Here is a 57,072-nt window from a genome sequence, read left to right as displayed (position 1 = left end):
TCGTGTCGCGCAAGCACAACCAACTGGCAGGCTGACCCGTCAGACATATCTGATTGAAAGGCCGCCCTCACATGGGCGGCTTTTTTGTTGGATTGTCACAAGTGAAGCGGTCAGGAACCAAGGCGTCGGCGACCTGACACAGGATGTCGGTGCAAGGCTTGCCCAAAACCGTCATTCGTCCTTTTCTGAACACAGCGCAGCAGAAAGCACAGCCATGCCGAACGACACCCTGCCCGACGATACAAGCCTGACCAATCAGGGATACTCCACCGATACCTCTGGAAGCATCCTGTTGATCGCCTGCGGAGCCTTGGCGCGCGAGATCCTGGATCTGAAAAAACGCAATGGCTGGGATCACATGGCGCTCACCTGTCTGCCGGCGATTCTGCACATTCATCCTGAACGGATCACGCAGGCGGTCGAGGACGCCGTGGCCAAACACCGCGATCATTACGACCAGATCTTTGTGGTCTACGCCGATTGCGGCACCGGTGGGCTGCTGCAACAAGCCTGTGAACGTCTGGGGGTTGAGATGGTCAAAGGCCCCCATTGCTATTCGTTTTTTGAAGGCAATCAGACCTTCGCCGACCACGGCGATGATGAAACGACGGCTTTCTATCTGACGGATTTTCTGGCCCGGCAGTTCGATGCCTTTGTATGGAAACCGCTAGGGTTGGACCGTCACCCGGAACTGCGGGACATGTATTTCGGCAATTACACAAAGCTCGTCTATCAGGCCCAGACCGATGACCCTGCCCTGACCGAACGCGCCCGCGCCTGTGCCGACAAGATGGGTCTGGAATTTGAACGCCGCCTCACCGGATACGGCGATCTTGAGGTCACCCTGAAAGGCTGGGCCAAGCGACCGGGTTAGGGTCAGGCGTTCTCTTGCGCGACGTCGCGGATACGTTCGATCATGGAACGCAAGCCGTTTGAACGCTGCGCTGACAGGTGGTCGTTCAGCCCAAGCCGCGCCAATTCACCGCCTGCGTCCACCTTGGGAACTTCGGCCACGGGCAAACCGTTATACAGCGACCGAAGAACCGCAATCAGCCCGCGCACGATCAATGCGTCGCTATCCCCGTCAAACCGGAACACGCCGTTTTCGATCATTGGGTGCAGCCACACCTGACTGGCGCAGCCGTTCACCTTGGTCGCCGGAACCTTGAGCGCATCGTCAAGCGGGTCCATCGCCTTGCCCTGCTCGATCACATGGCGGTACCGGTCTTCCCAGTCCTCCAGAAACTCAAAATCCTCGACGATGTCTTCAAAGGCGGGCGTTGCCATTGTGCGGCGGTCCTTCCGTTGCATTCACAATTGTGACCTAAGGCGGCGATGCACGGCTGTCCAGCCCCTGCCGTGGCTTTTCAAGGGGCGGAAATTGCGCTAACCCATTGACTGAAATACAGCCAAAGAACCGTGGGTCCATGCAAAAATCATTGTCCATCCTTGTCGTCGTCGCACTGACCCTGACCGCCTGTAACAGTTGGCGCGAGTCGCGCGTGAACCCGTCGAACTGGTTTGGCTCCAGCACCCCGGCCCCGGTCGAGACAGCTCCGGCAAATGACGCCGATGCGTTGATTCCCGAACAACGCGGCGGTCGCGGCCTGTTTGCGCGCCCTGAAGAGGTCGATACCAGCGTTCCTATCGCCAAGATCGATGAATTGCGGATCGATGCCATACCGTCAGGCGCAATCGTATACGCCTCGGGTACTGCAATCCGTCAGGGCGCATATGAGGCGCGGCTTGTACCTGTGGAATCAGAAGAAAACCGGAAGAACGGCGTTTTGGAATTTGTGTTTCGCGTGAACTACCCGACCTATCAGACCGCTCAAGGGTCTGAGAGGACGCGCATGGTGTCCGACGCGATCAATGTCACCAAGCAAGACCTAGAGGGCATCCGCGTGGTCCGGGTGGTCGGACAGCAAAACGCTCTGGAATCGCGGCGGCGTTAAGGGCGTTTACAGTGAAACGACCTTGACGGCCTGACCTTTGGCGGCCAGTGCAATCTTGCCCTCGCACAGCTTCAAAGCATCCTCGCCGAACACTTCGAACCGCCAGCCTGACATGGCAGGCAATTCGCGCTCGCCCGCTGCGATCTGATCCAGTTCGGAACTGGTCGCGATCAGCTTGGCGGCCACGCCCGAACTTTCGGTTTTCGATTTCAGCAGCACGCGCAGCAAATCCGCCAGCGCCGGGTTGACCTTCAGCTTGTCGCGCGAGGTATCGACCTTGGGCATCTGGTCCGGCGGGCAGTTCACGCCACGCTTCACGGCAGTCAGAATACCATCGGCAATCGCACCCTTACGCGCCTCGCGCAGCAACAGGCGCGATCCGCCCAGTTCCGACGGGTTTTTGGGTTTGGTCGAGGCAAGCTCGATCAGCGCATCATCCTTGAACACCCGGTTGCGTGGTACGTTGTTTTCCTGCGCGTACGCTTCACGGAATTGTGCCAGTTCCCGCACGACGGCGAGGAACTTGGCCGAGTTGGTGCGGGTTTTCACCCGTTTCCACGCATCCTCGGGTCGGATGTCATAGGTTCCCGGCTGCGTCAGCGTGCGCAATTCCTCGGATACCCAATGGCTGCGCTTGGTCTTTTGAAGCTCGGCCGCAAGATGTTCGTAAATCCGGCGCAGATGGGTTACATCGGCCAGGGCGTAGGTCTTTTGCGCATCCGTCAACGGACGCTTGGACCAGTCGGTGAACCGGGATGTCTTGTCCACGCCCTGCTTGCAAATCTTGCGCACCAGTGTCTCATAGCCGACCTGCTCACCAAAACCGCAGACCATCGCGGCGACCTGGGTGTCGAACAGAGGGGTCGGGAATACATTGGCCTCGACCCAGAAGATCTCAAGATCCTGCCGGGCCGCGTGGAACACCTTGACCACATCTTCGTTTTTGAACAACTCGAGCAGAGGCTCCAGCGACAGGCCATCCGCCAGCGGGTCGACCAGAACGGCGCTGTCCTCATCCTCGGACGGGACGGCCAGCTGCACCAGGCACAGTTTCGAATAATAGGTCCGCTCGCGCAGAAACTCGGTGTCTACCGTGACATAGGGGTATCCGGCAGCAGCCGAGCAGAATTCGGCCAGCTCTTGCGTCGTCGTCAGGGTTTTCATGCGCCGTACTATTCTTGCTCTTGTTCTTTGTGTGACTGCCCGTTTTTCCGCGTCCCGAGCGATACAGGCGACCATAAGACGATTTTTACGCGCGTGTAAATCACCCAAGGGCGATCAGGGCAGCATAAGAACGGACCTGTTGCCTTCTGCGTAACGGCGCAGCACCGCCGGGTAGAGTTGATGCTCCCACACCAGAACCTTTGCGGCCAGATCCTCGGGCGTATCCTCGGGCGAAATCTTTACCCGCGCCTGACCCAAAATCGGACCATCATCCAGCGCCGCCGTCACCTCGTGCACGGTGCAGCCATGTTCTGAGTCACCCGCCTCAATGGCCCGTGCATGGGTATGAAGGCCCTTGTACTTGGGCAACAGAGACGGGTGGATGTTCAGCATCCGGCCCTGAAAGCGCGAGACGAAATCGCCGGTCAGAACCCGCATGAACCCGGCCAGACAGACGATATCCGGCTGTGCCTCTTCCAGCGGTTTCAGCAGCTCAGCCTCAAACGCGGCGCGGTCGCCTTTGAACGGGCGATGATCGACGGCTGCGGTCGCGATCCCGCGATCCCGGGCCTTGACCAGACCGCCTGCCTGCGCGTCATTCGACAGAACCAGACAGGGCCGCGCGGGGTGATCGCCGGCCATGCTGTCGACCAGCGACACCATGTTCGACCCGCCCCCGGAAATCAGGATGGCGACGCGCTTGTGGCTCACAGCAGCTTGCCTGAATAGGCCACACCCGCAGTGTCTGTGACCGTGCCGATGCGCGAGACAGTCTCGCCTGCGTCGGTCAGCAGCGCCGACAGCGCATCTGCCTGATCGGCGTCACAGACAACGATCATGCCGATACCACAGTTGAAGGTCTTCAGCATCTCGGCCTCGGCAATCCCGCCAGTTTCAGCCATCCAGCCAAAGACCGGCGGCAACTCCCACGCATCCAAATCGATCTGCGCACCCAGTCCTTCGGGCAGAACACGCGGCAGGTTCTCGGTCAGGCCACCACCGGTGATATGCGCCAGCGCATGCACGCCCCCTGCCCGGATCGCCGCCAGCGCGGGCTTTACATACAGCCGCGTCGGCGTCAGCAGCGCCTCACCCAACGAGCCGCCGCCAAAGGGCGAGTCAGCGTCCCAGCCCAACCCCGAAATCTCAACCAGCTTGCGCACCAGAGAATAACCGTTGGAATGCACCCCGTTCGAGGCCAGCCCCAGCAGCACATCGCCCTCCTGCACCCCATCCGGCAGGTCCGCCCCGCGCTCCATCGCGCCGACCGAGAAGCCGGCCAGATCAAAATCGCCATCGGGGTACATACCCGGCATCTCCGCCGTCTCACCACCGATCAGGGCACAGCCCGATTGGGCGCATCCTTCGGCAATGCCCTCGATGATCCGCGCAGCGGTATCGGTGTCCAGCTTGCCGGTGGCGAAATAATCGAGGAAGAACAAGGGCTCAGCGCCCTGACAGATCAGATCGTTGACACACATGGCCACCAGATCAATGCCCACGCCATCCACGACGCCGGTATCGATCGCGATCCGCAGCTTGGTGCCGACACCATCGGTCGCCCCGACCAGTATGGGGTCTTCATACCCGGCCGCCTTGAGGTCAAACAGGGCTCCGAACCCGCCCAGCCCGCTCATCACGCCGGGGCGGTTGGTCCGCTTGGCGGCGGGCTTGATCCGGTCGACCAGAGCGTTGCCTGCATCAATGTCAACGCCTGCATCGGCATAGGTGATTCCGTTCTTGCCCGCTGTCATGGTAGGTCCCTTACGAATGCTTTGCGGGCGGGTTAGTCGATTGTGCGCATCTATGCAACGGTCAGGCTTGACGCGGGCGTTCACCGTGGTACTCAAAGCTTCAGGCGGGCCTGTAGCTCAATTGGTTAGAGCAGAGCGCTCATAACGCTTTGGTTGCGGGTTCAAGTCCTGCCGGGCCTACCAGAAAACCGGGTTTTCTTACGGAATCAGGTCTTAGATTCCTCGTTCCGCATTCGAATTGATCCGACACGGCGTTGCCCAAATGTCTGCCGCATCTACCGCCCAATGATAATATCGGCGCACAATCCGCCCAGTCGCTCGCTTTTGCCCAACCTTAGCACTCCGCCATGCGCGCGGGCGACGTCGGCGACGATGGCAAGGCCAAGGCCGACGCCGCTGCCTTGGTTCTGGTTGCGCGCAGGATCAAGGCGGGTGAAAGGCTTGACCGCTTCGGTCCGCATCTCCGAAGGGATGCCCGGGCCGTCATCTTCGACCCGGATGCGCAGGGTTTTTGGCGTGACCGACAGGCTTATGTCAGCGCGATTGCCATAGCGGACGGCGTTCCCGATCAGGTTTTCGACCGCGCGTCGAATGGCCATGGGGCGCAGCATGACGGTGCCCTGCCCGTCAACGTCAACCAGTTCAGCCTGATAACCGGCCCGTTTGGCATCCTCGACGATCTGGCGCACAAGCGCCTTGGGCTCGACCTCTTCCGGAGAACCTTCGGCAGCGCCGCGGGAAAAATCCAGAAAAGCATCCAGCAAAGACTGCATCTCGGTGACGTCTTGCTGCAGCGGCGCGGCCTCATCCTCGGGCAGCATCGACAAGCCAAGCTTCAGGCGGGTCAAGGGGGTCCGCAGGTCGTGGCTGACGCCGGACAGCATAAGCGTCCGCTGCTCCATCTGGCGTTCAATGCGGGCGCGCATGTCCAGAAAAGCGTTTCCGGCTGCACGTACTTCAATCGCCCCGCCCGGGTTGTAAGGTACAACGCGCCCGCGTCCGAACGCCTGTGCTGCATCAGCCAGCCGCGTAATCGGCCGCAACTGGTTGCGCATGTAAAGAAATGAGATCGACGTCATGACAATCGCAAAGAACAGCATGGTCACGATCAACTGGTGCGGTGCCGTCGGGGCCAGCCGCCTGCGGTCGAACACAAGTTCGAGCGTCCCCAGATGCGTATCCAGATATAGCCGGGCGTCCGGGCCGTTGGGCAGCGCCACGGCATCCAGATCCGGCAAAAGGGCGTGCAGATTGGCCTCGACCTGCGGCGCAATGAAATCATACCAACGCCGCGTTCCGATATTCGGCTCTTCATTGATGCCAAGGAATCGCGCGCTGATTTCAAGCGCAACCAGATCTGGACGCACGGCAGCGATGGCCTGTTGCTGTGTCTCGACATCACTCATCGCGCTTGTGATCAGATCAACTTCGCGCGCGGCGGCACGGACCATTTGCGCGGTCACGTCCTCAAGATGCCGTTGCAGGAACGCATTCCCGACCACCAGCAACAGGACGATCACCGGCACAACCAGAATCAACGCCGCCCGGGCGTAAAGACTGTGTGGCAGATAGGGTTTGAGCCATTGCGAAGACATGCGCTAAACCTAGCGGGCTGCCCGGGTAAGAGGAAGAGGACAGAATGCAGGCCCCAGACGATTTCAACCCGCCCGCCGGGATTGCCACGCAGTTGCAACCGGGGGTGCGGCGCATTCTGGCCCCCAACCCTTCGCCCATGACCTATCGGGGCACCAATACCTATCTGCTGGGGCAGCGGGATATCGCAATCATTGATCCCGGCCCTTTGTCGGACGCGCATCTAAATGCGATTCTGGAGGCTTTGGAACCGGGCCAGAAGATCAGTCATATCTTTGTGACACACAGCCATCTGGATCACTCACCGCTGGCGGCACCACTGGCTGCACGCACCGGAGCGCAGATCTACGCCTTTGGGGGGCCCGAGGCCGGGCGCAGCGCGGTCATGTCCCAACTGGCCCAAAACGGTCTGGCCGGAGGCGGTGAAGGCATCGATACGCAGTTTCGCCCGGACATCGAAGTCGCCGATGGAGAGGTGATTGAGGGAGAGGATTGGCAGCTTGAGGTGATCCACACGCCGGGACATCTGGGCAACCACATCGCATTGGCCTGGGGCCAGACCTGTTTCTCCGCAGATCACGTGATGGGCTGGGCCAGTTCGCTGGTGTCACCACCTGACGGAGACCTGACCGATTTCATGACCGCCTGTTACCGGCTTCAGGAACGCGAATGGGCGGTCTTCCACGCCGGGCACGGAGCGCCCATCACCGACCCGTCCGGGCGGTTGGAGTGGCTGATTCAGCACCGCCTTGGACGCGAGGCGCAAATCCTGTCGGCGCTGGAAGACCGCCCCGGCACGGCCCGAGACTTGGCCGAGCGTATTTACACAGAAACTCCCAAATCCCTTCTGCCCGCAGCGGAACGCAATGTGTTTGCCCATCTGGTTGATCTGGTTGGAAAATCCAAGGCAACCCATAGCGGCGCCTTGTCCGCAGACGCCGTTTTTGCCCGGCAGGATTGAGCCCGAAAAAATTTTACGAAACGCACGCTTCCCCACTGGACGAGGAAAATCCGGGTTGTTATACGCGCCCTCAGTTCCGGCGTAGCTCAGCGGTAGAGCAGTTGACTGTTAATCAATTGGTCGTAGGTTCGATCCCTACCGCCGGAGCCAAAATCTTCCCCCTCAAAATCATGCTTCTATTGGGCGCAATCACCAATGAATTGCGGCCAGAGTTGCCCTGTCAAAAAAACTTGCCTGTACCCTCTGGACGACGCGAAATCTGGTTGTTATACGGCGCGGACCGTTCCGGCGTAGCTCAGCGGTAGAGCAGTTGACTGTTAATCAATTGGTCGTAGGTTCGATCCCTACCGCCGGAGCCATTCACCCTCACACGCGCAAGATCATCCCGCCAGGGCGTCCTTGTAATCCGCGCGCAGGTTGCGTTTCAGCACTTTGCCGGTTGCGTTCAGTGGCAAAGCATCAACGAAAACAACCTTGTCCGGGATTTGCCATTTGGCGATTTTTCCATCGAAGAAGGCCAGCAGTTCCTGTTCGCTTGGGTCCTGCCCTTCGGCTTTCACAGCCACCAACAAGGGGCGTTCGTCCCATTTCGGATGCGGTACACCTACAACGGCAGCGGTGGCGAGCTTTGGATGGGCAACGGCGATGTTTTCCAGTTCCACCGAACTGATCCATTCGCCACCGGATTTGATGATGTCCTTGGACCGGTCCCGAATCGTCATGTAGCCGTCCGGGTCCAGGGTCGCCACATCGCCGGTGGCGAACCAGCCATCCTGCAACAACTCCTGATCCTGCATCTGGAAATAGCTGTCCAGAACCCAGTGGCCGCGCACCATCAGATCGCCTTGGGTTTCGCCGTCATGGGGCAGATCATTGCCATCGTCATCAACGATTTTCAGTTCCACCCCGAACGGCGGACGGCCCTGATTCTCGCGTATTTTGCGCTGTTCTTCGATGGGCAGGTCCAGATGCTTGGCAAGCGGCGTATTGGTTGTGCCCAGCGGGCTCATCTCGCTCATCCCCCAGGCGTGAATCGTGTCAACGCCATAGGTGTCGCGGAACGTGTCGATCATCGATGGCGGGCACGCCGCGCCGCCAATCACGGTGCGTTGCAGACTGGTCAGCTGGCTGCCCGATTGCGCCGCATGGGCCAGCAATCCCTGCCAGATCGTGGGAACGCCCATAGCCAGCGTCACGCCGTAGGTGTCGATGAGGTTAACCAGCGCCTCGCCATGCAAATCCGGGCCGGGCAACGCCATTCTGGACCCCGACATCGCACAGGCATAGGGCGAGCCCCAGGCATTCACATGGAACATCGGCACAACCGGCATCACCACATCGCGGGCCGAAAACCCGATGCAATCGCGGGTGTTTGACCCAAAACTGTGCAGCAAAGTCGAACGATGGGAATACAAGACACCCTTGGGGTTCCCCGTCGTGCCCGAGGTGTAACACAGGCTCGACGCCATGTTTTCATCGAAACTGGGCCAGACAAAATCCGCATCGCCGGTCTCGATCAGTTCATCATAGAACTCCACCCCATCGATCTGGGACAGCGCCTCGTCATTACGTGGTCCCATCAGGACAAAGTGCCGGACCTCGGTCAGCGCGGATTTCAGAGCCGCGACCAGAGGGATAAAGGTGGCATCAAAAAACAGAACCCGGTCCTGCGCGTGGTTTATGATATAGGACAGTTGCTCGGGGAACAGACGCGGATTGACCGTGTGGCACACATATCCCGCGCCCGAAGTGCCATAGTAGATCTCAAGATGTCGCCGGTTGTTCCAGGCCAACGTGCCGATCCTGTCCTGAGGCTCTAATCCCAGCTTGGTCAGCGCGGATGCCAGTTTGCGCGCATTGCCGGCGACCTCGGCCCAGTTCGTGTGCGTCACGGTGCCATCGGTTTCGACCGAGTAGATTTCGGTCTGCCCGTGATAACGTTCGGCGTGATCAATCAGCGACGAGATCAGCAAAGGCTGCGTCATCATCTGTCCCAGCATGGACATCCTCCCCATTCTCGGCGCGACCATGTGCGGCCATCGCCTTGTCCTCGACACCTGGGGGTGTGGCCCCGCGCGTCAATTCAGACTTATCCTCAGGGGAAACCCTGCCAAGCATTTAATTGTCTGACAATTAAAAAATGCAACCCGCCCGCAGGGCAAGCTGCGTTAAATGGCGTTAATCGCGGTGCCGTAGAGCATATACAACCAATGCCGCGGTCGATCCATCCTTACCCGCCGCGCTTTCATCGCCGTCCACAATCGGCCCCAGCGAGGTGGCGAGTTCCTTGCCCAGTTCCACGCCCCACTGATCGAACGAATTGATGCCCAGCAGCACGCCTTCGACAAACACGCGATGTTCATAAAGGGCAATGATCTGGCCCAGCACAAACGGAGTCAGCTTGGGATAGATCAGCGTGGTCGAGGGGCGGTTTCCGGGGAACACGCGGTGGCGGGCCTGGCGGTCCTGTTCGGCCCCTTCAAAGCCTTTTTCTGCCATCCGGGCGCGGGCCTCGTCCAGTGACCGGCCACGCATCAGCGCCTCGGACTGGGCCAGACAATTGGCCAGCAACAGGCGGTGATGATGGGCCAGTTCCGGCTCGTGCCCTTCGGCGGCAACCATGAACTCGCAGGGGATGACGTCGGTGCCTTGATGGATCAGCTGGTAAAACGCGTGCTGGCCGTTTGTGCCGGGTTCGCCCCAGACAACCGGGCCAGAGGGAACGGTCAGGTCCGATCCATCCATCGCTACCGATTTGCCATTCGATTCCATCTCAAGCTGTTGGAAATAGGCGGGAAGGCGCAGCAAACGCTGGTCATAGGGCAGAACCGCGCGGCTGGCATAGCCCAACACCTGACGGTGCCAGATGCCGACAAGTGCCAGCAGAACCGGCATATTCTCACCCCATTCGGCCGAGCGGAAATGCAGGTCCATCGCCTGCCCGCCCCGCAGAAACGCATCAAACGCGTTCGACCCCACGGCGATCATCACCGGCAGACCTACCGGTCCCCAGACCGAGTAGCGCCCACCGACCCAATCGGCAAAGCCAAAGACTCGTTCTGCCGGGATGCCAAATTCCTGTGTCTTGTCCAACGCGCTGGAGACCGCTGCGAATTGCTTGGTCGGGTCACCGCCGCCGTCGCTCATCCACGCCCGTGCGGTGCGGGCGTTGGTCATGGTCTCGATCGTCGTGAAGGTCTTTGAGGCGACGATGATCAGCGTTCGCATCGGGTCCAGCTGTCGCAGCGTATCCGCAATATGCGCCCCGTCTACGTTCGAGACATAGTGAACGCGCGGGCCGTCGTGATACGGCGACAGCGCATGGGTCGCCATCACCGGGCCAAGGTCCGAGCCGCCGATGCCGATATTCACCACATCCGTAAAACTGCCCCCCACGCCCGAGATCGCACCACCGCGCACCTCTTCGGCAAAGACCCGCACCCGGTGCAGAGTATCCAGCACGTCAGGCATGACGTCCTGCCCATCGACCTGCACCGCCCCCCCATCCAGATTGCGCAGCGCCGTATGCAGCACCGCGCGCCCTTCGGTTTCATTGATCTTTTGACCCGAGAACATCGCCTCGCGCCGCGCGGCCAGGTCGGCTTCGTCACACAGGCGGATCAGCCCTGCGCGCACCTCCGCGTCGATCAGGGTTTTTGAATAGTCAAACACCATGTCACCGGTTGAGGCGGAAAAGCCCTGCGCCCGGTTCGGGTCAGCGTCGAACAAATCCAGAATACGCCCAGCCTTGCCTGCCAGCGATTTCAGGTGATCCAGTTTCATAACAGTCACTCCGCCCAATGTACGGTCATGCCACTCAGAACAGCGGCGATCGGCGCATCCTCGGGGGGCAAAGACATGGCGCGTTCCAGCGCATCGCGTTTGGCCGCGCCAAAGATAATTAGGTGTTTGGACAGTGCCCCGTCCAGAACCGGCGCGGTTAGCGTGATGCGCGGTTCCGGCTGAACCTCGGTCCGGGCCACGGCAAGCGTTGGCGCGTGGCTGTCCAGCGCAGCGGCCAGCCCCTCCATTCCCGGAAACAGCGAGGCCGTGTGCATGTCTTCGCCCATACCCAGAACCAAAACCGAAAGCGGCAGAACCGGCGCGATCAGGGACTCGATTTCCGGCAGAGCAGCCTCTGGCTCGGCCCCCGGAACATAAAGCGGGATGTACTGCGCGACCGAGGCGCGGTTGGTCAGCAGCCGCTCGCGGATCAGACGCTCGTTCGAACGGTCGCTATCAGCGGGCACGCAACGCTCATCGGTGGCCATGACGCGCACGCGATCCCATGCCAGATCGGCGGCACAAAGCACGTCGAACACCGGACCCGGCGTGGTGCCACCGGGCACTGCCAGTGCAACCGTTTCATTGTGCAGCAGCGCCGCCTCAAGCTCTCCGGCCAAGGCGTTCGCGACGTCTATAGCCAGCATATCGCGGTCGGCATAGTCCTGAATTTTCATGGCTTTATTCCTTGCCAGAGGCGACCGTCTCGTTTCATCAGCAGCTCGGCGTCGCCGGGGCCTGTGCTGCCGCTGTCATAAGGTTTGGGCACATCGCCGCGCGCCTGCCAACCGGCGATGATCGGGTCGGTCCAGGCCCATGCGGCCTCGACCTCGTCGCCGCGCATGAACAGGGTCTGATTGCCCCGGATCACGTCCATCACCAATCGCTCGTATGCATCGGGCGGATCCTGATTTTCGGGCCCCAGCGCTTCGGCGAAACTCATGTCCAAGGGCACGTCGATCAGACGCATTCCACCCGGTCCCGGTTCCTTGATCGTCACCTTCAGCGTGATGCCTTCGTTCGGCTGCAGCCGGATGGACAGCGCATTCGCGTGCCGCCCCGCAGCCTCACCAAAGATCGAATGCGGCGCGTCCTTGAACTGCACATTGATGACCGAGGACCGCGCGACCAGCCGCTTGCCGGTACGCAGATAAAACGGCGTTCCCGCCCACCGCCAGTTGCTGACATGAGCTTTCAGGGCCACATAGCTTTCAGTGGTCGAGCGTGGGTGGCCCACGACCTCACGATAGCCCGGCCCGTCCGGACCGGCCGCGAACTGACCCCGGACGATGTGATGCGGTTCGACCGGATCAAGCGCGCGGATCACTTTCAGCTTTTCATCCCGCACGGCGTCGGGATCAAACTTGGCTGGCGGCTCCATCGCGATCAGGCAGAGCAGCTGCATCAGGTGGTTCTGCACCATATCCCGCATGGCACCGGCGCGCTCATAATACTCCTCGCGCCCATCCACGCCGACAGTTTCCGCGACGGTGATCTGGATGTGATCGACATACTGGCTGTTCCACAACGGCTCGAACAGCATGTTGCCAAAGCGCACGGCCATCAGGTTCTGGACCGTCTCTTTACCCAGATAGTGATCGATCCGGTAAATCTGCCCCTCGTCAAAATGCGCCGCCAACGTGGCGTTGAGCGTTCGCGCGCTTTCCAGATCATGACCAAAGGGTTTTTCGACCACAATCCGGGTCTGCGCCGTGACCAAGCCATGCGATCTGATCTGTTCCGCTAACGGACCAAACAGGCGCGGCCCGACCGAGAAATAAAAGGCCCGAACACGATCATCCGTCAGTCTGGTCGACAGATCGCCCCACCCGTCCGCCGACATCGCATCCAGCGCAACATAATCGACGCGCTGCAAAAATCCGCGCAATGCATCCGAATCTGCCGCCCGTCTGGGCGCGTTCAGCCTTAGCGAACCGGCCACCATTTCGCGAAACCCATCCGGGGTCAGGTCGCTGCGGGCTGCGCCGATGATTCTGGCATCACCGGGCCATTGCCCGGCGCAAAACCTGCGAAACAAAGCAGGCAGAATCTTGCGCTGCGCCAGATCGCCGGTGCCGCCGAAAATGACCAGATCAAATGGGTCAACAGGTATGACGCGAGAAACCATGGCCCGTCCTTACCCTGCCCCTGTCGGCATGTCCAATGTTAGCGCAATCACATCGAGGTTTTTTGAGATTTCTACTCATTCATCAAAACTCTGTCAGAACAGCCCCAAGCCCTTACCAACAGGACAATAAACAGCTAAGTCAGTCAAACCACTTCAAAGAACCGGATGCGGGAATGAAAGACAATGCCCCCCAGCTTGCCAATATCGGCAAGTTTCAAGACAGATTGGTGACGGCAGACGGGCAGACCCGCGCCTCGGTTGCGCTGACAAATCCGCAAACCTTGTGGTTCAATACCGGCACCTTGTGCAATATCGAATGTGTAAACTGCTACATCGAAAGCAGCCCCACAAATGATGCGCTGGTCTATATCGCTGCGGCTGAAGTGACCGACTATCTGGACCAGATCGAACAGCGCAACTGGCCCATCCGCGAAATCGGCTTCACGGGCGGCGAGCCGTTCATGAACCCCGAGATGATCGAGATGACTCGCGCCGCACTGGAACGCGGGTACGAGGTTTTGATCCTGACCAACGCCATGCTGCCGATGATGCGCCGCAAAATGCGCGAAGGGTTGCTGAACTTGCAGCGCGATTACAACGACAAGCTGACCCTGCGCATCTCCGTCGATCACTACCGCCCCGAACTGCATGATGAGGAACGCGGCAAGGGAAGTTTCGCCAAGACCGTGACGGGGATGGAGTGGCTACGCGACAACGGCTTCAACATGGCTGTTGCTGGGCGCACCGTCTGGGGCGACAGCGACGCGGATAGCCGCGCCGGATACGCTGCGTTTTTCGAAAAACACGGCTTTGACATCGACGCCACGAACCCCGGCCAGACCGTGCTGTTCCCGGAAATGGACGAAACCGTCGAAGTCCCAGAAATCACGACCGCCTGCTGGGGTATCCTGAACAAATCCCCCGACGCCGTGATGTGCGCCAGCGCGCGCATGGTCGTCAAACGCAAAGGCGCCGAACGCCCTGCTGTGCTGGCCTGCACCCTTCTGCCTTACGCCCCCGAGTTCGAAATGGGCACAACCCTGGCCGAGGCTGAGGCGGATGTGTATCTGAACCACCCCCATTGCGCCAAATTCTGCGTTCTGGGCGGGGCCAGTTGCTCGGGCTGATCCGACAAAAACAAAAAGTAATGTAAGTCACTGAGCCTTTGCGCCCTTTTTCTGTATAGAAGGAAAAGGGTCATTTGCTGTTGGGCTGTTGTGATGTTCAGATTTCTTGTTTTTGCTTTTGCACTTTGCGCCGCGCCGCTTTGCGCGCAAGAAAGGTTGGCCTTGGTTATCGGCAATGACCAATACCAATCTGTCACCGACCTTCAGAAAGCTGTGGCCGATGCCCGCGCTGTCTCGGACAAGTTGCAGGGTGCAGGTTTTGAGACCATCGAGGGGCTGAACCTCGACCGGCGCGGCATGAACCAGAGGATCTCCGAATTCACCTCTCGCTTGGATCCGGGCGATACGGCGTTTGTGTTCTTTGCCGGGCATGGGGTGGAAATTGACGGCGAAAACTACCTGCTGCCCACAGATATCGTCGCGCCCCTGTCGGGTGAGACCGATTTCGTGAAATCCGAATCCATCGCCCTTTCGGATCTGCTGGACCGCGTACGCTCAACCGGTGCGCGCACCTCGATCGCCATCATCGACGCCTGCCGCGACAACCCGTTTGAAACCGTCGCCGGGCGCAGTGTCGGACGGACGCGTGGGCTGGGCCGCATCAACGCACCCGAAGGCATGTTCGTGATCTTTTCAGCCGGGGCCGGACAGATGGCGCTGGACCGGCTGAGCGATAATGAACCAGCCGAGAATTCAGTCTTCACCCGTGCCTTGTTGCCACGCCTATCGCAGCCGGGTCTGGAATTGCGCAGCATGGTGGCCGACCTGCGGCGCGAAGTGCGGGACTTGTCCAGCAGCGTTCAGCACACCCAAATTCCGGCCTATTACGATGAATTGCTTGGGGAATTCTATTTCACCCCCGCCGTAAGCACCGCACAGCCACAAAGCCCATCGGCGCGCCCAAGCGACGACATGCGCGCCGATCTTGAGCTTGCGCGCTCGCTTGGAACGGTGACTGCGCTGGACAGTTTCCTTGAGAAATATGCTGATCAGTCCGAGACTTATGCCTACGAGGTCGCCCTGCAACTGCGCGACGGGTTGGTCTCGGCCGATACATCAGCGGATGTTGAGCGCACCTCTGCCCCGCCCGCGCCTACGGTTTCAGACTCGCAAGAGGTCATGCGCGCAACACAGGCCGCATTGAATGCGCTGGGATGCAGTGCTGGTGGCGCGGATGGAGTTGCAGGCCCTCGGACCCGTCAGGCCTTTGCCCGGTATCGGTCGGCCAGTGGCTCAAATCTGGGTGCTGATGATCTGGGAACCAGCCATGCGTTGGAAGAGTTGCAAGGCAAATCCGGCACCATCTGCAAAGCCACGGCACCCGCCCCAAAACCTGCCGATACCGGCTTGTCCATGGCCGGGACGTGGCAATTCAAGGCAACCTGCGCTTTGGTTGTCAAAGTGACAGGCACGACGCGCTACACACATGCGGGCGGCAATAAATATACCGGGCGCCTGACCGACTCACTGGGTCAAACCGCCAATACGGTGATATTCGTGAACGAGGGTCAGATCAGCGGGACGGACTATTTCCCCGGTATCACCGTCAAATGGCGCGGGCGTCTGGCCGAAGATGGCAACAGCTTTACCGCCTCAGGCTCGACCGGCTGTTCCGTATACGCCTGGCGTGCGGGATAAGCCGTTAATTCACGCGAAACTCACCCACCATGTTGCGCCATTCGCCAGGCGCGATCATCTTGCGATGGGTGAACTTGACCGAGTGCAGCGGACCTTCGATCTCACGCTGCCAAAAATCGATGAATTCAAACAGTTTCGGGTGATCCGGGGCCAGATCGTATTCCTGCCAGATAAACGTGTTCAGGACGTGGATATAATCGGGCATGTGATAGAAAAACTCTGCCGTCGTCAGCCCGTATCCCTTTAGCATCAATTCCGTTTCGCTCTGCTCCATTCAGACCTCCAATTCCGTGCAAGGTCTCTTCAGAGTAACACCGAAACTGCCTAATACTTAGATAACAAGATGTTACTTGAGTGTTACTTCGGAATTTCAGGGCAAGATTCGTTGCTTGCTTGCACCTTATGTGCCGGGTCTGATAGGATGTAACTACAAAATATAGAGTCTGCACTAAGGACGAGCAGTTTACGTGAGCGATACGCCAGAAATCCCTGAAAACATGGACGAAACCCCGCCCGAGCGCCCAGTGTATGACGGCCCGACGGTCTCTATCGAATCCGAGATGCGCACGTCCTATTTGGATTATGCCATGTCGGTCATCGTTTCCCGCGCGATCCCCGATCTGCGCGACGGGCTGAAACCGGTGCATCGGCGGATTTTATACGCCATGCACGAAACCGGGAACACCCATGACAAGGCGTATCGCAAGTCGGCCCGCCCGGTGGGCGATGTGATGGGTAAATACCACCCTCATGGCGACAGCGCGATCTATGACGCGCTGGTGCGGATGGCGCAGGATTTCTCGATGTCTTTGCCGCTGCTGGATGGTCAGGGCAACTTTGGTTCGATGGACGGCGATAACCCGGCGGCGATGCGTTATACCGAGGTACGGATGGACAAGCCCGCCGCCTCGCTGCTGGCCGATATCGAAAAAGAGACGGTCGATTTTCAGGACAACTATGACGGCAAGGACCGCGAACCAACCGTCCTGCCCGCCCGTTTCCCGAACATGCTGGTCAATGGTGCCGGTGGTATCGCCGTGGGCATGGCCACGAATATCCCGCCGCACAATCTGGGCGAAGTCGTCGATGCCACGCTGGCGCTGATCGACGATCCGGACCTGACGTCCGAGCAACTGATCGAATACGTCCCCGGCCCCGATTTTCCGACTGGCGGCGTGATGCTGGGCCGGTCCGGTGCCCGCAAGGCGTATCTTGAGGGGCGCGGCAGCGTCATCATCCGCGCCAAGACCCGCACCGAGGAAATCCGCAAGGACCGTTACGCCATCATCGTGGATGAGATCCCCTATCAGGTGAACAAGGCCGCGATGATCGAAAAGATCGCCGAGGCCGTGCGCGAGAAGCGCATCGAAGGCGTGGCCCACGTACAGGACGAATCCGACCGTAACGGCGTGCGGGTCGTGGTCGAACTGAAGCGCGACGCCACGCCCGAAGTGGTGCTGAACCAGCTCTATCGGTTCTCACCGATGCAGACGTCCTTTGGCTGCAACATGCTGGCCCTGAATGGTGGCCGCCCCGAGCAACTGACCCTGCGCCGGTTCCTGACCTCGTTCATCGACTTCCGCGAGGATGTTGTCGCCCGCCGAACCGCCTACGACCTGCGCAAGGCGCGCGAGCGCAGCCACATCCTGTGTGGTCTGGCCGTGGCCGTTTCGAACGTGGACGAAGTGGTTGCCACTATCCGCTCGTCAGCAGACGCCGCCGAGGCGCGTGAGAAACTGATGACGCGCCGCTGGCCCGCGTCCGAGATCGAAGGCTACCTGCGCCTGATCGATGACCCTCTGTCCAAGATGAACGACGATGGCACCTATAACCTGACCGAAATTCAGGCCCGCGCCATCCTCGACCTCCGTCTGCAGCGCCTGACCCAACTGGGCGTCAAAGAGGTCACGGACGAGCTGGAAGAACTGGCCGCCAAGATCAAGGAATACCTCGACATTCTGTCCTCGCGCGAGCGGATCATGTCGATCATCGGTGACGAACTGCGCAGTGTGCGTGAGCAATTCGCCGTGCCCCGCCGCACCGAAATCGTAGACTGGTCCGGCGACATGGAAGACGAGGACCTGATCGAGCGTGAGGACATGGTCGTGACCGTCACTTCGGGCGGTTACATCAAGCGCACGCCGCTGGCCGATTTCCGCGCCCAGAAACGTGGCGGCAAGGGCCTGTCGGGGATGCAGACCAAGGAAGAGGATGTGATCACCACCCTCTTTGTGGCGAACACCCATACCCAGCTGCTGTTCTTCACCACCGACGGGATGGTCTACAAGCTCAAGACCTGGCGCCTGCCGCAGTCGGGGCGCACCGGCAAGGGCAAGGCGATCGTCAACATTCTGCCGATCCCGACCGGTGTGTCCATTGCGGCGATCATGCCCGTGGATGTGCCGGATGAAGAATGGGAAAACCTGCAAATCGTCTTCGCCACCAGCGCGGGCGATGTGCGTCGCAACGCGCTGAGCGATTTCACCAACGTCAAGCGCAACGGCAAGATCGCCATGGACCTGCCCGAGGGTGTGGAACTGGTCAACGCGCGTATCTGTTCCGAAGACGACGACGTGATGCTGGTGACCAATTCGGGCCGTGCGATCCGTTTCCAGACCACCGATGTGCGTGTCTTCAAGGGCCGCAAATCCACCGGTGTACGCGGCATCAAGCTGACCAATGGCGACCGCGTGGTTTCGATGTCGGTCATCCGCCACTTCAACGCCTCTTCCGACGAGCGTGCTGCCTATCTCAAGATGCGCCGTCTGATGGCCGGTGTGACTGACGAAACCGAGACCGATGAAGATGAAGGCAATGCCGACAGCGTCCTGCCGCAGGAGCGTTACGCCGAGATGTCGGCCGCCGAGAACCTGATCCTGACGATCACGGCTGGCGGTGCGGGCAAGCTAAGCTCCAGCCACGACTACCCCGTCCGCGGGCGTGGTGGCATGGGCGTTGCGGCGATGGACAAGGCCATGCGCGGTGGTGAATTGGTCGCCTCGTTCCCGGTCGAAATCGACGATCAGATCATGCTGGCGACCTCCAAGGGCCAGTCGATCCGGGTTCCGGTTGATGGCATTTCCTTCCGCTCGCGCAGCGCGGGGGGCGTCCGGGTCTTCAACACCGGCAAGGGGGAAGAGGTTGTCTCGGTCGCCTGGATTGCAGACCAAGGGGATGAGGAAACCGAGGAGTAACCCTCAAATTTTCCAACACTTATGAAACAAAGCGCCCGTTCTAGCGGGCGTTTTGCCGTTCTGGATCACGTTATCGGCAAGCGCCCGTTTGGCGCGCTTGCCCGAGGTCAATCCGAGGCCTAGCTTTCTTAACATGTGGTCCTTTGCCCATATCCGCCCCGCCTACAGCCGCGCCGAGCGCGTAAGCGATGGTGTGATCCATGTGCTTGGCGTGTCGTCCGCCCTGATCGCCGTACCGATGCTGATCATCCTGACGATCTACTACCGATCGGACCCCGTGGCCGTTCTGGGCGCGTCGATCTACGGCGTGACGCTGGTTTTGATGCTGACCTTCTCGGCGCTCTACAACATGATCGAGCACGACGATTGGAGCGCGTTCCTGCGCCGCCTCGACCATTCGGGTATTTACGTCAAAATCGCGGGCACCTACACGCCGTTCCTGCTGTTGTCGGGTACGCAACCAACGGGGCTGCTGATCGGGCTTTGGTTTTCGGCAACCCTGGGATCGGCGCTGAAGATGTTTGACCCGAACCGATTCCGCTGGTTCGGATTGGCGCTTTATTTGCTCATGGGCTGGGCCGCCGTCTGGGCCGGTCAATCGATGCTGGCTGAGCTATCGCCCACAGTCATCACACTGATGATCGCCGGAGGGCTGGTCTACACCGCGGGCGTCGCATTCTATCTGCTGGATTGGTTGCCGTTCCACAACACGATCTGGCATATGTTTGTGCTGGTCGGCAGCGTCCTGTTCTTTGCCGCCGTTGCCGCGCGGATCGAATTGGTTCAGGTGGTCTAGCGTCCACCCGTGCCCGACCCTTGAGCCCGCAGCAAATCCTCCACAGCCCATAACCGATCCTGCCCCCAAATCGCCTGACCGGCTACGTAGAAACTGGGAACGCCCCACAGACCAATCTCTTGCAGTCTGCTTTGGTTTTTCTCAACCCGGTCGTGCCATGTTTGAGTGGCCAGAGCCTGACGCGCGGCCCCCCAATCCAGACCACTGGCGCCCGCAATTCGCGCCATACCCTTGTCGGAGGCTGCGTCCACTCCCTCGGACCAGACCAGACGCATGAAGGTCGAGCAGTAGGTCGCCAACCGATCAAGATCCTCGGCATGGTCGAACAAAGCGTACCCGCGTTCGACGCCAGGCCCCAAAGGATCACAAATTCGACCAAACGGGATCTTCATTCTGCGCGCTTCACGCGCACAATCGCCAAGGATGTAGCCGGACTTGAGCTTGGGTACCGGCAGCCCCCGCATCAGCATCGGCAGAACGGGGCGCAGGATCAGGCGAGCGTTGTAGCGGTTGGCAAGATCAACAACGCGGTCAAAAGCCAGGTAGGAATATGGGCTGCGGAATGAGAAAAAGAACTCCAGCTCCATACTGCCCTGAACGTTCGGCGGCTGCGCATTTTCTTTCAAGGGCTCTACCGAAGCATCTCCCTGACGTAGCTTTAGCTGCGCAAGCCGGTCCTCCAGATAGTGCAGCCGATCAACGCCCCAATACCATTCGCCGCCATAGTAAAACGTTCCACCCAAGTAATGTCCCATCGCGGCGAGTTTTTGGTCGCCGACCTCCATCGCCTGCCCGGGATCCACGCCACCGTCGTCGGGCATAGTCTCCCTGCCCCAAACGCCTGCGGTGATAGCACGCAGGCGTTCTGCGGCGTCAGGTTTTCCTAAAGCATCTGCAAGAAGCCGCTTTGCGGTTTCCACCTTCTTTGCCGCCGGTTCCTGCGGCGCATCCAGCCCGATCCGGCGGGCCAGACGCCCTGCATCCATCAGGGCGTTTTGCCTATGTTCCATGGGCGCGGGGATCGCATCCGAATGTGGGCCAGAGATCAAATGAATGCACAGTTTAACGCGATAGCGCTCCTGAAATTCGGGCAGGATCTGCGCGGTCAGATAGCAATAGGGATCGGCGACATCATGAAAATAATGCGCCTCATGATCTGCACCACGCAGCTTGCGCCGAAGCTCTGCCATGCCTCTGCGTGCCGATTGCAGATTGCCGCTGGTTATGGCGGCAGCCAAGTGGGATTTAATCTGTGTTTTCATGCAGAACCGGCGATCAAAGTGGCTTGGACATGTCCAGTTTACGCACCACAGCGCCAAACGCCACGCTGTCACACAACAACGTGACGGCAGATCGTCAAAGCCCGTACAGCGCCACGAATTTCTGTTCCAGATAAGCCAACAAGGGCTCCGGCCCCGGTTCGACCCCACTGGCGCGCTGTATGATCTCGCGCGGGGCGAAAAGCCCCCCGAATTGTTGTACGTTTTCGCGCAGCCAAGTGGTCGCGCCCGAGGTGTCCCCTTCGGCCAGTTGACCATCCAGCCCCGGCACCGCGTTGCGCAGGGCCTGATACAGGCACCCGGCATAAACGTTGCCCAGCGAGTAGGTCGGGAAATAACCGAACAGGCCAACCGACCAATGGACGTCCTGCAGGCAGCCGTTCGAAGGTTTGTCGACGGCATAACCGAAATCGGCCTTGAAGCGGTCATTCCAGGCAGCTTCCAGATCGTTGACCTGAAGGTCTCCGGCCATCAGCGCGCGCTCCAGGTCGAAGCGCAGCATGATGTGCAGGTTGTACTGCACCTCATCCGCTTCGGTGCGGATATAGCCGTTATGGACGCGGTTCACCGTGGCGTAGAAGGTATCGGCATCCGCAATCCCGAAATCCCCGAACGCATCGCGCATTTGGGTGTAGAGCCATCCGGTAAACGCACGCGACCGGCCAAGCTGGTTTTCATAGATCCGGCTTTGGCTTTCATGCACGCCCATCGACACGCCGCTTCCCAATGGGGTCAGCGCATAGGCCGGGTCGATCCCTTGCTCGTAGGCGGCGTGGCCGACCTCATGAATGGTCGAGTAGAAGCAGTTGAACGGGTCCGTTTTGCTGGTGCGTGTGGTGATCCGCACATCCGATCCGCTGCCCGAGCTGAACGGGTGTACGGCCTTGTCCACCCTGCCCCGGTTCAGGTCGTATCCAAACGCCAGCGCAAGGGTCTGCGATAGGCGCATCTGGGCCGCCTCGTCAAACGTACCGGCCAGCGCCTGCGGCGCGGGCTTGTCCAGAACTGCCGCGCGCAGCGCCACCAGACGCGGGCGCATCTGATCGAAAATCGCCGCGATCTGCGCGCCGGTTGTGTAAGGCTCGTAATCCTCGACCATCGCGTCGTAGATGTCGCCGCCCTGCGCGAGCGCCGCACCTTCTTCGCGTTTCAGGGCCACGACCTCTTCCAGAACCGGAAGGAAGGCCGACACGTCCTCATCCGCGCGCGCCTGTGCCCATTTTCCCTGCGCTGCCGAAGTGACGCGGGCGATGGCTTTCGCCAGATCGGCGGGCACTTTGACGGTACGCTCATAGGACCGGCGGATTTCGCGCAGCTGTGCCTGACCTGCCGTGTCCAAAGCTTCGGCTTGCTCCAGCCATTCGGCCACACGCGGGTCGGACCGTCGGGCATGCAGAATCGCCTCGATCGCGGCCATTTCCTCGGCCCGTTGGGGCGCGGCCCCGCGCGGCATGACGGTTTCCTGATCCCAGCCCAGGCGGCCAGCGATCTGTCCAAGGGCCGAGGTTTCGCGTTGAAAGGCCATCAGGTCGTCAAAGGCAGTCATCGGGCTCAGGCTCCACGAATTGAGGTTGCAATGGGATAGCCGCTCAGGAAGCGGGCGCGCAGGATCAGGGTCCAGACCACGACGGCCATGAACTGATGGAAGATCGCGATCTGCCATGGCGCGGCATACAGCACGGTGATGACACCAACCACGACCTGTAGCGACAGCGCCGCAAAGGCCGCGTTGAAGGCGAACCGGGTCTGCGGATGGGCACTGGTCTGGCCGCGCCGCCAGACGATGATGGCGAAAATAAACAGCAGATACCCGGCGCAGCGATGGATGAACTGCACCAACCCGGGGCTTTCAAAGAAATTGCGCCACAGGGGGTCTATTGCGGTTGCATCTGGTGGCAGAAGCTGCCCGCCAATCAGCGGCCAATCGGTGAAAGACCGCCCGGCATCGATCCCGGCGACCAGCGCGCCAATGAGTATTTGCAAAAAGGTGAAATGCAGCAGGCCGGTCGACAGCGAGAACAGTTTCGCCTCTTTCGCGCGGCGGGCCTGCATCAGGTCGCGTTCCTCGCGCCCGAGTTCAAAAATGTACCAGGCCAGGAAGCCCAGGATCACAAAGGCCAGTCCCAGATGCACCGCGAGGCGATAGCTGGCGACGGCGGTCATCCCCTCGCCCTGCGTGACGCCCGAGGCGACCATCCACCAGCCCACCGCGCCCTGAACACCACCCAAAGCGCCGGGGATCAGCAACTTGCCGGTCCAGCCGGTCGGGATTTTGCGGGCGACAAGGAAGCCGAAGAAGCCAAGCGCCCAGACCAGACCAATCAGGCGACCCAACTGTCGATGGCCCCATTCCCACCAATAAATGAACTGAAAATCGCTCAGCTCCATCCACTGGTTCTGGATGCGCCATTGGTCGATCTGTTTGTATTTGTCGAATTCCGCTTGCCAGTCGGCCTCGGTCATCGGCGGGATCGCCCCGGTGATCGGACGCCACTCGGTGATCGACAAGCCGCTGTCGGTCAAACGGGTCAGGCCGCCTACGGCGATCATCACAACGACCAAGGCGAACAGGATCATCAGCCAGACGCGGATCGCCTTGCGCGCGCCGCCGCGTCCCTTGTCGATCATACCGGGCTGCACGGCTTGTTGTTTTTCACTGTCTGAGACGTCTTCGAAGATGCTGCGCTTGGCGCTCATGCTGTCCTCATGTGTCCTGGATTTCGTCGCAAGCTAGGGCCACTGACGGGCGAGGTCCAGCCTCAGCCCTTATCTTTCCAGCGGACCATCTGCCGCATGATCCCGTGCAACATCTGCACATCGGCCCGCGTCATGCGCATCCGCGACCACAGGTTGCGCAGGTTGGTCTTCATGCCGTCGGCCTTTTCGGGCGGATAGAAGAACCCGGCCTCTTCCAGCCGATCTTCGTAATGCTCGACCAGTTTCTCGACCTCGATGCCGGTGGCCCAGTCGCCCTTGCCCAAATCGGTGGCTTCATGCACCACATCGCCGGTCTGGCGCATCCACTCATAAGCGGTCAGCAAGACACATTGCCCAAGGTTCAGCGAGGCGTATTCAGGGTTCACCGGCACCGAGATGATGGCGTTTGCCTTGGCGATATCTTCATTCTCAAGCCCTGCCCGTTCGGGTCCGAACAAAACGGCGACCTTTTCACCGGCCGCCACCTTCTGGGCCGCGATCTGCATGGCGCGTTCCGGGCTGTAGACCGGTTTGGTCAACCCGCGCTGCCGCGCCGTGGTGGCGAATACGAATGTACTGTCGGCCAGCGCGCCTGCCAGGTCATCGAACAGCTGCGCCTCGTCCAGCAGCCGCCCCGCCCCGCTGGACATCGCCACCGCCTTGGGGTTCGGCCACCCATCCCGAGGGGCCACGATCCGCATCCGGTCCAGCCCGAAATTCCACATCGCCCGCGCGGCGGCGCCGATGTTTTCACCCATCTGCGGGCGCACAAGCACGAAGGAAGGCTGGGATCTGTCGCTGGGCATGGCTGTCTCCGAAAAACTCCGCCCGCTCTAATCCGCCAGCTTTGACAGAGCAACCCGATCCTCTTCTTCTGTTCCCAAATACCCGCTCGGCAGGCATAAAAGTTTGCTTCCCCGCCGCAATCCGCTAAACCGCGCCAAAGACTGAAAGCGAAGGACGCGCCAATGGACACCCCCGAGCAGCCGCAGATTTATCTGATCACACCGCCGACGATCACGCTCAGCACCTATCCGGACCAGTTGGCGCGGGTGCTGGACGGGGTCGAGATCGCATGCATTCGTCTGGCGCTGGCCGGCAATGACGAGGACACCATCGCCCGCGCTGCCGATGCCTGCCGCGAGATCGCCCATGCGCGCGACGTGGCCATCGTGATCTCGAACCACGTGCTGCTGGCGCAACGGCTGGGGCTGGATGGGGTGCATCTGGATGATGCCGCCCGGTCCGTGCGCGCGGCCCGCAAGGAACTGGGCGCGGACGCGATTGTCGGCAGTTTCTGTGGGGCGTCCAGCCATGATGGAATGACCGCTGGTGAGGCTGGTGTCGATTACGTCGCCTTTGGCCCGGTCGGCACGTCGTCGCTGGGCGATGGTACGCTGGCCGAAAAGGACCTGTTCCAGTGGTGGTCCGAGATGATCGAAGTTCCCGTTGTGGCCGAGGGCGGCCTGACCCCTGACCTGATCCGCGACCTGTCGCCCTGCACCGATTTCTTCGGCATCGGCGATGAAATCTGGTCAGCCGAGGATCCTTTGGCCGCGCTGAACGCGCTATTGGCCCACATGCCTAGCTAAGCATCCACGGCGCGACCATCCAATAGACCCCGACACCCGCAATCAGGATCGAGGCCAGAACCGATACCCGGCCTCGCATCCGATGCGACCCGCCAGAGATCAGGGCAGCACCGGCATAGCCTGCCGCCGCAACCGCGCTGAGCGCAGCCACCGCACCCCCTGCAAATCCCAGGATGGCGGGTGGCAGGTGGTCGGGCGGTACGCCAATCGCGATCACGGAGGCGCTGAGAACGTTGCCCAGAAGCAAACCGGCAGCAAAAACCGCCAGTAATCGAAAGACATGAAGACGCCTCAGGATCAGGTTCCAGAGCGCCAGAATGACGATGGCGGATGTGAGGGCGATAGAGGCTACAAATGGCGATACCCCCAACGCCCCGTAAACCGAAAGCGCCAGTCCGAAGACCAATCCGATCGACAGGAACACCATCTGGGCGATTGCTGCGCGCAGTGTCAGGGACAGAAAAACCAAGGCCAGAACCAGCGCGATCTCTTGCAGACCGTTGGGCAGAATGCGCGAAAACCCTTTGGGGAAGAACACCTGCACCGCCTGTTCGGGGCTGAGGGCCGCGCCGCCTTGCAATGGGATCGAAGGACTGGATTCTCCGGCAATGAGATAACCGGTGTAAGGGGCGGCCACCTGTTGCTGTTTCAAAACAACCGGCCCATGACCTTCAGGCCATGTCAGGCGCAGATTGGACGCCCCATTCGGCAAGGGCGCTGTCAGCAACAGCCGTGAAATCCGGGGGGCTGCAGTATCGCCGACAACGGGGATGCGCACCCCTTCATAGGCCAGAACGACCGGGCCACCGGCCTCAACCTGCAAGCGCGCCTTCCAGTCGGTGACAAACGCGCGGACCTCGGGCTCCAACTCGGACGAGACCCTTTGGCGTAGCGCCCGGTAGCCAGCATTGTCGGTCAGGTCAGGATGGGTTTCAGGATCAATCCCCGCCAGAAACATCTCGGCGTTTAGGGTGATTTCAAGAAACAGGCTGTCTGCCTTGGTCCAGAACTCGACAATCGTCGGCGGCGGGGTCTGGGCTTGGACGGGCATCGCCAACAGCATCAGACCCATCATCAGGCGGAAAAAGCCGCTCATGCGCAACGCTCTGCAATGGAAATCAAATCACAAATCATACCTGGCCGAGTTTCCCGCCGAACGCATCAGATCGCAAGCCTGAACGCGCAGAGCAGGCGGTTTATCTGTGTTGGCGTTAACGTTCGGACTTGCAAGGCCCCCGGTGCTGCGGCATGACAGCGGCATGACTCAGAACAGCGACATCCTGTGTATCGGTTCGGTCCTATGGGACGTGATCGGACGGTCGGCCAGCGCCATGCGGCAGGGATCGGACGTGCCGGGCCGGATCACCCGTCTGCCCGGTGGCGTTGCCATGAACATCGCCATGACGCTGGTACGCTTTGGCATGACCCCGACCCTGCTGACCGCCATTGGCCGCGACCCCGAGGGGGACGAGTTGGTCAATTCCTGCGCGCGCCTAGGCATGGTGACAGAACATATCTACCGCTCGCAGGACCTGCCCACCGACCGCTACATGGCCGTCGAAGGGGCCAACGGGTTGATCGCCGCCATTGCCGATGCACACTCGCTTGAGGCTGCGGGGGCCAAGATCCTGCGCCCCCTGATGCATGGTCCGCTGGGATACGAAAACACCCCCTTCGAAGGCCCGATTGCGCTGGACGGCAACCTGACGCTGAACCTGCTGGAAGAGATCGCGCAAAGTCCGGCCTTTGGCAAAGCCGACCTGCGGGTCGCCCCCGCCTCACCCGGCAAGGCCGAGCGCCTGTTGCCCTTCCTGAAACACGCCCGCGCGACGCTGTATGTCAATCTGGAGGAGGCCGGTCTGCTCTGCCAACGCGAGTTCGCCGATTCCGAATCCGCCGCCAAGGGCCTGCTGGACCGGGGGGCGCTGCGCGTGCTGGTGACAGACGGGGGTAACTCGGCCACCGTCGGCTCGTCGTCGGGCGTTCTAACCCAAACCCCGCCCTCGGTTCTCGTAACCCGCGTCACCGGCGCAGGTGACACCTTCATGGCCGCCCATATCGCCTCAGAAGCGGGCGGTGCCGACGAACAGACAGCCCTGACCCGCGCGCTGAACGCCGCCGCAACTTACGTTTCCGGAGAAACTCCCCTGTGATCGACATCCACTACTCAGCCGAGGTCCGCGCCGCCAAAGACGCAGGCCAGCCCATCGTGGCGCTGGAAAGCACCATCATCACCCATGGCATGCCCTACCCGCAAAATGTCGAGGTCGCAGCCCAGGTGGAACAGGACATCCGCGATGCCGGGGCCGTTCCGGCCACCATGGCGGTGATCGAAGGCGTGCTGCATGTGGGGCTTGAACCCGATCAGTTGCAATCTTTGGGTCAGGCGCAGGGCGTCGCCAAACTCTCTCGCGCCGATATGGCCGCCTGCATCGCGACCGGGGGCACCGGAGCCACCACCGTCGCCGCCACGATGATCGCCGCACAGTATGCGGGGATCGAGGTGTTTGCCACCGGTGGCATTGGCGGCGTGCATCAGGGTGCCGAAACCTCGTTCGACATTTCCGCCGACCTGCATGAACTGGGGCAGACGCCGGTTACAGTGGTGGCTGCAGGGGCCAAGGCCATTCTGGATCTGGCCAAAACGCTGGAAGTTCTGGAAACTCTGGGCGTCCCGGTGATCGCCTACGGGCAGGACGAATTCCCCGCCTTCTGGTCTGCGAAATCCCCCTACGCTGCGCCCCTGCGGATGGACAGCGCCGAAGCCATCGCCAAAGCCCACGCCACCCGCCGTGCGCTGGGTTTGCCCGGTGGCCAACTGGTCGCCAACCCGATCCCCGCAGCCGACCAGATCCCGGCTGACGAGCTGGCCCCGATCATCTCCGCCGCGCAGGCCGATGCCGAAACCCACCGGATCACCGGCAAGGCCGTGACGCCCTATCTGCTGCAACGGATCTTTGAAAAGACCAAGGGCCGCTCGCTGACCGCCAATATCGCATTGGTCCGCAACAACGCCCGGTTGGCGGCGAACATCGCTAAAGCGCTGGCAAACGGTGTGTAATTCCGCCCTATTGCACGGGCGCGTTGGACTGCTTAACTAAATCCGCAAATCACCCGGACCTGTAATGAATACACCGTTTGACGAAGAACCCCACCGCCGCCCCGGCCTGTTTTCGCGCCTGCGCGCGTCGTTCCTGACGGGGATCGTCGTCATTGCTCCGGTCTGGTTGACCGTCTGGCTGATCTGGTCCGTTGTCGGCTGGATCGACAGCGCCGTTCTGCCGCTGGTGCCACAGCAATTCCGGCCCGAACAATATGTGGGCATCAACCTGCGCGGCGTCGGCGTTATCATCTTCCTGGTGTTCACCGTACTGGTCGGCTGGGTGGCCAAGGGTATTCTGGGCCGGTCCTTCATCTCGTTCACCGAAAGTCTGGTGAACCGGATGCCCATCGTGCGGTCGATCTATTCCGGCATCAAACAGATCTCGGAAACGGTCTTTGCTCAGACCGAGCGGTCTTTCGAAAAAGCCTGCCTGGTGCAATACCCGCGCCGTGGCATCTGGGCCATCGGCTTCGTGTCGACGACCGCGAAGGGAGAAGTCAGCACCCGCGCGGAAACGGGTGGCGATCTGCTGAGCGTGTTTATCCCGACCACACCCAACCCAACCTCGGGCTTTTTGCTGTTCTTTCCAGCCGAAGACGTCATCCTGCTGGACATGAGCATCGAAGACGCCGCGAAACTGGTGATCTCGGCCGGTCTGGTCTATCCCAACGAAGAAGACCCGACTCAGCCGCCCGAGTGATCAGCCGAACATCGCGGGCAGATCAACCGTACTGTTCTGTCCCAAGTCCGACTTGTGGCGCTTTAAGAACCCGTCGGCGGCGTCACGACCCGCTTGTTTCAGCTTATGCAGGATCACCGGGTTGGGCACCGTCTTGGTGGCCACCGACAGGCTGTTCATCAGCTCGTTATCCGCAATCATATGAACCAGAACGCGGCTCATCTCTCCGGCCTTCAACTTGCCCTCTTCCAGCAATCGCTGAACGAAATTGATCGCCCGCAACTCGCGGAACAGGGATGAGTTAAAGCTGATTTCATTGATCCGGTTCTGAATCTGCTGCGGCGTCACAGGCAGTTCATCGCGCTCCAGCGGGTTGATATTCACGATCACCACATCATCCGGCAAATCATCGCCAAACAACGGGTACAAGGCCGGGTTGCCGGTATAGCCCCCATCCCAATAGGCTTCGGTCCGCTCCGTCTCGGGGTCGTAAATCTCAACCGCCTTGAACAGCGTCGGCAAACAGGCCGAGGCGAGGATCGCATCGGTCGAAATCTCTTCCCCTGTGAACACCCGGATCTTGCCGCTGCGCACGCAGGTTGCGCAGACAAACAGGCGTGGCCCCTGATCGGCGCAGATTTCCTTGAAATTGAACCGGTCCACAACGGGCTCCAGCGGGTTCGTGTAGAACGGCCCGTAAGCATAGGGCGACACCATCCGCGACCACGCATCGCCAATGGAATACGGCAGCGAGTACTCCATGGCCTGCGCAATGCTCGCAGGCTCCAACCCGCGAAACCAGTTGGCCAGCCGCATGTCGCCTATGGCCCCCATCCGCTTCCACAGCTCATCCAACCGCGCCCGCGCGCCGTCTCGGCCCGAATGCACCATACCGGATTTGAACGCCGCCCCGTTCAGCGCCCCGGCCGAGGTTCCCGTGATCGCCGCAACCTCAATATCTTCCTCATCCAGAAACCGGTCGAGCACCCCCCAGGTAAACGCCCCATGCGCCCCACCGCCCTGCAATGCCAGGTTGATCTGTTTCAAGACCCCGCCCCTTCTTCTGTTCAAAAATACCTCGGGGGTATGGGGGCAGAGCCCCCATGAAAACTCACAAAGCCGTCCAGCCCCCATCGACTGAAATCGTCGTGCCGGTGATCTGCGCCGCCGCATCCGAACACAGGAACTGCACGGTTCCACCCAATTGCTCAACCGTGGCGAACTCTTTCGACGGCTGCCGCTCCAGCAGAATGTTCTTCACCACATCCTCGCGGCTCATGTTGTATTCCTTCATCGTGTCGGGAATCTGCGCCTCGACCAGCGGTGTCAGCACGTAACCGGGACAGATCGCATTGCAGGTGATCGGCTCTTGCGCGGTTTCCAGCGCTACGGTTTTGGTCATCCCGACAACCCCATGCTTGGCCGCAACATAAGCCGCCTTGAAGGGCGACGCCGTCAGCCCGTGCGCCGAGGCGATATTGACGATCCGCCCCCAGCCCGCTGCGCGCATCATTGGCAAGGCCGCCGCTGTGGTGTGAAAGGCCGAGTTCATGTTGATCGCAATAATCGCATCCCATTTCTCGACCGGAAACTGATCGATTGGCGACACATGCTGAATACCCGCGTTGTTCACCAGAATATCGCAGGTCCCGGCCTGTTCGATCAGCGCCCGGCATTCATCACCCTTGGACATGTCCGCCTTGATGTAGCGCGCATTGGTGCCGGTCTGCTTGGCGATCTCGGCGGCCAAGGCGTGATCCTCATCCCGGTCGGTGAACGAGTTCAGAACCACATCCGCCCCGGCCTTGGCCAGTTCGCGCGCGACGCCCAGCCCGATCCCCGAGTTTGATCCTGTAATGATTGCTGTTTTGCCCGACAGGCTCATGACCGTTCTCCCTTAGCATCAGATTGGGCACAGCATGCCATGCTGCACCTGCAAAGAAAACGGGGAAAGACGCCGCTAAAGCACCGCGGCAAGACCGCGCGAACCGACCAAAAAAAACGCCCGCACGAAGCGGGCGTTAAGTTATTGAGGCAGGTTTCATACAGGCAAGAAACCTATCGAGCAGTGAGACCTTTATAAGCAATTCTGTGCCTTCATCCAAGCTAAAAGTTTGAAAATAAGAAAAATCATCGGTACGGTGATCCCCAACAAAATAAGGCCAGAGCAGGATTGTTTCCAAAATGCGCCAGGATTTCCTAAGCCCTCTTCGTCCATTCGCAGCGGGAATCGCCTGCATTTTGGCGACCTCTTTCGCCCATGCAGATTCGGCCCATGGCATAGCTATGTATGGCGACCCGGCCCTACCACCGGATTTTGTGTCGCTGCCCTACGCCAATCCGGACGCACCGAAAGGTGGCAGGGTCGTTTTTGGGAACACGGGCGGCTTTAACAGCTTGAACCCGTTTGTGCAAAAAGGCACCTCACCCTGGCAGCTTAGATTTTGGACGCATGAGAGCCTGATGGGCCGGTCCTGGGACGAACCTTTCACTCTTTACGGGCTGTTAGCCGAATCAGTTGAGACTGCACCAGACCGGTCCTGGGTCGAATTTACACTGCGGGAAGAGGCTGAATTTTCAGACGGAAGCCCGGTAACTGTCGAAGATGTGATCTGGTCCTACCAGACCCTCGGGACCGAGGGGCATCTGCGGTATCGCGGTCTGTGGGGAAAAATCGACAGCATCGAACAGACCGGCCCGCGTTCTGTCCGGATCACCTTTAATGAACCGGATCGGGAACTTGCGCTGATCGCCGGTCTGCGTCCGATCCTGCAAAAGGCGCAGTGGGAAGGTCGCAGCTTTGCCGACGCGCAACTGCATGATGTGCCGATCGGCAGCGGCCCCTATGTGATCGACGACTATGAGGCAGGGCGATACGTCAACCTGAAGCGGAACCCCGATTACTGGGGCAACGACGTCCCGTTCCGCAGGGGCACGATGAACCTGGATGACATGCGGATCGAATTCTATGGCGACGCAACCGTGCTTTTCGAAGCGTTCAAAGCCGGGGAACTATCCGCCGTCCGCGAGTTCAATGCCGACAAATGGGCCACCCAGTACAACTTCCCCGCCATCCAGCGCGGCGATGTGATCAAGACAGAAATCCCGCATGGCAAGCCCTCGGGCATGACCGGGTTTGTGATGAACACGCGCAAAGCGCCCTTTGACGACTGGCGCGTGCGCGAGGCCCTGACGCTGGCGTTCAACTTCGAATTCATCAATGACACAATCACCGGTGGCGCGCAGCCCCGGATCACCTCGTATTTCTCGGGCTCGGATCTTGCGATGCAGCCCGGCCCGGCAACCGGCAAGGTCAAAGAGCTGCTGGAGCCTTTTGCCTCGGACCTGACCCCCGGCACCCTGGAAGGTTATGCGCTGCCCCAAGGGGATGGCTCGGCCCGCAACCGCGCCAATATCCGCAAAGCGACAAAACTGCTGGCCGAGGCAGGATGGACCATTCAGGGCGGCGTGTTGCAAAACCAGAACGGCGAGGCATTCCGCATGACCGTTTTGCTGCAACAGGGCGACGCCGAGATGGAAACTGCCGTCGAAATCTATGCCCGCGCGTTGGAACGTTTGGGCATTCAGGTCATGACAGAACAGGTCGACAGCGCACAGTATACCGGTCGCACGTCCGAGTTGGATTTCGACGTGACCCCGTTTCGCCGCGCCTTGTCCCTGTCACCGGGGAATGAGCAGCGCCTGTATTGGGGCAGCGAAAACTCCGATACGCCGGGCACGCGCAACCTGATGGGCGTCGCCTCACCCGCCGTGGACGGGATGATCGACGCGATGCTGGCCTCGGAGTCGCGGGAAGATTTCGTCGCCGCCACCCGTGCGCTGGATCGAGTTCTGACCGCCGGTCGCTATGTGATCCCGATCTGGAGCTTTGATGTCGGCCGCATCGCGCATGTCAGTACGCTGAAGTTCCCCGAGACGCTTCCGATCTATGGCGACGGCCCTCAGTACATGCCCGAAGTCTGGTGGTACGAAGAGTAACGGTCCGGCGTGATCCTTTTGCTGACAGCTAACTGACCCAAGGATGTCGGGTGCAGATCAATCCCCGGCTGTTCAATCCGGCGATCAATCGACCGGGTTCGGCAAAAATTGGCACATGCGGGACCAACCCCCAAATCTGGTATGTTGCGCGAAGCCCTCGGCTATATTCCGCGCAACCAACAAATCTTAGCGAAAGATCAAATTGACGCCTCAAAACGCTTTACTATGCGCAATTTACCGATATACCTTGTAGTTAGTCAGATCAGATCCACACTGCGATTTAATTGTTATTTTACGGACACCTATCGCGTGTCGCTCAGGTCCTGACACAGAACAAACGGACCAGCCGCCACTCACACTGAACTGCAGGTCCGATCGCCCGTTGCGGGATGTCCGCAGCGGGCATTTTTGTTCGGTACTGCCCCAAATCAGACTGCGACATTTTGTCATGTCCGAGGTCACGCCAACACATACGTACGCTGTCTGTGGGGGAGAGCAGTCCTAAGCAAACCAAGGGAAGCTCGCACATGTTGAACTGGACAGATCTGACGCAGGACCTGGGCGCGACCTATGCCCGTGCCAAACGACGATTTCCAAACCTGAGGGATCAGGACATGGATCGCGTGTGGAACAACCGTGAACAGTTCGAGGCCTACCTGGCCGAGCGTCATCATCTGACTGTGAACGAAGCCAGGGAAGAGGTCGAGGATTTTCTGTTCACGGAACGCCTGAACCACGAACTGTCCCACGCTCATCTAGTTAAGTGACGTCACCCACAGGATCGTTGCGTCCTCGTCACTGACAGACACCACGTTATGTCCCATGCTGCCATCGTAATAGGCGCTGTCCCCGCGGCGCATTTCAACGGGTTCGTAGAACTCGGTATACAGGCGAACAACGCCGGTCAGCACGTATAGAAACTCTTCCCCGTCATGGCGCACCCAGCCGTCGAACTCATCCATGGACCGCGCCCGCACGCGCGCGCGGTAGGGCAACATCTGCTTCTTGGTCAGTGTCTCGGCCAGCAATTCGTGCTCGTATGTCACCGTGGCATGCGCGGTTCCGTCACCCATACGCGTGACGGCCATCCGCCCGATCACCTGATCCCGCTGCGGCGGGGTGAAAAGCTGCGGCACCGAAATTTCCAACCCGGTGGCCAGTTTCTTCAACGCGTCATAGGTGGGCGACATCTGCCCGTTTTCAATTTTGCTAAGCGTTGAGCGCGCCAGCCCCGCCTGTGTTGCCGCCTGTTCCAGCGTCCAGTTGCGCGCCTTACGCAGCTCGCGCACCCGCGCGCCAAGATCAAGCGGCTCGAGTTCAGTCTCGACGCCAGACTCGCGGGCGATGCGGATTAGGGATTTGGGATCTTGGTCGCTCATGGCCTTTCTATAGAACCAGCCAGCCGTGCTTGCAACGCGACAAGCGCCGCGCTAGCCAGACAGCATGTTGTCGATCTTTGATCAGGGGCCGCCCGCCCCCTGCCCTGAACCGTTCAATCTGGCCGCACATGTTTTGCGTAAGGCGGATCAGTTGCCTTACAAAACCGCCCTGTCCGTCCTCGGCCAGAACGGAACGGATGACTGGAGCTACAGCCGACTGAAGCGCGCCATTCTGGGTACGGGCACCGGGTTGTTGCAGGCCGGGTTGAAACCCGGTGACATTGCACTGATGCGTTTGGGAAATACGGTGGATTTCCCTATCGCCTATCTTGGGGCGATTGCCGTTGGGATCGTACCGGTCCCAACATCGTCGCAACTCACCGAACCGGAAACGGCCCGCATGATCGCCGATCTGAGCCCCGCCGCCATCCTGCGCGACCCGTCCGTGGCCTGCGCCCCGCATCCGCATCAGATCGACCTGCCTGCGCTGACCGCCATGCGCGACCTGCCCCCTGCTGCGTTTGATCTGGGCGATCCCCAGCGACTGGCCTATGTGGTTTATACCTCGGGCACCTCGGGCAAGCCGCGCGCTGTGGCCCATGCGCATCGGGCGATCTGGGCGCGGCAGATGATGGTGGACGGCTGGTACGGGCTGACGCAGGACGACCGCCTGTGCCATGCCGGGGCGTTCAACTGGACCTATACGCTGGGCACCGGCCTGATGGACCCGTGGACAATTGGCGCGACCGCCCTGATCCCCGAGCCGGGCACCGACATCTCAGCACTGCCCCAGCTTCTGCGCCACAGCCGCGCGACGATTTTTGCGGCCGCTCCGGGCGTGGTTCGCAAGATGCTGCAAGCAGCCGACAAGATCGATCTGCCCGAGTTGCGACACGGCCTGTGTGCAGGCGAAAAGCTGTCGCGGTCCTTGCACGCGCAGTGGCAAACGACCACCGGGACCGAGCTGTATGAAGCCTATGGCATGTCCGAATGCTCGACCTTCATCTCATCCAGCCCTAATCATCCGGCGCGCGGTGAGGCGCTGGGGCAGCCGCAGCCGGGTCGCCGCGTGGCGATCCTTGGACCGGACGGGCCAGTCCCTCAGGGACAGGACGGCACTATCGCCATCCATCGCTCGGACCCCGGCCTGATGCTGACCTATTTGAACGCCCCGGACGAAGTCGCGGACCGGATGCAGGGCGATTGGTTCCTGACCGGCGATCAGGGGGCGATGGCCGTGGATGGGCAGATCACCTATCTGGGCCGCGACGACGACATGATGAACGCAGGCGGCTATCGCGTCTCGCCGGTCGAGGTTGAATCGGCGCTGTCCCACTATCCCGGTATCACCCAGGTCGGCGCGGCTGCGGTTGAGGTCAAACCAGACACATTTGTGATCGCCGCCTTCTACACAGGCCCCCAAAGACTGGACGACGCGGCCCTGCGCGCCTATGTCCAAGCCAATCTGGCGCGCTACAAACAACCGCGCGCCTTTGTTCACCTTCCCGAGTTGCCGACCGGCGGCAACGGCAAACTCCTGCGCCGCGCATTGCCGGCCTATTTCAAGGCGACCTCCGAATGACCCAAACCGTCAAGCTGGATATCCTGTCCGACCCGATCTGCCCCTGGTGCTATATCGGCAAGACCCATCTGGACAAGGCGCTAGCCAAGGTGCCGGATCATCCCTTTGTCATCGAATGGCATCCGTTCCAACTGAACCCCGAGATGCCGGATGCAGGCATGGATCGGCGCGAATACCTGGAGCGTAAGTTTGGCGGCAAAGAAAGCGCGGTGCGGGCCTATGCGCCTGTGGTCGAACATGCCGAAAACGCCGGTCTGACAATTGATTTCGAAGGGATGAAGCGCACCCCCAACACGCTGGACGCCCACCGCCTGATCCATTGGGCGGGGATCGAGGGCAAACAGAACGCCGTTGTCGATGCGTTGTTTGACGCCTATTTCGTTCAGGCGCGCGACATTGGCGACCCCGAGGTGCTGTCGGACATCGCCGACAGCGCGGGTATGGACGCCGCCGTGGTGCTGAAATTGTTGAAATCAGACGCCGACCGCGAGGATATCCGCAAACGCGACACCCATTCGCGCGAAATGGGCGTGAATTCGGTGCCCACCTATATTGTTGCCAATCAACACGCCGTTCCCGGCGCGCAACCCCCTGAAATGTGGGAAAAAGTGATTGCCGAGATCATGTCTCAACTTGAGGCTTCCTCTGCAGAATAGCACATAGGTCTGTGCAAATTTCCGGTCTGGCGCAACCTGATCTGCCGTGATAGCGCGAACAGGTAAGGAGTGCCCATGGCCAATCGCATGTCCCGGGGGGAGTTCATTGCGCTGATTGCAATGATGTTCTCGACCATCGCCTTTTCAATCGACTCGATGCTGCCCGCCCTGCCCGAGATCGGCGCGCAGCTCAGCCCCGATGACGTCAACCGCGCGCAGCTGATCCTGACATCCTTTGTGCTGGGCATGGGGATTGGGACGTTCTTCACCGGCCCTTTGTCGGATGCCTTTGGGCGTAAGCCGGTCATCTACGGCGGCGTTGTGCTGTATATCGTGGCTTCGGTCGTGGCCTGGGCCAGTTCCTCGCTGGAACTGGTTCTGGCGGCCCGCGTGGTTCAGGGCCTTGGCGCGGCGGGTCCGCGTGTTGTGGCGATGGCGATTATCCGAGATCTATATTCGGGGCGCATCATGGCGCGGATCATCTCGATTGCGATGATGATCTTTACGCTGGTGCCCGCAGCCGCGCCAATGATGGGCGCAGGCGTGATCGCCCTGTTCGGATGGCGCGGCATCTTTGTCTCGTTCATCCTGTTTGCCCTGATTACAGTCACATGGATGGGCACCCGCCTGCCCGAGTCTCTGCCAGTGGAAAACCGCCGCCCCTTCCGGCTGCCACTGATGGTTGCCGCCACGAAAGAGATGTTTGCCCATCCCACGGTGCGCCTGTCGATCATGGTTCAGACCTTATGCATGGGTATCCTGTTCACCATGCTGACCATGGTGCAGCCCGTCTATGACGTGGTGCATGACCGGGCGGACAGCTTTCCGTTCTGGTTTGGGTTTGTGGCCCTGATCTCGGGCTCGGCCAGTCTGCTGAACGCGGCCCTCGTGGTGCGGGTTGGGATGCGCCGCATGGTCACATGGGCGCTGGGGGGCCAGATTCTGATCACCGCCGTGGTGATTACGCTGAACGCTCTGCCAATGTCGCCCAACGCCTCATTCGCGCTGTTTGTGGTGTGGCAAACCACGATTTTCTTCATGGCGGGCGTCACGCTGGGCAACCTGAACGCCATCGCGATGGAGCCGATGGGACATATTGCAGGCATGGCCGCATCAGTCATCGGATCGGTTGCCACGGTGCTGGCCGCTGGCATCGCAGCGCCTGTGGGGCTGCTGTTCGATGGCTCGATCACGCCTTTGTCAACGGGCATCCTGACCATGTGCATCGTCGCCTTTGGTCTGATGGTTCACATGGGCCGGATCGAAAACCGCCTGCCCGCCTGACCCTGTGCAGATCCCGTGAAACGCGCTAACCTGCCTTGAACATTCCGGGGGAGGTTATTTGATGAGCTATGATTACGATTTGGGCACCTATTCCTGCCCCGTCACCACATCATCGGCCGAGGCCCAGCTTTGGTTCGACCGGGGTCTGGCTTGGACCTATGGCTATAACCACGGTGAGGCTGTGGTCTGTTTCCAGAAAGCGGTTGAGCATGACCCGGCCTGCGCCATGGCCCATTGGGGCGTCGCTTATGCCGCCGGTCCGAACTACAACCTGCCATGGGAATTGCAGGATGACCGGGGGCGGCAAAAGGCCCTTGGCATAGCCTATGACGCCGCGCAGAAGGCGCTGGCGCTGACGGACACATGTACCGATGTCGAAAAGGCGCTGATCAACGCCCTGCCTGCGCGTTACCCGCAACGGGATCCGGTCGAGGATATGCATCGATGGGATTTCGACTTTGCCGACGCCATGCGCGCAGCCTTCGCTGCCCAGCCCGGACATCTGGACCTGCGCACCATCTATGTCGAATCCCTGCTGAACCTGACCCCTTGGAAAATGTGGGACCTGAGCACCGGCAAACCCGCCGAAGGGGCCGCCACACTTGAAGCGCAAGAGGCACTGGAATGGGCGATGGACAATGACCCCGCCGCCATGTCTCATCCCGGCCTGCTGCATCTGTATGTTCATCTGATGGAAATGTCGCCGACCCCGGAAAAAGCGCTGAAAGCAGGCGACGTGCTGCGTACTTTGGTCCCCGATGCCGGGCATCTTGTGCATATGCCGACCCATATCGATGTGCTTTGCGGGCACTATCAGAATGTGGTGCACTGGAACGAAAAGGCCTCGGTCGCCGATCTGAAGTATTACGAACGTGAAGGCGCGTTCAACATCTATACCGGCTATCGCCAGCACAACTATCACTTCACCATCTATGGCGCGCTGTTTCTGGGCCAGATGGAGCCCGCACTGCGCGCCAATCAGGGGCTTTGGGACACCACGCCCGAAGAAATGCTGCGCGTTGAAAGCCCGCCCATGGCGGATTTCTTCGAAAGCTATATGTCGATGGGCCCTCATATCCTGATCCGCTTTGGCCGCTGGGAAGAGGCCAAGGCACTGGAGTTGCCCGAAGACCCCGACCTGTTCCGCACGCTGACGGCAACCACCTATTACGCCCGCGCCATCGCCCATGCCGCAACCGGCGATGTGGCGCAGGCCGAAGCCGAGGAACAGCTGTTCCTCAGCGCCAAAGCCTGCGTGCCCGAGGCGCGGCGGCTGCACAACAACCGCGTTATCGATCTGCTGGAGGTCGCAACCGAGATGCTGCGCGGCGAGATTGAATACCGCAAAGGCAATTTCGAGATCGCCTTTGCGCACCTGCGCCGCTCGGTCGAGTTGGACGACACCTTGCCCTATGATGAGCCGTGGGGCTGGATGCAACCCACGCGCCACGCACTTGGGGCCCTGCTGTTCGAACAAGGCCATGTGGCCGAGGCCGAAGCGGTCTATCGCAAGGATCTGGGATTGGGCGGAAACCTCAGCCGCGCCTCGATCCATCCGGACAATGTCTGGAGCCTGAAGGGCCTTCATGATTGCCTGAAAGCGCGCAGCGAGACGGTTGAAATCAAACAGATCAAACAACGGCTTGACCTTGCGCTGGCACGAGCCGACGGTGCAGTCGGCGCATCCTGTTTCTGCGCCCAAGCCGCGATGAGAGCTGCCGAATGAAATCACTGAAACTTGCGCTGGCCGCGCTGATCTGTGGGCCGGTCTGGGCGGATCGCCAAAGTTTCACCCCCGCCGATCAGGCGGGCAGTGACCCGTCTCTGGTGGCGTTTCGCGACAACCTGCTGGCCAAAGTCGCCGCTCGCGATACCGAGGCCGTGATCGCCGCCGCCTGCCCCGATATCTATATCAGTCACGGCACCGAAAGCGGCCCCGAAGCGTTTCGGCAAAGCCTGACCGTACCGCCCGAAACGCTGGCCGAGGATACACGCCACCAGGCCGACGCGCTGCGCGAAGCCTATTGGACTGCGTTGGAAGACACTTTGTCCCAGCCCGGCTATTTCGATGATCAGGGCGAATTCTGGATGCCGCATCAATGGCAGATCTCTCTGCCCGCCGCGCTGGATCCGTTTCTGGCCTATTTCGTGACCGGAGACCGGGTCACCCTGCGCCGGTCCGCAGCGCGCAGTGGCGGTATTTTGGACTTCATCAGCCACGAGGTCGTTCTGGTGCCCGAATATCAGGACGGCGCCGAATACCAACTGGTCCGCCTGACTGATGGCACACTCGGCTATATGCACAGCGATTTCCTGTGGTCCATGGTGGGCTACCGCGCCGCACTGGTGAAATCCGACGCGGGCGACTGGCAGCTTTGTACCTTTGTGACCGGGGATTAGGCTTTCGCCTTTTTCTTCTCGGCCACAACCTTTTCCGCCAGATCGCGGGCAATGGCAAAAGCGCCCTTGATCTTGTCGCTGTCCTTCTTCCAGTCGCGGCGCACGACGATCTTGTTGTCCTTGACCTTGGCAAGGCCGCGCTGGTTCTGGATGAACTCCACCAGCCCCTGAGGCGAGGCAAACTTGTCATTGTGGAACTGGATCGTAGCACCCTTCGGCCCGCCATCCAGCTTGGCAATCCCCGCCCGTTTGCACATCGCCTTGATGCGCACCACCAGCATCAGGGTGTTCACCTCTTTCGGCAAAGCACCGAAGCGGTCGATCAGTTCCGCGGCAAAGCCTTCCAACTCGACCTTGGTCGAGAGCGACGACAGACGTCGATAGAGGCCAAGACGCACGTCCAGATCGGGCACGTACTCCTCGGGGATCAGAACCGGGACGCCCAGATTGATCTGCGGGGCCCACTGGTCGTCGGCATCCGACAGCCCCTCCATCTCACCGGCCTTGATCTTGGCAATCGCCTCTTCCAACATCGATTGGTAGAGTTCATAGCCCACGTCGCGCATCTGACCGGATTGTTCCTCGCCCAGCAGGTTGCCCGCGCCGCGAATGTCGAGGTCTTGGCTGGCCAGCGTGAACCCTGCCCCCAGCGTGTCCAGCGAGCCCAAAACCCGCAGCCGTTTTTCGGCCGTCGCGGTCAGTTTCTGGCGCGGCTTGGTGGTCAGGTAAGCATAGGCGCGGGTTTTTGAGCGCCCGACCCGCCCCCGGATCTGATAGAGCTGCGCCAGACCGAACATATCCGCCCGGTGCACAACCATCGTGTTTGCAGTCGGGATATCCAGCCCGCTTTCGACAATCGTTGTCGCCAGCAACACGTCGTATTTGCCGTCATAAAACGCGTTCATCCGGTCGTCGAGCTCACCTGCCGCCATCTGGCCATGCGCGACGACATAAGTCAGTTCGGGCAGTTGGTCTTTGAGGAACTCTTCGATCTCGGGCAGGTCCGAGATGCGGGGAACGACGTAAAAACTCTGCCCGCCGCGATAGTGCTCGCGCAGCAGCGCCTCGCGGATAGTGACTGCGTCGAATTCGCTGACATAGGTGCGGATGGCAAGGCGGTCGATGGGCGGGGTGCCGATGATCGACAGATCGCGCACGCCGGTCAGGCTCAATTGCAACGTCCGGGGGATCGGAGTGGCGGTCAGCGTCAACACGTGAATGTCCGAGCGCAGTTGCTTCAGGCGTTCCTTGTGGCCGACACCGAAATGCTGTTCCTCGTCGATGATCAGCAGGCCGAGGTTCTGGAACCGCACCCCTTTGGCCAGCAACGCGTGGGTGCCGATCACGATATCCACCGTGCCGCGCGCCAACCCGTCGCGGGTCTGTTGCGCTTCTTTGGCCGAGACAAAGCGGCTGAGCTGACGCACTTCCAGCGGGAAGCCCCGGAACCGTTCCTTGAAGCTGGCGGCGTGCTGACGGGCCAGCAAGGTGGTCGGCGCAACCACCGCCACCTGCACGCCCGACATGGCGGCGACAAAGGCCGCGCGCATGGCGACCTCGGTCTTGCCGAACCCCACGTCGCCGCAGATCAGACGATCCATCGGCGCGCCGGAATGCATGTCCTCCATCACCTCGGAAATCGCGCGCAGCTGGTCGTCGGTTTCCTGATAGGGGAATCGCGCGCTGAACTCCTCCCACGCGTGGGGGGGCGGGTCCATCACCGGAGCCTTGCGCAGGGCGCGTTCAGCCGCGATGCGGATCAGCTTGTCCGCCATCTCGCGGATACGCTCTTTCAGCTTGGCCTTCTTGGCCTGCCACGCGCCGCCACCCAGACGGTCCAGCAGCCCTTCGTCATGGCCGTATTTCGACAGCAGTTCGATGTTTTCAACCGGCAGGTACAGCTTGGACTGTTCGGCATATTCCAGCAGCAGGCATTCGTGGGCAGCCCCAGCGGCGGTGACCACCTCCATGCCCATGTACCGGCCAATGCCGTGATCGACATGAACCACCAGATCACCGGGGGACAGCGATTGGGTCTCGGTCAGGAAATTCTCGGCCTTGCGGCGTTTCTTGGGCTGGCGGATCAGGCGGTCGCCCAGCACGTCCTGCTCGGCAATCACCGTCAGATCCGGGGTCTCGAACCCGTGTTCCAGCGCCCAGACCGCCAGATGCAGCCCACGCTTGCCGACACGGGTGCCGTCGGTGACCGGGATGGCTTCGGCCAGCCCCTCATCCTCGATCAACCCGGTCAGACGTTCGCGCGCGCCCTCGGAATACGAGGCGATCAGGACCGGGCCATTGGACAGCTTGTCGGTGATGTGACCCGCCAGCGCGCCGAACAGGCTGATGCTTTCCTGCTGCCGCTCGGGTGCAAAGTTGCGCCCGATCCGCCCGCCCGCATCGATCACTCCGGGACCGCTGGCCTGCGGCAGCGGGCTGAACTGCATCACCCGCCGGTCACCCACGGCCTGTTCCCACGCCGCGTCATCCATATACAGCAATCCGGGCGGCGTAGGCTTGTAGACCGCATCCATGCGCGAGCGGTTTTCCAACGCCAGACGACGGGTTTCGTACTGATCCGCAATCGTATCCCAACGTGCCAGCCGTGCCGGTGTCACCTGATCATCAACCGTGATTGTCGCATCCGGCAGATAATCGAACAGCGTTTCAAGCTTTTCGTGGAAAAATGGCAGCCAGTGTTCGACGCCTTGGTGTTTTCGGCCTGCGCTGACAGCCTCATACAGCGGATCATCAGTTCCGGCAGCGCCGAATTCGATGCGATAGTTCTGGCGAAACCTCGTGATTGCAGCCTCGTCCAGAATGACCTCGGAAACCGGGGCGAGTTCAACCACCTCCAGCTTCTCGGTCGTGCGCTGGGACACTGGATCAAACCGGCGCGCGCCGTCCAGCACATCACCGAACAGATCCAGCCGGACAGGCCCGGATTCACCCGGCGGGAAAATGTCGATGATGCCACCCCGGATCGCATAGTCGCCCGGTTCCATCACCGTGGGGCTTTGGGTGAACCCCATGCGCACCAGAAACTTGCGCAGCGCGTCCTCATCCACGCGATGGTTCACACGGGCGGTGAATGCAGCCTCGCGCAGGACGTCACGCGCCGGCACCCGCTGGGTCGCGGCGTTTAGCGTGGTCAGCAGCACGAACCGCTCGGGCATCTGATGCACCAAAGCCGCCAAAGTTGCCACTCGCGCTGCGGCGATATCGGCATTGGGCGACACCCGGTCATAAGGAAGGCAATCCCAGCCGGGGAACACAAAGACCGGCATGTCCGGGGCAAAGAAGGCCAATGCGGCGCGCATCGCCTCCATCCTTTTGTCATCCCGCGCGACGTGACAGACCGGCCCACCCGAACGCGCGATCTCGTTCAGGACAAGCTGCGCGTCAAACCCTTCCGGGGCGCCGCCGACTGTCACGTGGTTCGGAGCCTTCATCGCCTTGCCTTTCAGATTTCGCTATCCCAGAACGCCAATCGAGAGGTTCTGATACATGCCCCAGAGGGAAGTGACCAGTATCGAGATCATGCCGATGATCTGGGTATAAAGCCGACACCGAGACAAGGCTTTTGCCACCCTTTCCAGCGTCAGTTCATGTTGCCGCAAGCGACGGGCGTGAACAATGTTCAGAACCGTGACGATGGTCATAGGGAACATCAACAGGAACAGGGCCTGTGCAAACTCGACCCCGTAATAAAACCCAAGCGTTGCCATGCCGGTAAACACAAAACAGGCCAGCGCTAGAAGGACTGCGCCCGACACTTCCACCAGATACAGCAAACGGTTGGAATTGATCCGCACGATGTCTAGCAGATCAAGCTCGACCTGCCCGCCGATCCGGCGCGCCCGCACGACCAGGTCGTAAGGCACCCCCATCACCCAATGGCTGGCCGAGGACCACATCACCGCCAGAACGATCCAGAACCACAGATTCGAAAAGCTGCGCATGTCGATGAGTTCGAAGATCGAGGTGTACCAGTCCAAACCCAGCCCTTTATTCAAAATCCTCAGGGGGTTCTATCGCAGCGACGCGTCCATTGGTACCCTTGAGCCTTAGGCGAATTCATGCCACCCAATGCGGCAATGTTCAAGGAGCACGCGCCATGAAACCGACCATCGCCCCCTACCCCATGACCCGCTTTCGCCGGGCCCGGCAGTCCGAGGCAATTCGGGGCTTGGTGCGTGAGAATACGCTGACTACGGACGATCTGATCTGGCCGGTTTTCGTGCGCGAGGGCGAAGGTGTGGAAGAACCGGTGCCTTCGATGCCCGGCGTCATTCGCCGCTCGGTCGATCTGATAGCCAAGGCAGCGGTTGAGGCTCAGGCCCTTGGAATCCCGGCGATTTGCATCTTTCCCTACACCGATCCGGCACTGAAAACGGAAGACTGTGCCGAAGCCTGGAACCCCGACAACCTGTCGAACCGTGCAATCCGCGCGATCAAGGCGGCCGCGCCAGAGATCGCGATCATGACCGACGTGGCGCTGGACCCCTACAATATCAACGGCCATGACGGATACGTGGTCGATGGCGAGATCGTGAATGACCGGACCGTTGAAGCCTTGGTCAAGATGACCCTTGCTCAGGCCGAGGCCGGCGCGGACATCATTGGCCCGTCGGACATGATGGATGGCCGCATCGGGGCGATGCGTTCGGCGCTGGAAGGCGCAGGGCACCATAACGTGATGATCCTCAGCTACGCCGCCAAATACGCCAGCGCCTTTTATGGTCCGTTCCGCGATGCGGTTGGAGCCTCGGGTGCGCTGACGGGTGACAAGAAAACCTACCAGATGGACCCCGCGAACTCGAACGAAGCCCTGCGCCTGATAGAACGCGACCTGACCGAGGGCGCGGATATGGTGATGATCAAACCCGGTATGCCCTATCTGGATATCTGCCGCCGGGTGAAAGACACATTCGGCGCGCCGACCTATGCCTATCAGGTCTCGGGTGAATACGCGATGATCCAGGCGGCGGCGCAGAACGGCTGGATCGATGGCGACAAGGTCATGGTGGAAAGCCTGCTGGCCTTCAAACGCGCCGGGTGCGACGGTATCCTGACCTATTTCGCCCCCAAGGTTGCAGAGATGCTGCAGGGCTAAAACCCCGGATTGTCGCGATATTTCGCCTATTGATACGCAGGCGCGCAAAGCTTTCCCGTGACATATACGGGCAATCGGCGTATTCTTGCACATAAGATCGGGATCACCCGACATATCAGGCACATTTACAAGAGACAGGACATATGAGCAGTTCCCAATCCCCCCGACTGAGCCGTCGCGGCTTTGCTTTTGGCATGGCTGGGCTGACCTTGACCGCAGCCTGCGGCAACGGCGTTGGCAATTCGAACGCAGCCACGATTGATGCACGCGTCGCCGCAACGCTGACCGAGATGTACAGCCGCTATCCAAACACGGTTGAAATTGCCAACAAAGCCAATGGCTTGCTGGTGATGCCCCTGATCACGGAAGCCGGGTTTGTTTTTGGTGGCGGCTACGGGCGCGGCGCGTTGCAGATCAACGGTGCGACGGTCGATTATTACTCGGCCGTCAAAGGCAGCGCGGGCCTTCAGATCGGCGCACAGCAATACGCACACGTCTTGTTCTTCATGACCGAGGACGCGCTGAACGATTTCCGCCGCTCCAGCGGTTGGACCGCCGGGGCTGACATTGGCTACGTGGTCAGCGATCAAGGCGATTCATTGTCGACCGACACAACCACGCTGCGCACACCGGTTCTGGCCGCTGTCTTCGGACAAGCGGGCCTGCAGATCGGTGCAACGGTTGAAGGCACCAAATACACCCGGATCATTCCGTAAGTTTCGAACACCACACCCCTCTGGCAAGCCCCGTCGCATTCCGGTGCGGCGGGGCACTTATTTTCGGTACATCAGGGCAGGTTCCTGCCGCGTTCCTCTTTCGGTTGCTGGCCCCATCCATTAGTCTTTGCGCAAACGATAATCGAACGGGATTGAGGGGCATTTATGGGTCTTGTTTTTCGCTGGCTGGTGCGTATCGCCTCGGGTCTGATCCTGTTGGTGCTTGCCGCAATCGGGCTGGTCTATTTTCTGGCCAGCCAGTCCCTGCCCGAATACGATCAAACCCTTGAGGTTAAAGGCTTAACCGCCCCGGTTGAAATCATTCGCGACACCGCAAACGTCCCGCATATCATTGGCGAAACCGACCCGGATGTGTTCTACGGTCTGGGCTATGCCCATGCACAGGATCGCCTGTGGCAGATGACCGTCATGCGCCGCACTGCGCAGGGTCGTCTGTCCGAGGTTTTTGGCGCTCGGACGGTGCCCATCGATAAGCTGTTGCGCCGGCTCGACCTCTATGGTCTGGCCCATCGGTCGGTTGACGCGCAGGACGATTACACAAAAGCCGCGCTGCGGGCTTATGCCGCTGGCGTCAACGCCCGCCTGACACAGATCAACGAAGAGGCTTTGGGCCGTGGCGCGCCCGAAATGTTTCTGTTCAACGCCCCCGTGTCGCCCTGGCAACCGGGTGACAGCCTTGCGGTGATCAAGCTGATGGGGCTGCAATTGTCGGGCCATTTGCAGGATGAGGTTCTGCGCGCGCGCACGTCCCTGATGCTGAACGACCCCGCGCGCCTTTCTGACATTCTGCCAGACGTCCCCGGCCCCGGCATCGCCGCCCTGCCGGAATATGCCGCGCTGTTCCCCGGCCTGCCCCGCTATGCAGCCGGAACAGACATGCCGGACACGCCCCTGTCGCCGTTCCCCAAACGCGGGCTTGCGGGCGCGTCGAACGCGTGGGCCGCAGCACCCACCCGATCTGCCAGTGGTGGAACGCTATTGGCCAATGACCCGCATCTGGGCTTCACTGCGCCCGGTGTGTGGTATCTGGCGCATCTCGGGCTGGCCAATGGCGGCGTGATCGGCGCGACAATACCCGGCATTCCTGCCGTCATGAGCGGACGCAGCGACCGGTTGGGCTGGGGCCTGACATCCTCGTATCTGGACGACCAGGACCTGCATATCGAGCAGTTGAACCCCGACAATCCCGAAGAATACCTGACCCCAGACGGCTACAAGGAATTCCGCACCCGCCCCTCGATCATCGAGATCAAGGATGAAGCCCCCATTACCCTGACCCTGCGCTGGACCGAGAATGGTCCGGTTCTGCCCGGCAGCCATTACGATCTGGAAACGATCACGCCACCCGGTCATGTGGTTTCCCTGTCCTGGACCGCGCTCAGCCCGAACGACACGTCGATGAGCGCGTCGATGGGTTTGATGAACGTGAACACCGTGCGGGAAGCTCTTGAGGTTGGAGAGAAATTTATCGCTCCGTCGCAAAACCTTTCACTGGTCGATGGGGACACGATCGGCATGAAACTGATCGGCGCCATGCCGCAACGCAACCTGCGAAACCAGAGCAAGGGCCGTATCCCGACTCCCGGCTGGATTGACGCCAACCGCTGGCAGGGCCGCCTGCCTTATGCCAACAACCCCGAATTCGTGGCCCCCATAGGCGGCCTGCTAGGCAACACCAACAACAAGATCATCGACCGCCCCTTTCCCAACCATGTCTCGTACGAATGGGGCGACACCCAGCGCGTTCATCGCTGGGAACGTCTGATGCAATCGCGCGAGGTCCACACCCGCGACAGCTTTATCGAGGCGCAACTGGACACTGTCAGCTTCACCGCGCGGTCACTGCTGCCGCTGATCGGGGCTGATCTGTGGTTTACCGGCGCGTCTGCCCCCGAAGGCACGCCCGAACGCCAGCGCGAGATCGCCTTGTCTCTGCTGGCCGAATGGAACGGCGAGATGAACGAGCATCTGCCCGAACCCCTGATCTACGCCGCCTGGCTGCGCGCGTTGCAGATCCGCCTGATCGCGGATGAACTTGGCCCGCTGGCCAGCGAGTTCAAGCATGTGGAACCCTTGTTCATCGAACGGGTTTATCGCGACATCGATGGTGCCTCGGTCTGGTGCGACGTCCGCCAAAGCGCCCCGGTGGAAACCTGCACCGACATGGCCCGGCTGGCGCTGGATGACGCGCTGATCTGGATCTCCGAGAATTACGGCTCGGCCCTGGAATCGCTGCGTTGGGGCGATGCGCATCAGGCGACGCATGATCATCCGGTTCTGGGACAGGTTCCGGTCCTGCGCTATTTCGTGAACATCCGGCAATCGACCAGCGGCGGTGACAACACGCTGCTGCGCGGGCGCACCTCGGGCGAAGGGCCGGATCCGTTCCAGAATGTCCACGGCGCGGGCTATCGCGGCGTCTATGATTTCGCTGACCCCGACAGTTCCGTGTTTATCACGGCCACCGGTCAGTCAGGGCATTTCCTGTCGCGCTACTATGACGATCAGGCGCAACTGTGGCGGCGCGGAGAATACATCCCCATGTCACTCGACATCGATCTGGCGCGGGCCGCCGCCGTTGGTGTGACCACTCTGATTCCGCGATAATCCGCCGGGTCGGCGAGTCCCCGCCCTATGCTGCAGGGCACCGTGGCACCCCTGCCCGGTTTCGCCTACCATCCCCCTACCGACTATGTGGGACCAAGGGGGCGATCATGGCCAGTATTCGGGATGTCCTGAACAACCTCGCGCGCGACTACGCCATTGCCTGGAGCTCCGGTGATGCCGATGCTGTCGCCAGCTATTTTGCGCCGGACTGTCAGATGACCATCAACGGCGGCACGCCGCTGGAAGGCCGCGAGGCTATAGCCGCGATGGCGCGCGATCTGTACGCGGAACTCCCCGATCTGGACCTGCGCTGCGATATGCTGCGATGGGCCGGAACCCACGCCCTGTTCGTTTGGACGCTGGAGGGCAACCACGCGCAAACCGGCAACCCGGTCGTGACCCGCGGGTGGGAGGAATGGGATTTAGACGCCAACCACAAGGTGCGATCCTCATCCTGGTGGTTTGACCTGGCCGAGTATCAAAGGCAGGTCGGTCGCGACTGAGCCTTACAGCCCGGCGAACTGAGCCGCCTGTTTGTCGGTCCAAAGTACGGTGATTTCGAAACCATCTTCGGTCTGTTCTTCGGATCGGACCACATCCTGCCGGAACAGCCAGGCGCGTTTGTTGCCCTCGGAAAACCCAAGGGACAGAGTGACCTGATGGCGGACGCCCTGCAGTTTCGTGGCGATTTCCGCCAGCAGCGGGTCAATCCCATCCCCCGTCACGGCCGAGATCGCAAAGATCGCAGGATCCCGATCCGCGCGGGCCAGTGTCGCCTCGCGTTCATCAAGGTCCAGCAGGTCGGTTTTGTTCCAGACCTCCAACATCGGGCGTTCATCATCGACCCCCAATGAGGTCAGAATGGCCTGCACATCCTCGGCCTGCGCCTGCGATTCCTCATGGCTGATGTCGCGCACATGCACGATCAGATCGGCGCCCAGCACCTCTTCCAGCGTGGCGCGGAAAGCGGCGACCAGTTCGGTGGGCAGGTTCGAGATGAAACCCACCGTGTCCGACAGGATCACCTCGGGGCCGTCAGGCAGAACAACGCGGCGCATGGTTGGGTCCAGCGTGGCAAACAGCATGTCCTTGGCCATCACCTCGGCCCCGGTCAGGCGGTTGAACAGCGTGGATTTGCCTGCGTTGGTGTAACCCACAAGCGCCACAATCGGATACGGCACCTTGGCCCGCGCCGCACGGTGCAGCGTGCGCGTCTTGACCACCTTCTGCAACTGACGCCGCAGACGGACCAGTTGTTCATCAATCGCGCGTCGGTCGGCCTCGATCTGCGTTTCACCCGGACCACCGACAAAGCCCAATCCGCCGCGCTGACGTTCCAGGTGGGTCCAAGCCCGCACCAGCCGCGTCCGCTGATAGCTGAGCGCTGCCATTTCGACCTGCAGCACACCTTCGCGGGTGCGCGCACGGTCGCTGAAAATCTCCAGAATCAATCCGGTCCGGTCGAGGATTTTGACCTTCCACGCCTTTTCCAGGTTGCGCTGCTGGACCGGCGTGACCGGCCCGTCGATCAGCACCAGCTCGACCTCGGCGTCATGCAGCCGTTCGGCCAGTTCCTCGATCTTGCCGCTGCCGAACAGCAGACCCGGCTGGGCGCGTTGCAGGCGCACGATCTCGAACCCGATCACATCCAGATCGGGCAACGCGGCGGCCAGTGCCACCGCCTCGGCCAGCGCCGGTTCGGGGACACGGCGCTGTTCATCTGACTTGATTTCAGGATGCAGCACCCAGGCCCGGGTGCGCCTCCGTTCATGTTCCATCAAGAGGCGTCTTCGCCCTCATACAGACTGATCGGCTGCGATGGCATGATCGTCGAAATCGCGTGTTTGTAGACCAGTTGCGACTGTCCGTCGCGGCGCAGCAGCACGCAGAAATTGTCGAACCAGGTGATCACACCCTGCAATTTTACACCATTGATCAGGAAAATCGTGACCGGGACTTTTGCTTTCCGTACATTGTTCAGGAACGCGTCCTGAAGATTCTGTCTGTCCGAAGCCATATTTTGTTATCTCGCCGTTGTTCTTGCTACGCGCTGCGGACCAACGCGCTCCCTCTGGCAGAGTATGGAGTGCTGCGCCCAGATATTCCAGATGAAAAATCAGGCAGTAATGCCAAGACTTAACATTGGCCTAATCCCGCCACAGCGATGGGGTGATCAGGGCGATGATTGCCAACGTCTCAAGCCGCCCAATCACCATCGCGGCGCACAGCGTCAGTTTGGCCCCACCCGACAGGTCGATCAGCCGGATCGGGACATCCGTGGCCAGCTCGATCAGCGGGCCGGTCGTGCTGAGCGCGGCAACGCTAAGGACCATCGCCTGTTCGAACCCCGACCCCATCATGGCCAGCAGCAGGTTGAACACCGCAAGCGTCAGGGCAAACAGCATCAGGAAGATCCAGGCGATAAACGCGCCGTCACTTTGGATGCGCCGATTGCCGCCATCGGCCCCGCTGACCGAGGAGGGGTGGATCAGCCGGTCAATTTCGCGCGCGCCGTTCAGGTACAGCGCAAAGACCCGCAACAATTTCACGCCGCCTGCTGTGGTGGCGACGCCGCCGCCGACCAGCGCAAGGCCCATCAAAATCAGACCGGGTGTTCCCAGCCCCGAAAGCTGTTGCGCATCGTTCCAGTTGGCGCTTTCAAACCCGGCGGTTGTCAGAAAGGACAGGCCGGTGAACAGCATGCCCCAGATGACATGCAGCGCCTGCAAGGGCTGAAGCTGCCCGCCAATTTCGTTAACCCCGGCCCAAACGCGGAAAAACAGCAGAGCGGCAACCGCGAGCACGATCAGCAGGCCGATCCGAAACTCGGGGTCTTTGTCCAGCCGCGAAAAGCCGCTTGTCGCCGTGTCCGCCGAGAATGTCAGGCGGGACAAGGCAAAGAACAGGAACAGAAGCAGAATTGCCTCACCGGTGATCCCGGCCTGTGCGCCCTCAAGCCCGCCGACCGGCGAAATGCCCGAGGTCGCCATGACCGACATCGCGTGACAGATGGCGGTCAGGCCCTGCTCTCCGGCGATCAACAGCAGGATACAGATCACGGCCGTCAGACCTGCATAGACCGGGGTCAGTGTGCGTGTCACCCGGATCAGGCGGCCGCGTGGGTCAACCGTCTCACTTTGGGCCACGCCCGAGACGGGGCGCCCCGGCTGGCCCTTTGCGGTCACTTCGAACCCGCCCAGTGACAGGGGGGCCAGGATCGCCGCCGCCGAAATCCACATCAGCAGTCCGCCCATCCAGCCCACCATCGCCCGCCACAAATGCAGCGGCGCACTCAGGCGGTCCGGGTTGGGAAACAGATCCGCACCGGTTGTGGTCAGGGCGCTGACCATGTCGAAATAGGCGTTCAGAAAAGTGGTGTTGCCAAGCGCCTCGTGAAACGGGATGGCCAGAAAGAGCGGCAGGACCGTGAAACACCCCAACAGCACCGCCAGCTGCCCCAAAGTGCCCCGCCGCGGCACCCGGTTTGAGGATGCAAGGGAAATGGTCGCCACCAGAAACAGCCCCAAAAAACCGGAATACAGAAAAGCGCGCGAGGTATCGTGATCATCCAGCACCAGCGCAAAGACCGCCGGCACCCACATCGAGATCGAAACGCATCCCCAGATCAGCAAAAACAGCGGCAACCGCCGCAATAGCCCGACCTGTTGTGGTTTCACACGTGCCATCAGAAGAAATCGATCGAGACCTGCATCAGCCGCTCAACCTCGGGCACGTCCTTGGCCATGGCAAAGATCGCAACAACGTCCTTTTCGTCGATCCGCAGGCTGCCCGTGGGACGCAATACATCATCCCCTTTGCGGACGGCCCCCACCAGCACACCTTCGGGAAAGTCGATATCGCGCAGTCTTTGACCGGCCATGGGCGAGGTTGACAGAACCTCGGCCTCGATCACCTCGGCCTCGGCATCGCCAATCGAATAGACCTGCCGCACGCGTCCATGGCGGATATGACGCAGGATCGAACTGACCGTCGTGGCGCGCGGGTTGATATAGGCGTCAATGCCCAGTGGGCCCATCAGGGCGACCATGCTGGGGTCGTTGATCAAGGCAATCGCCAGCGCGCAGCCTTCGGCCTTGGCCCGCACGGCGGCCAGCATGTTGGTACGATCATCATCCGTGACCGCCAGCATCGCATCGGCGCGGTCAATGCCTGCCTCACTCAGCAGAGCCGAATCCAAGCCGTCGCCGTGCAATACAATTGTCCGCTCTAGCGCTTCGGCAGCTTTTTCGGCGCATTGGCGATCCCGCTCGATAATCTTCGCCCTGACCCGGCCCTCGCGTTCTTCCAGCGTGCGGGCAACCTCAAGGCCCACATTGCCGCCGCCCACAAGCACCACGCGGTCCTGTCGTTTTTGCGACTTGCCGAAGACCTCCATCGTGCGGTCGACGTCATTTACGCTTGTGAAGACATAGCATTCGTCGCCCACAAACAGTTGGTCCTCGGATTCAGGGGCAAACAGAGTGCCCTCGCGCCGGACCCCGACAACAATCGAGCTGAGGGTCGAAAACAGGTCGGTCAACTGGCGCAGCGGGGTGTTCACGATGGGGCAATCCTCATCCACCCGAATGCCCAGAAGCTGAGCCTTGCCATCCATGAACAATTCGGTGTCAAAGGCCGCAGGGGCCGACAATCGGCGCATGGCGGCGGCGGCAACCTCACGTTCAGGGCTGATGACCACGTCAATGGGCAGGTGATCGCGGCGGAACAGGTCGGAATGGATCGCCTGCAAATAGGATTTTGACCGCAAACGCGCGATCTTGCGCTGGATCGAGAACACCGAATGCGCCATCTGACAGGTGACCATATTCACCTCGTCCGAGTGGGTCGCGGCGATGATCATATCCGCATCCCGCGCCCCGGCCCGGTCCAGAACATCCGGATAGCTGGCAAAGCCTGCGATGCCCTGCACGTCCAGCGTTTCGGTCGCGCGGCGCACCAGATCAGGGTTGTTGTCCACCACGGTGACGTCGTTAAGCTCGCCCGAAAGGTGCCGTGCAATCTGCCAGCCAACCTGACCCGCACCGCAAATGATGACCTTCATGTTCCTGGCCCTTCTGCCTGAATTCTTTGAATGACAGATGGCCCGATAGGGGTCAATTGAATTGTCTTAACTGTTGGTCTGGGGCAAGATAAGCACATGAAAACACTTGTTGCCCTGTTGGTTCCCCTGATGGCGCTTGGCGCCTGTGGCCCCCTGTCTTTGTATTATCGCGAGGGTGAGAGCGTCTCGCGCATGCAGACGGAAACGACCCAGTGTCAGGTTCAGGCCCTCAAGGATGCGCCGGTTGCCAACCAGATCCGGCAAAGCCCGCCGGTCTATTGGCCCGGTCGGACCTATTGCGACGGGCGCGGTAGGTGCTATCGCTCACCCGGATGGTGGGAGCCGGGAAATGTCTACACGGTGGACGTCAACAAACCCCTGCGCAACAAGGTCGAGGCGCAGTGCATGGCGCAAAAGGGCTATCGCCCGGTCAGCCTGCCGCCCTGCAAATCGGGCGTGAAATCCAGCGTGCCGCTTGCCCGCACAACCACCCTGCCCCCGCTGACGACGCAATCCTGTTTTGTCAAATTCGATGACGGGTCATTCCAGATCATCTCGCCCGGTCAATCAGGTTGAGCCTTGCGCCGCGCGTCGGCGGGACAAGGCCAGATGCGCAAAAATGGCTAATGCGTAGATACCAATCACGGTGATCAGCATTCCGGCCTCATCAACCCGCCACAGAACAGCCAGCAAAACCGGCGTGCCCAGCAGGTTGCCCGCGTTGCCCATCTGCGCCATGGCCCCGTAGCTGAGCGCCTGTGTCTCGGCGGTTTGGTTCAGGATCGGCACGGCGGCAAAACTGCCCCCTTGCACAAGGCCCAGAACCGCAAACAGCAGGACGCAGACAATTTCCAGCGGCAGGCCGAGGAAACCGCCAGCAATGGACAGTATACCCAGCCCAAACCCCAGATTAATCACGGCAACACACGGCATCACGTTCAGCAGAAATGGCACGGCCACCCAGCTGAGCACGATCCCCGCTAGCGGCATCAGCCCGGCAATCTGACCGCTTGTCTCTTCGGGCAGACGGCCCGGCAGGATGGCAAGCAAGGACACAAAGGTCAGCGTGTAAAAGAACCACCCAACGGCTGGCGCGGACACGAAAGGCGACCGGTAGGTGCGCAGATGGACATGCAGCACCTCGCTCCACCGCCACGGCACTGTTGGCGAGGCGGGTTGCACGGGCAACCGAGTTATCAGGATCAACGCCGCGACCCCGATCATCAGAAAACCGTGCAGCAGGAAGAACGCAGTCAGCCCAAACCGCTCGATCAAAGGCAGCCCGAGCCACGCATTCAGCGCAAAGGCTACGCCAAAGAAAGTGCTCCACAGCACCATGGCCATGTTCCGCGCCTTGCCGCTGGTGATCTGCGCGATCAGCGTTGGGGCGGCGACGACGATTGCCAGATGCGACAGACCCTCGACAAACCGGCTGGCCAACATGACGTAAAACCCGGGCCATGTTGCCTGAAACACTGAAATCGCACCCCCAAGACACAGGCCGAAAGTCAGCAGCTTCAAAGGCCCCACCCGACCCACGATTGCCCCGGACACGGCCCCCAGCACGGCACCGAGCAGGCTGATGATCGACAGCAGCCATCCCAACGTATCCGCGTGATCGGGATACAGCTGCAAAAGCTGGGGGAAAGGCACCGCGATCTTGGCAAACTGCGTCGCCGCGCCCAGCCCGGCCAGCCAGAGCAGAAGGACCTGAAATGCTTGTCTCATACGCCGCTTCTACAGCGCCCAGTCAGACCACGGAACGCATAAATTATGCGGCCCTAATGTCTGGATCCACTGACAAGGCGCACCGGTGTTCCGTCCGACAGATACAGACGTTCCCAGATGATCTCTCCGGCGCTGATGCGAATGCGGTCATGGACGGCCTCAGACGTCTGAAACGCCTTTGGCGCAGGCGTGTGCATGTCCCACCAGCCGTCGGCGTCCAGTTCGGCCTCGGCCTGCTGAATTTCCTCGGTTGCGAATTGCCAGAGTGATACGCCCAGCAGAGCGTTTTGGCTGGTCTTCCAATCCCGTGCCCGGCTGGCGGAATAGGCAAGGCATTTATGGCTGGCCTCTTCGACCAGATGCAGACAGTCGGACGAGGTCATGACCAGCCGCCGCAAGGCGCTGTCATCCGCACGTGCAGGCCCTAGCGCGGCAAACACAGCCTGCTGAGTGTCCGGCGGCGGGGTTTGCCCGCCCCGCTCCCACCTTGAGACGGTCGCCTGATCCACCTGCAGCAACTCGGCCAGATGAGATTGTTTGTACCCGACCGACCGGCGCAACCGTTTCAGGCGTTTGCCAAAGCCGGGGTACCCGCGTGTTTCAAGCCTGTTCCCTGATGTCAGAACGCTCATGGCCAGCACAGTCTTTCCGGTACATCACTCCGCCGGTTCCGGCTCATCGATTTGCGCCACGCGCGCACCGGATTTGTTCGAGGTCACAACCCCCAGCGATTTCAGCTTGCGGTGCAGCGCGCTGCGCTCCATCCCAACAAAGCTGGCGGTGCGGCTGATATTGCCGCCGAAGCGATTGATCTGGGTCAGCAGATATTCACGCTCGAACGCTTCACGCGCTTCACGCAAAGGCAAGGTCGCCAGCGCACCGGACAGGACAACACGGCCCGACTCTTCGGCCTTATCCTCGTCGCTCGGCAATTCACGAGCCTCAATCGGCCCGGTGCCATCGCCCAAAATTAGCACCCGTTCGATCAGGTTCTTCAACTGGCGCACATTGCCCGGCCAAGTCATGGTTTGCAGCAGCGCCACGGCCTCTTCCGACAATTCGCGGATCGGCAGACCTT

The 57,072-nt window shown here is 60.7% G+C and carries 52 protein-coding genes and 3 tRNA genes (2 of these 55 cut by a window edge); 27 read left to right on the top strand and 28 right to left on the bottom strand.

All coding sequences use genetic code 11. The annotated features are described in order from the left end of the window. Both ACR0AC_RS07265 and ACR0AC_RS07260 read left to right on the top strand, forming a co-directional pair. Positions 1–35, top strand: partial view of a cobalamin B12-binding domain-containing protein gene (locus ACR0AC_RS07265; RefSeq protein WP_170450348.1) — the final stretch only. 664 nt of this gene lie to the left of the window's left edge; only the last 35 of its 699 coding nucleotides appear in the window; its start codon lies off the left edge, out of view; its stop codon occupies positions 33–35. A 179-nt stretch (positions 36–214) separates the two neighbouring features. Beyond that, positions 215–874 (top strand): DUF1638 domain-containing protein, encoded by a 660-nt coding sequence (locus ACR0AC_RS07260; protein ID WP_480872596.1) that lies wholly within the window; start codon positions 215–217, stop codon positions 872–874. Between the two features lie 2 nt (positions 875–876). Here ACR0AC_RS07260 and ACR0AC_RS07255 read toward each other — a convergent pair whose 3' ends face one another. Further along, positions 877–1,287 carry a SufE family protein gene (locus tag ACR0AC_RS07255; protein WP_480872594.1) on the bottom strand — a complete coding sequence of 137 codons (411 nt, stop codon included), beginning with the start codon at positions 1,285–1,287 and terminating at the stop codon, positions 877–879. A 140-nt stretch (positions 1,288–1,427) separates the two neighbouring features. Between ACR0AC_RS07255 and ACR0AC_RS07250 the strand changes: the two genes are divergently transcribed. Further along, positions 1,428–1,955, top strand: a complete 528-nt coding sequence (locus tag ACR0AC_RS07250; RefSeq protein WP_170450341.1) for a hypothetical protein — start codon at positions 1,428–1,430, stop codon at positions 1,953–1,955. A 6-nt stretch (positions 1,956–1,961) separates the two neighbouring features. Here ACR0AC_RS07250 and rnd read toward each other — a convergent pair whose 3' ends face one another. From rnd to purM, 3 genes are all read right to left on the bottom strand, one after another. Next, positions 1,962–3,119 carry a ribonuclease D gene (gene rnd / locus ACR0AC_RS07245; protein WP_170450339.1) on the bottom strand — a complete coding sequence of 386 codons (1,158 nt, stop codon included), beginning with the start codon at positions 3,117–3,119 and terminating at the stop codon, positions 1,962–1,964. Between the two features lie 114 nt (positions 3,120–3,233). After that, positions 3,234–3,830, bottom strand: a complete 597-nt coding sequence (gene purN / locus ACR0AC_RS07240) for a phosphoribosylglycinamide formyltransferase (RefSeq protein ID WP_170450337.1) — start codon at positions 3,828–3,830, stop codon at positions 3,234–3,236. Continuing rightward, on the bottom strand, positions 3,827–4,873 hold the full coding sequence (gene purM, locus ACR0AC_RS07235; protein WP_480872591.1) for a phosphoribosylformylglycinamidine cyclo-ligase: 1,047 nt from the start codon (positions 4,871–4,873) through the stop codon (positions 3,827–3,829). Before purM ends, purN begins: the two co-directional genes overlap by 4 nt. 106 nt (positions 4,874–4,979) lie before the next feature. On the opposite strand from purM, the gene ACR0AC_RS07230 reads away from it, so the two are divergent. Then, positions 4,980–5,056, top strand: a tRNA-Ile gene (locus ACR0AC_RS07230). 92 nt (positions 5,057–5,148) lie between these two features. On the opposite strand, the gene ACR0AC_RS07225 is transcribed toward ACR0AC_RS07230, so the two are convergent. Next, positions 5,149–6,468 (bottom strand): ATP-binding protein, encoded by a 1,320-nt coding sequence (locus ACR0AC_RS07225; RefSeq protein WP_170621863.1) that lies wholly within the window; start codon positions 6,466–6,468, stop codon positions 5,149–5,151. Between the two features lie 44 nt (positions 6,469–6,512). Here ACR0AC_RS07225 and ACR0AC_RS07220 point away from each other — a divergent pair, with 44 nt between their 5' ends. The 3 genes from ACR0AC_RS07220 (at position 6,513) to ACR0AC_RS07210 (ending at position 7,786) form a co-directional block, all read left to right on the top strand. After that, complete coding sequence (locus ACR0AC_RS07220) at positions 6,513–7,427, top strand: MBL fold metallo-hydrolase (protein ID WP_480872589.1); 915 nt, start codon at positions 6,513–6,515, stop codon at positions 7,425–7,427. Between the two features lie 75 nt (positions 7,428–7,502). After that, positions 7,503–7,577, top strand: a tRNA-Asn gene (locus ACR0AC_RS07215). 134 nt (positions 7,578–7,711) lie between these two features. Then, positions 7,712–7,786: transfer RNA gene (locus ACR0AC_RS07210), tRNA-Asn, on the top strand. A 21-nt stretch (positions 7,787–7,807) separates the two neighbouring features. Here ACR0AC_RS07210 and ACR0AC_RS07205 read toward each other — a convergent pair. The 4 genes from ACR0AC_RS07205 to zwf form a co-directional block, all read right to left on the bottom strand. Beyond that, entirely contained in the window at positions 7,808–9,427 is a 1,620-nt protein-coding gene (locus ACR0AC_RS07205) for a long-chain-fatty-acid--CoA ligase (protein ID WP_170450329.1), read from the bottom strand. Between the two features lie 178 nt (positions 9,428–9,605). Then, positions 9,606–11,210 carry a glucose-6-phosphate isomerase gene (pgi, locus tag ACR0AC_RS07200; protein WP_480872587.1) on the bottom strand — a complete coding sequence of 535 codons (1,605 nt, stop codon included), beginning with the start codon at positions 11,208–11,210 and terminating at the stop codon, positions 9,606–9,608. Positions 11,211–11,215: 5 nt separating this feature from the next. After that, positions 11,216–11,887 (bottom strand): 6-phosphogluconolactonase, encoded by a 672-nt coding sequence (gene pgl / locus ACR0AC_RS07195; RefSeq protein WP_170450325.1) that lies wholly within the window; start codon positions 11,885–11,887, stop codon positions 11,216–11,218. After that, positions 11,884–13,338, bottom strand: a complete 1,455-nt coding sequence (zwf, locus tag ACR0AC_RS07190; RefSeq protein WP_170450323.1) for a glucose-6-phosphate dehydrogenase — start codon at positions 13,336–13,338, stop codon at positions 11,884–11,886. Before zwf ends, pgl begins: the two co-directional genes overlap by 4 nt. A 173-nt stretch (positions 13,339–13,511) precedes the next feature. Here zwf and ACR0AC_RS07185 point away from each other — a divergent pair, with 173 nt between their 5' ends. Together ACR0AC_RS07185 and ACR0AC_RS07180 are read left to right on the top strand one after the other, a co-directional pair. After that, positions 13,512–14,465, top strand: coding sequence for a radical SAM family protein (locus ACR0AC_RS07185; protein ID WP_170450321.1), 954 nt, complete (start codon positions 13,512–13,514; stop codon positions 14,463–14,465). Between the two features lie 93 nt (positions 14,466–14,558). Continuing rightward, the gene (locus ACR0AC_RS07180; RefSeq protein ID WP_170450319.1) at positions 14,559–16,103 is read left to right on the top strand and encodes a caspase family protein; all 1,545 of its coding nucleotides are present in this window, start codon (positions 14,559–14,561) and stop codon (positions 16,101–16,103) included. Positions 16,104–16,107: 4 nt separating this feature from the next. Here the strand turns inward: ACR0AC_RS07180 and ACR0AC_RS07175 are convergent, their stop codons facing one another. Next, positions 16,108–16,377 (bottom strand): usg protein, encoded by a 270-nt coding sequence (locus ACR0AC_RS07175; RefSeq protein WP_170450317.1) that lies wholly within the window; start codon positions 16,375–16,377, stop codon positions 16,108–16,110. Between the two features lie 223 nt (positions 16,378–16,600). On the opposite strand from ACR0AC_RS07175, the gene gyrA reads away from it, so the two are divergent. Both gyrA and trhA read left to right on the top strand, forming a co-directional pair. Beyond that, on the top strand, positions 16,601–19,297 hold the full coding sequence (gene gyrA / locus ACR0AC_RS07170) for a DNA gyrase subunit A (protein WP_480872845.1): 2,697 nt from the start codon (positions 16,601–16,603) through the stop codon (positions 19,295–19,297). A 133-nt stretch (positions 19,298–19,430) separates the two neighbouring features. Next, on the top strand, positions 19,431–20,093 hold the full coding sequence (gene trhA, locus ACR0AC_RS07165; RefSeq protein ID WP_480580980.1) for a PAQR family membrane homeostasis protein TrhA: 663 nt from the start codon (positions 19,431–19,433) through the stop codon (positions 20,091–20,093). Here the strand turns inward: trhA and ACR0AC_RS07160 are convergent. From ACR0AC_RS07160 to ACR0AC_RS07145, 4 genes are all read right to left on the bottom strand, one after another. After that, positions 20,090–21,355: a DsbA family protein gene (locus ACR0AC_RS07160; protein ID WP_480872584.1), complete on the bottom strand. Its 1,266-nt coding sequence runs from the start codon at positions 21,353–21,355 to the stop codon at positions 20,090–20,092. The genes trhA and ACR0AC_RS07160 overlap by 4 nt on opposite strands. Positions 21,356–21,449: 94 nt before the next feature. After that, the gene (locus ACR0AC_RS07155) at positions 21,450–22,919 is read right to left on the bottom strand and encodes a carboxypeptidase M32 (protein ID WP_480872582.1); all 1,470 of its coding nucleotides are present in this window, start codon (positions 22,917–22,919) and stop codon (positions 21,450–21,452) included. A gap of 5 nt (positions 22,920–22,924) precedes the next feature. After that, a complete protein-coding gene (gene ctaA, locus ACR0AC_RS07150) occupies positions 22,925–24,070 on the bottom strand; it encodes a heme A synthase (protein WP_480872580.1) in 1,146 nt (381 codons plus the stop codon). A 62-nt stretch (positions 24,071–24,132) separates the two neighbouring features. Next, entirely contained in the window at positions 24,133–24,876 is a 744-nt protein-coding gene (locus tag ACR0AC_RS07145; RefSeq protein WP_480872579.1) for an RNA methyltransferase, read from the bottom strand. 162 nt (positions 24,877–25,038) lie between these two features. Between ACR0AC_RS07145 and ACR0AC_RS07140 the strand changes: the two genes are divergently transcribed. Continuing rightward, positions 25,039–25,662, top strand: a complete 624-nt coding sequence (locus ACR0AC_RS07140; protein ID WP_480872577.1) for a thiamine phosphate synthase — start codon at positions 25,039–25,041, stop codon at positions 25,660–25,662. Here ACR0AC_RS07140 and ACR0AC_RS07135 read toward each other — a convergent pair. Next, positions 25,655–26,758: a HupE/UreJ family protein gene (locus ACR0AC_RS07135; protein WP_480872576.1), complete on the bottom strand. Its 1,104-nt coding sequence runs from the start codon at positions 26,756–26,758 to the stop codon at positions 25,655–25,657. The genes ACR0AC_RS07140 and ACR0AC_RS07135 overlap by 8 nt on opposite strands. Before the next feature lie 163 nt (positions 26,759–26,921). Here ACR0AC_RS07135 and ACR0AC_RS07130 point away from each other — a divergent pair, with 163 nt between their 5' ends. From ACR0AC_RS07130 to ACR0AC_RS07120, 3 genes are all read left to right on the top strand, one after another. Further along, positions 26,922–27,815, top strand: coding sequence for a PfkB family carbohydrate kinase (locus ACR0AC_RS07130; protein WP_170621872.1), 894 nt, complete (start codon positions 26,922–26,924; stop codon positions 27,813–27,815). Further along, entirely contained in the window at positions 27,812–28,723 is a 912-nt protein-coding gene (locus tag ACR0AC_RS07125; RefSeq protein WP_480872574.1) for a pseudouridine-5'-phosphate glycosidase, read from the top strand. Before ACR0AC_RS07130 ends, ACR0AC_RS07125 begins: the two co-directional genes overlap by 4 nt. 64 nt (positions 28,724–28,787) lie before the next feature. Further along, positions 28,788–29,465 carry a DUF502 domain-containing protein gene (locus ACR0AC_RS07120; RefSeq protein ID WP_480872572.1) on the top strand — a complete coding sequence of 226 codons (678 nt, stop codon included), beginning with the start codon at positions 28,788–28,790 and terminating at the stop codon, positions 29,463–29,465. Here the strand turns inward: ACR0AC_RS07120 and ACR0AC_RS07115 are convergent, their stop codons facing one another. The 3 genes from ACR0AC_RS07115 to ACR0AC_RS07105 all read right to left on the bottom strand — a co-directional run bounded on the left by ACR0AC_RS07115 (position 29,466) and on the right by ACR0AC_RS07105 (position 31,684). Then, positions 29,466–30,491: a patatin-like phospholipase family protein gene (locus ACR0AC_RS07115; RefSeq protein WP_480708248.1), complete on the bottom strand. Its 1,026-nt coding sequence runs from the start codon at positions 30,489–30,491 to the stop codon at positions 29,466–29,468. Positions 30,492–30,555: 64 nt separating this feature from the next. Then, positions 30,556–31,329, bottom strand: coding sequence for a 3-hydroxybutyrate dehydrogenase (locus ACR0AC_RS07110; RefSeq protein ID WP_170518922.1), 774 nt, complete (start codon positions 31,327–31,329; stop codon positions 30,556–30,558). Positions 31,330–31,465: 136 nt separating this feature from the next. Next, entirely contained in the window at positions 31,466–31,684 is a 219-nt protein-coding gene (locus ACR0AC_RS07105) for a hypothetical protein (RefSeq protein ID WP_480626285.1), read from the bottom strand. Between ACR0AC_RS07105 and ACR0AC_RS07100 the strand changes: the two genes are divergently transcribed. Next, positions 31,629–33,443, top strand: coding sequence for an extracellular solute-binding protein (locus ACR0AC_RS07100; protein WP_480872569.1), 1,815 nt, complete (start codon positions 31,629–31,631; stop codon positions 33,441–33,443). The two genes, ACR0AC_RS07105 and ACR0AC_RS07100, sit on opposite strands and share 56 nt — an antisense overlap. 527 nt (positions 33,444–33,970) lie before the next feature. Next, the gene (locus ACR0AC_RS07095; protein ID WP_170450287.1) at positions 33,971–34,210 is read left to right on the top strand and encodes an SPASM domain-containing protein; all 240 of its coding nucleotides are present in this window, start codon (positions 33,971–33,973) and stop codon (positions 34,208–34,210) included. On the opposite strand, the gene ACR0AC_RS07090 is transcribed toward ACR0AC_RS07095, so the two are convergent. Further along, positions 34,199–34,822: an XRE family transcriptional regulator gene (locus ACR0AC_RS07090; RefSeq protein ID WP_170450285.1), complete on the bottom strand. Its 624-nt coding sequence runs from the start codon at positions 34,820–34,822 to the stop codon at positions 34,199–34,201. The genes ACR0AC_RS07095 and ACR0AC_RS07090 overlap by 12 nt on opposite strands. Before the next feature lie 64 nt (positions 34,823–34,886). Here ACR0AC_RS07090 and ACR0AC_RS07085 point away from each other — a divergent pair, with 64 nt between their 5' ends. The 5 genes from ACR0AC_RS07085 to ACR0AC_RS07065 all read left to right on the top strand — a co-directional run bounded on the left by ACR0AC_RS07085 (position 34,887) and on the right by ACR0AC_RS07065 (position 40,744). After that, on the top strand, positions 34,887–36,404 hold the full coding sequence (locus ACR0AC_RS07085; RefSeq protein WP_480872567.1) for a class I adenylate-forming enzyme family protein: 1,518 nt from the start codon (positions 34,887–34,889) through the stop codon (positions 36,402–36,404). Then, the gene (locus ACR0AC_RS07080) at positions 36,401–37,060 is read left to right on the top strand and encodes a DsbA family oxidoreductase (RefSeq protein ID WP_480872565.1); all 660 of its coding nucleotides are present in this window, start codon (positions 36,401–36,403) and stop codon (positions 37,058–37,060) included. Before ACR0AC_RS07085 ends, ACR0AC_RS07080 begins: the two co-directional genes overlap by 4 nt. 75 nt (positions 37,061–37,135) lie before the next feature. Then, complete coding sequence (locus ACR0AC_RS07075; RefSeq protein WP_170450279.1) at positions 37,136–38,344, top strand: multidrug effflux MFS transporter; 1,209 nt, start codon at positions 37,136–37,138, stop codon at positions 38,342–38,344. Between the two features lie 61 nt (positions 38,345–38,405). Beyond that, the gene (locus ACR0AC_RS07070) at positions 38,406–40,070 is read left to right on the top strand and encodes a hypothetical protein (protein ID WP_480872563.1); all 1,665 of its coding nucleotides are present in this window, start codon (positions 38,406–38,408) and stop codon (positions 40,068–40,070) included. Then, entirely contained in the window at positions 40,067–40,744 is a 678-nt protein-coding gene (locus ACR0AC_RS07065) for an SH3 domain-containing protein (RefSeq protein ID WP_480872561.1), read from the top strand. The genes ACR0AC_RS07070 and ACR0AC_RS07065 overlap by 4 nt, the downstream gene beginning before the upstream one ends. Here the strand turns inward: ACR0AC_RS07065 and mfd are convergent. Together mfd and ACR0AC_RS07055 are read right to left on the bottom strand one after the other, a co-directional pair. Continuing rightward, the gene (gene mfd / locus ACR0AC_RS07060; RefSeq protein ID WP_480872559.1) at positions 40,741–44,196 is read right to left on the bottom strand and encodes a transcription-repair coupling factor; all 3,456 of its coding nucleotides are present in this window, start codon (positions 44,194–44,196) and stop codon (positions 40,741–40,743) included. The two genes, ACR0AC_RS07065 and mfd, sit on opposite strands and share 4 nt — an antisense overlap. A 21-nt stretch (positions 44,197–44,217) precedes the next feature. Further along, on the bottom strand, positions 44,218–44,742 hold the full coding sequence (locus ACR0AC_RS07055) for a component of SufBCD complex (protein WP_170734883.1): 525 nt from the start codon (positions 44,740–44,742) through the stop codon (positions 44,218–44,220). A gap of 119 nt (positions 44,743–44,861) precedes the next feature. Between ACR0AC_RS07055 and hemB the strand changes: the two genes are divergently transcribed. From hemB to ACR0AC_RS07035, 4 genes are all read left to right on the top strand, one after another. After that, on the top strand, positions 44,862–45,860 hold the full coding sequence (hemB, locus tag ACR0AC_RS07050; RefSeq protein ID WP_480872557.1) for a porphobilinogen synthase: 999 nt from the start codon (positions 44,862–44,864) through the stop codon (positions 45,858–45,860). A gap of 143 nt (positions 45,861–46,003) precedes the next feature. Further along, complete coding sequence (locus ACR0AC_RS07045; RefSeq protein WP_170450268.1) at positions 46,004–46,576, top strand: YSC84-related protein; 573 nt, start codon at positions 46,004–46,006, stop codon at positions 46,574–46,576. A 165-nt stretch (positions 46,577–46,741) separates the two neighbouring features. Next, positions 46,742–49,204: a penicillin acylase family protein gene (locus ACR0AC_RS07040; RefSeq protein ID WP_480626069.1), complete on the top strand. Its 2,463-nt coding sequence runs from the start codon at positions 46,742–46,744 to the stop codon at positions 49,202–49,204. Positions 49,205–49,311: 107 nt separating this feature from the next. After that, positions 49,312–49,707 (top strand): nuclear transport factor 2 family protein, encoded by a 396-nt coding sequence (locus ACR0AC_RS07035; protein ID WP_480872555.1) that lies wholly within the window; start codon positions 49,312–49,314, stop codon positions 49,705–49,707. A 3-nt stretch (positions 49,708–49,710) separates the two neighbouring features. On the opposite strand, the gene hflX is transcribed toward ACR0AC_RS07035, so the two are convergent. The 4 genes from hflX to trkA form a co-directional block, all read right to left on the bottom strand. Then, on the bottom strand, positions 49,711–50,982 hold the full coding sequence (gene hflX, locus ACR0AC_RS07030) for a GTPase HflX (RefSeq protein WP_480872553.1): 1,272 nt from the start codon (positions 50,980–50,982) through the stop codon (positions 49,711–49,713). Beyond that, positions 50,982–51,221 (bottom strand): RNA chaperone Hfq, encoded by a 240-nt coding sequence (gene hfq, locus ACR0AC_RS07025; protein ID WP_010440340.1) that lies wholly within the window; start codon positions 51,219–51,221, stop codon positions 50,982–50,984. Before hfq ends, hflX begins: the two co-directional genes overlap by 1 nt. A 130-nt stretch (positions 51,222–51,351) precedes the next feature. Then, positions 51,352–52,890, bottom strand: a complete 1,539-nt coding sequence (locus ACR0AC_RS07020; protein ID WP_480872551.1) for a TrkH family potassium uptake protein — start codon at positions 52,888–52,890, stop codon at positions 51,352–51,354. Next, entirely contained in the window at positions 52,890–54,266 is a 1,377-nt protein-coding gene (trkA, locus tag ACR0AC_RS07015; protein WP_170518960.1) for a Trk system potassium transporter TrkA, read from the bottom strand. Before trkA ends, ACR0AC_RS07020 begins: the two co-directional genes overlap by 1 nt. 96 nt (positions 54,267–54,362) lie before the next feature. On the opposite strand from trkA, the gene ACR0AC_RS07010 reads away from it, so the two are divergent. Beyond that, on the top strand, positions 54,363–54,842 hold the full coding sequence (locus tag ACR0AC_RS07010; protein ID WP_170450257.1) for a hypothetical protein: 480 nt from the start codon (positions 54,363–54,365) through the stop codon (positions 54,840–54,842). Here ACR0AC_RS07010 and ACR0AC_RS07005 read toward each other — a convergent pair. The 3 genes in view from ACR0AC_RS07005 to ntrX are tightly spaced (at most 53 nt apart) and all read right to left on the bottom strand, a layout consistent with a single transcriptional unit that may run on beyond the window. Beyond that, a complete protein-coding gene (locus ACR0AC_RS07005) occupies positions 54,834–55,994 on the bottom strand; it encodes an MFS transporter (protein ID WP_480872549.1) in 1,161 nt (386 codons plus the stop codon). The two genes, ACR0AC_RS07010 and ACR0AC_RS07005, sit on opposite strands and share 9 nt — an antisense overlap. A 53-nt stretch (positions 55,995–56,047) precedes the next feature. Then, positions 56,048–56,626 (bottom strand): helix-turn-helix domain-containing protein, encoded by a 579-nt coding sequence (locus tag ACR0AC_RS07000; protein ID WP_170450253.1) that lies wholly within the window; start codon positions 56,624–56,626, stop codon positions 56,048–56,050. Between the two features lie 24 nt (positions 56,627–56,650). Continuing rightward, a protein-coding gene (ntrX, locus tag ACR0AC_RS06995) for a nitrogen assimilation response regulator NtrX (protein ID WP_170450251.1) crosses the window boundary here: on the bottom strand, positions 56,651–57,072 show its 3' portion. 988 nt of this gene lie beyond the right edge of the window; the window shows 422 of its 1,410 coding nt (coding positions 989–1,410); the start codon falls outside the window, past its right edge; the stop codon is at positions 56,651–56,653.

The organism is Ruegeria sp. H7 (assembly GCF_056532945.1).
The sequence above is the reverse complement of the archived record's forward strand: the minus strand, read 5'-3'. Positions and strand labels throughout refer to the sequence as shown.

Bases quoted from the DNA above. Each gene is read 5' to 3' on its own strand.
- ACR0AC_RS07260 (WP_480872596.1), top strand. From the start codon at position 215: ATGCCGAACGACACCCTGCCCGACGATACAAGCCTGACCAATCAGGGA.
- ACR0AC_RS07255 (WP_480872594.1), bottom strand. From the start codon at position 1,287: ATGGCAACGCCCGCCTTTGAAGACATCGTCGAGGATTTTGAGTTTCTG.
- ACR0AC_RS07250 (WP_170450341.1), top strand. From the start codon at position 1,428: ATGCAAAAATCATTGTCCATCCTTGTCGTCGTCGCACTGACCCTGACC.
- rnd (WP_170450339.1), bottom strand. From the start codon at position 3,119: ATGAAAACCCTGACGACGACGCAAGAGCTGGCCGAATTCTGCTCGGCT.
- purM (WP_480872591.1), bottom strand. From the start codon at position 4,873: ATGACAGCGGGCAAGAACGGAATCACCTATGCCGATGCAGGCGTTGAC.
- ACR0AC_RS07225 (WP_170621863.1), bottom strand. From the start codon at position 6,468: ATGTCTTCGCAATGGCTCAAACCCTATCTGCCACACAGTCTTTACGCC.
- ACR0AC_RS07220 (WP_480872589.1), top strand. From the start codon at position 6,513: ATGCAGGCCCCAGACGATTTCAACCCGCCCGCCGGGATTGCCACGCAG.
- ACR0AC_RS07205 (WP_170450329.1), bottom strand. From the start codon at position 9,427: ATGCTGGGACAGATGATGACGCAGCCTTTGCTGATCTCGTCGCTGATT.
- pgi (WP_480872587.1), bottom strand. From the start codon at position 11,210: ATGAAACTGGATCACCTGAAATCGCTGGCAGGCAAGGCTGGGCGTATT.
- pgl (WP_170450325.1), bottom strand. From the start codon at position 11,887: ATGAAAATTCAGGACTATGCCGACCGCGATATGCTGGCTATAGACGTC.
- zwf (WP_170450323.1), bottom strand. From the start codon at position 13,338: ATGGTTTCTCGCGTCATACCTGTTGACCCATTTGATCTGGTCATTTTC.
- ACR0AC_RS07185 (WP_170450321.1), top strand. From the start codon at position 13,512: ATGAAAGACAATGCCCCCCAGCTTGCCAATATCGGCAAGTTTCAAGAC.
- ACR0AC_RS07180 (WP_170450319.1), top strand. From the start codon at position 14,559: ATGTTCAGATTTCTTGTTTTTGCTTTTGCACTTTGCGCCGCGCCGCTT.
- ACR0AC_RS07175 (WP_170450317.1), bottom strand. From the start codon at position 16,377: ATGGAGCAGAGCGAAACGGAATTGATGCTAAAGGGATACGGGCTGACG.
- gyrA (WP_480872845.1), top strand. From the start codon at position 16,601: ATGGACGAAACCCCGCCCGAGCGCCCAGTGTATGACGGCCCGACGGTC.
- trhA (WP_480580980.1), top strand. From the start codon at position 19,431: ATGTGGTCCTTTGCCCATATCCGCCCCGCCTACAGCCGCGCCGAGCGC.
- ACR0AC_RS07160 (WP_480872584.1), bottom strand. From the start codon at position 21,355: ATGAAAACACAGATTAAATCCCACTTGGCTGCCGCCATAACCAGCGGC.
- ACR0AC_RS07155 (WP_480872582.1), bottom strand. From the start codon at position 22,919: ATGACTGCCTTTGACGACCTGATGGCCTTTCAACGCGAAACCTCGGCC.
- ctaA (WP_480872580.1), bottom strand. From the start codon at position 24,070: ATGAGCGCCAAGCGCAGCATCTTCGAAGACGTCTCAGACAGTGAAAAA.
- ACR0AC_RS07145 (WP_480872579.1), bottom strand. From the start codon at position 24,876: ATGCCCAGCGACAGATCCCAGCCTTCCTTCGTGCTTGTGCGCCCGCAG.
- ACR0AC_RS07140 (WP_480872577.1), top strand. From the start codon at position 25,039: ATGGACACCCCCGAGCAGCCGCAGATTTATCTGATCACACCGCCGACG.
- ACR0AC_RS07135 (WP_480872576.1), bottom strand. From the start codon at position 26,758: ATGAGCGGCTTTTTCCGCCTGATGATGGGTCTGATGCTGTTGGCGATG.
- ACR0AC_RS07130 (WP_170621872.1), top strand. From the start codon at position 26,922: ATGACTCAGAACAGCGACATCCTGTGTATCGGTTCGGTCCTATGGGAC.
- ACR0AC_RS07120 (WP_480872572.1), top strand. From the start codon at position 28,788: ATGAATACACCGTTTGACGAAGAACCCCACCGCCGCCCCGGCCTGTTT.
- ACR0AC_RS07110 (WP_170518922.1), bottom strand. From the start codon at position 31,329: ATGAGCCTGTCGGGCAAAACAGCAATCATTACAGGATCAAACTCGGGG.
- ACR0AC_RS07100 (WP_480872569.1), top strand. From the start codon at position 31,629: ATGCGCCAGGATTTCCTAAGCCCTCTTCGTCCATTCGCAGCGGGAATC.
- ACR0AC_RS07105 (WP_480626285.1), bottom strand. From the start codon at position 31,684: ATGCAGGCGATTCCCGCTGCGAATGGACGAAGAGGGCTTAGGAAATCC.
- ACR0AC_RS07095 (WP_170450287.1), top strand. From the start codon at position 33,971: ATGTTGAACTGGACAGATCTGACGCAGGACCTGGGCGCGACCTATGCC.
- ACR0AC_RS07090 (WP_170450285.1), bottom strand. From the start codon at position 34,822: ATGAGCGACCAAGATCCCAAATCCCTAATCCGCATCGCCCGCGAGTCT.
- ACR0AC_RS07085 (WP_480872567.1), top strand. From the start codon at position 34,887: ATGTTGTCGATCTTTGATCAGGGGCCGCCCGCCCCCTGCCCTGAACCG.
- ACR0AC_RS07080 (WP_480872565.1), top strand. From the start codon at position 36,401: ATGACCCAAACCGTCAAGCTGGATATCCTGTCCGACCCGATCTGCCCC.
- ACR0AC_RS07075 (WP_170450279.1), top strand. From the start codon at position 37,136: ATGGCCAATCGCATGTCCCGGGGGGAGTTCATTGCGCTGATTGCAATG.
- ACR0AC_RS07070 (WP_480872563.1), top strand. From the start codon at position 38,406: ATGAGCTATGATTACGATTTGGGCACCTATTCCTGCCCCGTCACCACA.
- ACR0AC_RS07065 (WP_480872561.1), top strand. From the start codon at position 40,067: ATGAAATCACTGAAACTTGCGCTGGCCGCGCTGATCTGTGGGCCGGTC.
- mfd (WP_480872559.1), bottom strand. From the start codon at position 44,196: ATGAAGGCTCCGAACCACGTGACAGTCGGCGGCGCCCCGGAAGGGTTT.
- hemB (WP_480872557.1), top strand. From the start codon at position 44,862: ATGAAACCGACCATCGCCCCCTACCCCATGACCCGCTTTCGCCGGGCC.
- ACR0AC_RS07045 (WP_170450268.1), top strand. From the start codon at position 46,004: ATGAGCAGTTCCCAATCCCCCCGACTGAGCCGTCGCGGCTTTGCTTTT.
- ACR0AC_RS07040 (WP_480626069.1), top strand. From the start codon at position 46,742: ATGGGTCTTGTTTTTCGCTGGCTGGTGCGTATCGCCTCGGGTCTGATC.
- ACR0AC_RS07035 (WP_480872555.1), top strand. From the start codon at position 49,312: ATGGCCAGTATTCGGGATGTCCTGAACAACCTCGCGCGCGACTACGCC.
- hflX (WP_480872553.1), bottom strand. From the start codon at position 50,982: ATGGAACATGAACGGAGGCGCACCCGGGCCTGGGTGCTGCATCCTGAA.
- hfq (WP_010440340.1), bottom strand. From the start codon at position 51,221: ATGGCTTCGGACAGACAGAATCTTCAGGACGCGTTCCTGAACAATGTA.
- ACR0AC_RS07020 (WP_480872551.1), bottom strand. From the start codon at position 52,890: ATGGCACGTGTGAAACCACAACAGGTCGGGCTATTGCGGCGGTTGCCG.
- trkA (WP_170518960.1), bottom strand. From the start codon at position 54,266: ATGAAGGTCATCATTTGCGGTGCGGGTCAGGTTGGCTGGCAGATTGCA.
- ACR0AC_RS07010 (WP_170450257.1), top strand. From the start codon at position 54,363: ATGAAAACACTTGTTGCCCTGTTGGTTCCCCTGATGGCGCTTGGCGCC.
- ACR0AC_RS07005 (WP_480872549.1), bottom strand. From the start codon at position 55,994: ATGAGACAAGCATTTCAGGTCCTTCTGCTCTGGCTGGCCGGGCTGGGC.
- ACR0AC_RS07000 (WP_170450253.1), bottom strand. From the start codon at position 56,626: ATGAGCGTTCTGACATCAGGGAACAGGCTTGAAACACGCGGGTACCCC.